This is a genomic window from Bythopirellula sp. (assembly GCF_041737835.1).
GTDB lineage: Bacteria > Planctomycetota > Planctomycetia > Pirellulales > Lacipirellulaceae > Bythopirellula.
Window position 1 is genome coordinate 115014 of sequence record NZ_JBGSQY010000050.1, and the last position, 57671, is coordinate 172684.

Genomic DNA, 57671 nt, shown 5'->3' on the forward strand with positions numbered 1-57671 from the left:
TGGGATCGTCGTGCCGCTCACAAGCGGTGCCAGCATCTCGAAGAGGTAGCTTGCTAGCAGTCGCTCAAGTGTGCTTATCGACGCTTGCGTTTGTGTGCAAGACTGATCTGGCCTTGCTAACGCCGTTTGCCTATCATCCGCCGCTGCTCGTCGGGCGCTGGCGGGTATTGTTATTTTGTTTTGCGAATGTGGTGCCGCGAGGGCACACAGTCGCTGGGCTTGCTTGTGATGGAGTACAAGCCGTGAATTCTATTCGACCACTTATCACGATTTCGATCCTGGGCATTGTTGGCCTCGTGCTGTACATGAAGATCAACGAAACCGAACCGGTGATTCCCACCGGCGCCGCCGATTGGGATATGTCTGGCAATCTCGACATCGGCAGCGTCGATGTCGGTGGCACGGGCGACTTGGGCGGAATCGAAATCGGCGGTGCGCCGACCGATTCGATGGCAGCCACTACCGCGCCGGCAGCCACATCCGCCGCGCCTGCTTTTAACGCCAGTGGTAGTACAGCCCCGAGCTACGCGCCAGCTCCTTCTTTCTCGGCGGATACAAGGTCAGAAGCTCCGCCCGCATTTGTACCGAACACAACGGCCCCAGCGGCTGAACCTAATTTGGATATTGCAACCTCCGATGCTGTGGCCGATGTCGCTGCCGAGGCGGATACGCAAACTGCTGATTCGTCGAAACTCCCACCGCTGCCCGCACTGCCTGCCATGGCTGCCGGAGCGGCTGCGCTAGCTAACGAAACCTTGGGCGATTCCGCCTCCAAATCGAGCGCACCTGTTGATGTTCCTTCATCAATCAGTGAGCCAAGCAAAACCGACGCTGCGTCGACTGCAACTCAAGCTGCCATGCCGTCAGGTTTTGACACTCAAGCTCCGATCACTCCTACTGAATCACTTGAAGCCGATGCCAAGACCACCGCTGGTCAGGCCTCGCTCTTTGCCGCCACGCGACTTGCCGTGCAATCCGCTTTGGATCGTGGTGAGTTGTCGCAAGCCTTATTGTTGCTCTCCGATTGGTACGGCGATCCGTCGCTCTCCGCCGCGGAAGCCAACGAAGTGCAAGACCTGCTGAGCCAACTCGCGGGGAGCGTGATCTATTCAACCGAGCATCGGCTCGAGCCGCCGTACATGGTGCAAGCGGGTGAGAAGCTCGAAGACATCGCGCAGAAGCACGATATTCCCTGGCAACTTTTGGCCAAGATCAATGGCATCGCTAATCCCGACCAATTGCAAGCTGGCCAGCAATTAAAAGTCTTGCGGGGACCCTTCTCGGCACGCATCGACCTGAGCGAACGCCAAATGGTGTTAATGCTCGGTCGGCGCTACGCGGGACAATTCACACTGGAAGTCGATCCGGCCACCTCGATCGAAGAGGGCTACTGGGCCGTCGATCAAAAATTATTGACCCCCGGCAATGTGGGGATGCTTAACTCGGCCACAACCCCGAGCGAAGAACGCAGCATTTTGCTGACCAACGCCGGTGCCGCGGCCGGCCAAGTCACGATACTCCGTGGCGCAGGAACCTCGTCTGCGGGAACCGATTCCGCGGGCCGCGTGATCCAATTCAAGGGTAATGACGTCGAGGACGTGTACGACATTCTTACGCTCGGCTCGCAGGTGATGATCCGGCGGTAAGTCGATTGATTTACAGGGGACAGCCAATCGAGTAAGGTCATGCGAATTGGCAAATACCTCTACGCTCTCCTGTAATACATCCCATGTACGACCGACAAGCCCTCGCCGATCTGATCAAACAAAAGGCCCTCAAGTTTGGCGATTTTACGCTCGCCTCGGGCAAGAAGGCCAGCTTCTATCTTGATTGCCGGCAGGTCACGCTCGACGCGCAAGGAGCCCAGCTCATCGGTGCGGGGATGCTTGAACTGCTCAAGGACGACATGCCCGACTTGGTGGGAGGCATGGTTATCGGTGCTGACCCCATCACCGCCGCGATTCTTACGTTGGCGGGAATCAACAAAACTACACTGCGTGGGGTAATGGTCCGTAAGGAACCCAAAGGCCACGGCCTGGGGAAACACGTCGAAGGGCCATTCAATGAAGGCGAAGAGTTGGTCATCGTCGAAGATGTCGTCACGACGGGTGGGTCATCGTTGAAAGCAATCGAGCACTGCGAGGCGGTGGGACTCAAAGTGAAGCGTGTGCTGGCGATCATCGACCGCTTGGAAGGAGGCCGCGAAGCCTTCGCCCAGCGGGGCTATGAACTGACGACGTTGTTCACGATCAAAGATTTTGGAATTTAAGAGTTCAACGCAGAGCACGCCGAGAGGCAAAGTTTCGCAGAGGAAGATTATTTTCGAATAGTTTTGAATGCTCTGCGGCCCTCTGCTCCCTTGCGACCTCTGCGTCCCTTGCGACCTCTGCGTTTACTACCCTCGAACTATGGAAACCTCCCTCCATCGCCAATTGAAGCAGCATTACGCGACCAATGCTGATCGCTGCGAAGTTTCGATCGCCGGTTATCGCATTGATGCCGTATGTCGGGGACGATTGATCGAAATTCAGCACGGCTCCCTCGCCGCGATTCGGGACAAGATCGCCGCGCTGTTGGTCGATCATTCGGTCACCGTGGTGAAGCCGATTGTCGCGATCAAGCAATTGGTGAAACTCGACAAGCGCGGCGGCTGTGAGATCAGTCGGCGTTTGAGCCCCAAGCGTGGCGTAATCCTTAACCTGTTCGACGAGTTGGTCTACTTCACGCGCGTATTTCCGCACAAGCGGCTGACACTGGAAGTCGCTTTGGTCGAGGTTGAAGAGCTGCGCTATCCCGGGCACGGCCGTCGACGTCGTCGCCGCGAGAACGATTTCCAGATTGCCGATCAGCGACTGTTGCGCATTGTCGAAACCCGACAGTTCCGCACACTGGCCGATCTCCGTCGTCTGTTGCCCGCGGAATTGCCCCCCACGTTTCACACGGGCCATCTTGCGGCATCAATGAAAATCCCGCGGGGGATCGCACAACGAATCACCTATTGCCTGCGGGAAACCGGCGGTGTCCGGGTCGTCGGCAAAGAGGGGAACTCGATTCTCTATCGCTATACCCGCCGCGCGGCTTAGAGGAGCTTGCACCGGCGCTGCCCAGAAGGCGGCGAATCTGCTACCATTTAAACTTTCCCTTTCAACGATTGCGGTGCCTTTTTAACGGCGCATTGAATAAGGTCCTTCCATGAGCGAATCCACGCCTCCCGCGCGAAAACCGCCGATTCGGCAGCTCATGGGAGTGCAGATCATTGGCACGGGAAGTTTTGTTCCCGACAACATTGTGACTAACGAGGATTTGGCTTCGCTGGGCTGTGATGCCGACTGGATCATCCAGCGGACGGGCATTCGCGAACGTCGGCACGCGCCTCCCGGTATGACGACGAGTGATTTGGCTGTGAAAGCGGCGGAGCGCTGTCTGGCTGCGGCGGGGGTGAGTCGTGACGAAGTGGATCTCTTGATCGTTGCGACGTTGTCTCCCGATCAGCTTTTGCCCGCGACGGCTACGCGTGTGCAAGATCGGCTTGGTTTGTGTTGTGGTGCGATGGATCTTTCGGCGGCGTGTTCCGGTTTCGTTTACGCACTCACAACCGCGATGCAGTTTGTGGCTACAGGCAGCAGCAAGCGGGCACTCGTGATCGGTGCCGATGCGAATTCCCGCGTGGTCGATCCCGAGGACAAGAAAACCTATCCGCTCTTTGGCGACGGGGCAGGGGCCGTGCTGCTGGCCCCCGGAAGCCCAGAGCAAGGGGCCCTCGCGTATACCCTGGGTGCCGACGGCTCAGGGATTGAGTTGCTTTATCGCCCCACGGGCGGTGCAATCGATCCGTTTGAATCATGCGACCCAAAGCAGCGCGGCTGGTTCATGAAGATGGACGGCAAGCCTGTCTTCAAGTGGGCCGTGCGGCTGATCGAAGATTGCTCGAAAGATATTGTGAAGTCCGCAGGTCTGGAACTGGCCGACATCGATTGGTGGCTGTTGCATCAAGCGAACGTGCGGATTCTCGATGCCGCGGTACAGGCTCTCGAGATAGACCGCGAGCGGGTCGTGATGCATCTCGATCGCTACGGCAACACCTCCGCGGGAAGCATACCCATCGCGCTCGACGAAACGGTCCGCGCGGGCGGCATTCGCCGCGGCCATCATCTGCTACTCTCCGGCTTCGGCGCGGGTCTCACCTGGGGAACAATGGCGTTTCGCTGGTAAGGAGATTTCTAAACGCAGAGGTCGCAGAGACGCTAAGGGCCGCAGAGATGGATGAGAATAAAATCTCGAACAAGATCATCGGCTGTGCGATAGCGGTTCATCGAAATTTAGGCCCTGGGCTACTCGAGTCGATCTACGGAGAAGCCCTGTGCTACGAATTGAATCGAGCTGGCTTGAGTTTTCGCCGTCAAATTTCGGTTCCTATAAAATACGAGGATGTGTTACTCAGCACGCCCCTGCGCCTCGACTTGCTCGTCGAGGAAAAAATCATTGTTGACAATAAAGCGAAGGCGGAACTCATTCCTATAGATAAGCAACAATTGTTGAGTTATTTGAGATTACTCGATCTTCGGTTGGGTTTGTTAATTAACTTCAACGTGCCTAAACTTATTGACGGCGTAAAGCGAGTCGTAAATAAGCTCCCCGACCAAACCAATTCTTGAATATCTCTGCGGCCCTCTGCATCTTTGCGACCTCTGCGTTTAAATAGTAAATAGATTGACACCATGACAGCAACAAAAACAAAAACTAAGAAATCGCTCCTTCCCACCCGCGACAAAGTCAAAGTTGCCGACACTTGGAATTTGGACTCACTCTATCCCAACGACGAAGCCTGGGAAAAAGACTTCATCGCGTGGGAGAAGCAAATCAAACGGTACGCCGCGTTTCAGGGGAAGCTCGGCACGAGTGCGGACCAGATCGCCGATTGCTTGAAGTTCGACGTGAAGTTTGATCGCCAGGCCGAGCGACTGAGCACCTACGCGTTTCTCAAAACGACCGAAGACACGGCCAACAGCACCTATCAGCGGATGGTGGGCCGCTTTCAACATGCCGCGAGCGAAGCAGGCCAAGCGGCGAGCTACATTCGGCCCGAGATCATGGCGATTCCGCCGAAGAAGTTCGATGAATTCTTGAAGTCGAAGTCGCTCGCGCCATTTCGCTTGACGCTCGAACGGATGGTCCGCTACCGACCCTACACGCTTTCCAACGCCGAAGAAAAACTTTTGGCCATGCAGAGCCAAATGTCGGATACGGCCAATCACACGTTCCGCCAGTTGACCGACGCCGATTTTAAGTTCGGCATGGTGAAGAACGAAAAAGGGGAATCGATCGAGTTGTCGCACTCGTCGTTCTCCGCGCTGTTGCATTCGCCGAAGCGCTCGGTTCGTAGCGCGGCGTTCCATCAGTATTACGAAGTTTATGCCAACCACGAGAACGCCTTGGCCGCGACCCTGAGCGGCAGCGTGCAGCGCGATGTCTATTACGCCAAGGCCCGCGGCTACAGCAGCGCGATCGAGGCGGCCTTGTTTCACGACGACGTGCCACTCTCGGTGTACGACAATTTGATCACTGCCGTGCGCGGCAAGTTACCGGCTTTGTATCGCTATTACGATCTGCGCCGGCGAAAGATGAAGCTCAAGGACATTCATCACTACGACACATACGTACCGATTTTGAGTGATCTCGATCAAAAGCGCAACTGGCAACAGGCGGTCGACACGGTGATCGCTTCGCTGGCACCGCTCGGCAACGAATACACAAGCGTGCTCGAACGTGGCCTCACGAGCGACCGTTGGTGCGACCGCTATCCCAATCGGGGCAAGCAAAGCGGCGCGTTTAGCTGTGGTTCGTTCGACGGCGCGCCGTATATCATGATGAACTATCAGCCGACGGTGCTCGATCACGTCTTCACGCTCGCCCACGAAGCGGGGCACTCGATGCACAGCTATTACTCGGCCAAGAGCCAGCCGTTTCAGTATTACAACTATGTGATCTTCGTGGCCGAAGTGGCGAGCACGTTCAACGAGCAGCTGCTGAGTCGCCACTTGATGAACAATGCTGCCAACACCGAAGAGCGTGCCTACTTGATCAATCGCGATATCGACGCGATTCGCGGCACGATTATTCGTCAGACGATGTTTGCCGAATTCGAGAAGATTATTCACGCCCTGGCCGAGGCGGGCGAGCCACTTACGATTGAGTGCTTCAAGAACGAGTACTACAAACTGCTGGAAGCGTATTTCGGTCCAGACTTTGTCCTCGACGAGCAATTGAAACTCGAGTGTTTGCGCATCCCCCATTTCTATCGAGCGTTCTACGTCTACAAATACGCCACGGGCCTTTCTGCGGCGATCGCGCTCTCCGAGCGCGTGGTTCATGGCGGCAAGGCGGAACTGAACGATTATCTTTCGTTCCTCAAGGGAGGCTGCTCGAAGTTCCCGCTCGATCTGCTACGCGATGCCGGGGTCGACATGGCAAGCACCACGCCAGTGGACACGGCGCTCGCGCGATTTGAATCGCTCGTGGATGAGTTGGATGGGTTGTTGTAGGGCGAGCCAATACCGGCATTCTTAACACAACCACGAAGCAACGCGGACTTCTACTGGCTGTGATTGAAATCAAGCAATGTCGGTCTTGATCTTCTTCGGTAGGTCGGCCTATATTTTGGCTCTTACTTAGGTTTCGCAACAAGGAGGTGGCTCGTGACGTTCATGACACGGATTGTGTTTTCATTTCTCGCTTGTTTGGCCGTGGAATTGCACGCGGTCCAGATTCCTGTCGCGAGCTACACTCTTTCAGGCAGCGATGTCGGCGGGAATTACTCAGACAGTACCGGCAGTGAACTCACCGACGACATCGACGCCAATATTGCCTGGGGAAATGGCATCTCAATCGGTGTCGGCGACATCGGGCCACTCGTGGGCTGGTCCAATAACAATCCCACGATCGAGTTCAACTTCGCTGGGCAGGTAAATGTCGGGGCCTTGGAGATTTGGTTCGCCGACAGCGATGGCTCGGCCGGCGTCGCGATGCCTTCGGCCGTGACGTTAAGCACATCGGGTGGCTATGCACAAACCTTTCCTATCATCGATCCCCCCGGCAATGGCGCGACGGTGCCAGTCGTCATTACGGGGCTGAATCTCACAACGGATAATCTGACGCTTGTCGCCACGCTGACCCAGCAATGGACGATGCTTTCCGAAGTGCGATTCTTTGAGCAAGTCGTGCCTGAACCGACGGGGTTGATACTCGGAACACTCGCATTGGTGTCACTAGCCATGTCGCGATCCCGATAGGGAATCGTATACCAGCACGAGTGCCCGAGTAAGCGTTCATTCGCAGCGGGCGTTGGCCAGACTTTCTAATCGCTCTGCAGCTCATTGATGAGCTGGGTCCCGGCACCGATTAGCTCCAAGTACTTATTGACTCGGCAATATGTGCGATTCTTACCCTGTCCACCCAGGCTTCTCTTGGACTTTCCCCGCCCCCCGTGGTAACCTGCTCGGTTGGTAACCACCAGAACGGACTTTGCGCCGTTCGTCTCCAATCTCGGGCGCCACCATGGATGAAGTGTTTCTAGTTTTTCTCGGCCTCGGCGCGTTGGCCGTCGTCTTTATTGTTCCCATCGTCAACTTCTTTCGTTTGCGAGCGATTCAAGAAGATCAAGCGACGGGATTCAATTCGATTCGCTTGGAGATTGGGCGGCTACAAAAGAAGCTAGCGGAACTGGCGGCTGCCCCGGCTCCACCCGCGCCTACTGTAGCACAGCCAGTGGTGGAACCAACGGTTGCTGCAACACCGACTGAAGAAAAAGCAACTCAGCCAGCCGCCGAAGAGGAACCAAAATTCGAAATCGTCTGGCCCGATCCGCAAGGTCCCAAGCCGCTGCAACCAGCCACTCCTCGAACTGTAAAACTGCCGCAGCATCTCACCGGTCAAAAGGTCCCCGAGTTCGCGGCGGCATCGTCTGCACCCACTGAGCCAGCCAAACCTGTATTTTCGACGCGCCCAGTTTTTGAACCGTTGCTGCCACGCGAGCCAAGTCGCTTTGAAGTCGCTGCGAAGGAAACACTGCACAAGATTTGGAACTGGATCATCGTCGGTGAGGAGCATGTCCCCGCAGGGGTGTCGATGGAATTCGCCATCGCCAGTCAGTGGTTGCTGCGGATCGGCGTGCTCTTGGGATTGGTCTTGGTCGGCTACTTCCTGACGTATTCGATCAAGAATGGTTGGCTTGGTCCGCAAGCACGCGTGATGTTGTCGACAGCCACGGGATTGGTACTGTTGATTGCTGGCACACGAATTCTTGGCAAGAAGTATCACGTGATGGGGCAGGGGCTCATGGGGGCGGGGCTCGCGACGTTGTACTTCAGCGTGTTCGCCGCGTCGAACATGTATCATCTGATCCCCGCCATGCCGGCGTTCATCGCGATGATTGCGGTCACGGTCCTCGCGGGGGGAATCGCCGTTCGCTTCAATTCGATGCTGGTGGCGGTGCTCGGCATCATCGGCGGCTACGGCACGCCGTTGATGCTCTCCACGGGGGCGGTCGATTTCGTCGGCTTGTATGGTTACATGCTGGTGCTGGGCATCGGCGTGCTGGGGATCTGCTATTGGAAGAACTGGCCGCTGGTGAATTACCTCAGCTTCTTTGCCACGTATGCAATGTTCTTCGCCGCGATGCGCGCCTATACGCCTGAGCATTTCCATGAAGTGATGCCGTTTGTCGTCGCGTTCTTTGTGTTGTTTTCGACGATGATCTTTCTTTACAAAGTCGTGCGGGGCGCGAAATCGAATCTGCTCGACCTAGTGGCGCTCTATATCAATGCTGGCGTGTTCTTTATTGTCGGATCTCGCTTGATCGAAGAAATCCACGGCCGACGGTGGGTCGCGGCGCTTACGCTCGGCTTGGTCGCCTTCTACACGGCACATATCTACTTGTTCTTACGGCGTAAACTGATCGATCGCGAATTGCTGGTGTCGTTGTTTGGTCTGACCGCATTTTTTCTGTCGATCACCATGCCGCTGGTGCTCTCGAATCAATGGATCACCGCGAGTTGGGCGATCCAGGCCGTTGTGTTCCTGTGGATTGGCCAGAAAATCGGCAGCCAGTTCGTCAGGCAAATTGGGCTGCTGTTATTTGCTTTGGTGCTGGGGCGGTTTTGTTTTCTCGACCTGGGGCGACAGTTTGCCGGCGGCATCGCCACCACGGCGGATATGGCTTGGCAAGACTATCTGATCGCGCTTGTGGAGCGGGCCGTGGCCTTTGGAATTCCGATTGCGTGCTTTGGCATTGGCTACCGCATGCTCAGCCGTGAACCTGCACCCGAGGAAGGGATCATCGCTCGCGGGAATGACGTACCTTCGTGGATGGGGAAAGCCACGACGCTGCACGTGCTGATTGTGGCGGCCATGGTGATGGGCTTTATGTATTTGCATTTGGAACTCAATCGCACGGTGGGCGTGTTTTATCCCCCAGCTCGGCTGCCGGTGCTGACGATGTTGTGGATCGGGCTGAGCGCGTTCTTTCTAATGCAGTATGTTCGCGCGGGGGGCGTGGTGTTTCTCGGTTTGTTCGTCCTGGCGATGGTGGCCGTGGTGGGCAAGTTGCTCGGCGTCGATTTGCCATCGTGGGGTGTGAATGAGAGGTTGCTTTATGCTCCACCGTATTCGTTCCGCGATGCGTTGATGCGTTTGATCGATTTCGGCGCGATCATTGGCTTCTTCGGCGGGGCCTATGCCCTCTTCCGCAACCGCCAAACCGTAATCCCCATTCGCGACGTGCTGGGGCTCGCGAGTTTGGCGATGCTATTTTTCTATCTCACGCTCGAAGTGAACAGCTTTTTGTACGACGCCTACCCCGGCTTGCGGGCAGGAGGGGTGTCGGTGTTGTGGGCGATTTTTGACTTGGCGATGATTTGGCGGGGGATCAGCAAGAACATTGCCACACTTCGCTATTTGGGCCTGGCACTGTTTGTCATCGTGACCGGCAAGATCTTTTTCAACGATCTTGCGCGGCTGGAGCAATTCTGGCGAATGGTCGCGCTAGTGCCGTTGGTGATTCTGTTCTTGGCAGGCTCGTTCTTATACCTAAAATTCAAGGATAATTTTGCCGTGGCCGATTCAACCACGCCGCCGGACGACCTTCCTTAATACCTACCTGAACTATGCGGAGCAGAAACATGATACGAATTGCGGTTCTCTTCGCGTTATTGGGGGGCTGTGCCAGCGCGTCTTTCGCCGCGGATGTTTACTACGTGAAGGACATTGAACTTCCTGCCATCGAGAGCGAGGAACTGCTTTCAGTAACGCTCGATAGCGATGTCTATGCCCACAGCCAGACGAACTATCACGACTTGCGCTTGCTGAACAGTAAGAATAAGGAAGTCGCCTACCTTGTGCGGCTTGGACAAACGAAGCGGAGTCGCACGGTCGAGCAAACCTGGACCGCCGAGCATTTGTCACTCAAACCAGACGAAGATGGCAGTCTCAAAATTACCTTTGTCACCGACACCGAAAAACATCCCCAGCCTCCGCAGGGGATCCGCCTGTTTTCGCCAGTGTCAAATTTCGAGCATCGCGTGAAAGTGGAAAGTTCCACCCACGGACACAATTGGGTAACGCTTATTGAAGATGAGCTGATTTTTGATTACTCGCAGTTCATGGATGTGCGGAACGTCACGATCGATCTGCCGAAGATCGAGGACCAGCCACGGTTTTTCCGGCTCACGATTGCCGACGTGACCCAGGAACAACAGTCGCAGCTGTTGGAGCTTTCACGCAATTTAAGTGGCGATGAAGAAACCAGCCGCACCGAACGGATGACGATCAAGCGTCAACCGTTTCGCATCGACCGCATCGAACTGTGGACCGACAAGGTTCAGCAAGACGTGGCCGTGGATAGTCAGGTGGCTTATCCCGTAAGCGTTGATCCCGCGGAACCCACAACCAAGGACAAACAGACATTTGTCCATTTGAAAACCAAGAACGAGCCACTCACTCGATTCAGAATCGCAACCGACACCACGAATTTCAGTCGACCCGTGACCGTGGAGATTCCGGAACCCGGCACGACGCCGCAAAGTTGGCGAGCGATTGGGTCGGACACAATCTCGCGAATTGACTTCCGCACGCTCAAGCGAGCATCGCTCGATGTGACTTTTCCCGAAACACGCTCTGCAGAATATCGCATCGTTATCGGGAATCGCGACAGTCCTCCGCTTGACATCACGGGCGTCACCGCCGAGGGGCATGAGTATGAAGTGCTGTTCCTGGCCGACCCGCAGGAAAAGTATCGACTCGCTTACGGTGACACGCGACTTTCCAGCCCGAATTACGATACGGCTGCGCTCGCAGAATCGCTCAAAGCAGGTTTCGCGGCACTCGTGGGAACATTGGGCACGGCCACTCAAGTTGAGATTCCCCCCGAGGCCATCGTTCCCGAATCATTTTTTAAATGGTTCGTGAACAGTTCGCTCGCGATGACCACGGTCATCTGCGTGCTGGTTGTTGTGCTGGCAATGGCGTTGTATCGCGCCACGCGGCATCTGGACGACATCAAAGAATCGCCGTAACTATTGCTCAGCGTTTGGCGACTTCGGTTGTGGGCGAAGTCATTTCACCGGCGCCTTGCTTGGCGTTGATAAAAACGTCGATCTGCTGGCCGACAAAAAGTCGTTTGCCCTTGGTATCAATGGCATAGATCACTTGTAGCACGCGAGTGTCGACGCGCTCGGTGTTGTCGCCGGTCAGCGACTTCTTGGGAACAACATACGGCTCGATCCGCACGAATCGCAGCGGAAAGAATTCGTTCGGCTGGCCCTTGAGCGTTGCCCGGGCTTCGGCATCGGTGAAAAAGCGCGGGATGTCGTATTCGTCGATGTCGACGCGGACGTGCAGTTGCGTCACGTTGCCCAACACAACAAGCGCTTGGCTGGCGGGAGTGGCTACGAATTCACCAGGGCGGACGTTGACCTGCAACACTTCGCCATCCACAAGTGCACGTACGACCAAACGATCCAATTCGGTCTGGGATTCATTAACTTGAGCTTTGGCGTTGTCGATGGCGGCTTGGGCCACGCGCTTGTCGTACTCCCAAGCACCGGCTTTGAGCAAATCATACTCAGCGACCGCGCTGTTGTAGCGCTCGCGAGCTTGCACTTCTTGTTGTTTGCGGACGATAAACTCTTCCTCGGGCATGGCCTTCCGATTGAAGAGCTGCTCGCCGCGCGAGGCTTGCTGTTGCCAGTTCTCCCAATCGGCCTTGGCTTCCAGAACTTTCGCTTCAGCGCGAGGCAGTTCTTCGGTGCGCGGCTGCGCTTCAAGGCGTGCCAGTTGAGCTTCGGCATCGGCGAGGCTCGCCTGGCGGATTGCGAGCTCCGCCTGACGTTGACGGTCATCCAAACGGAACAACGGATCGCCAGCTTTGACTTTCTGACCAACTTGGGCCATCACTTCGACGACCACTCCCGGCACGGGGGTGCCCATGGAGATGTTCTCGGTTTGCGGCTCGACCATGCCGGCCCCCGCCACAGTGTTGGGGAACGGATTCACGGCGGGCTGAATCGGAGGTGGCAACTCCGGAAGTCGGGTGCGGGCACTCATCAAATAGTTGGTCGCAAAGATAATAAGCCCAAGTGCGATCAGCGGTAAACCAAATTTCGTAAGCATGGGAGTCAGATTCAATTGTCCAAAAGTGTTATACGAGTTGACCTTCAACGAACTGCTCATCATCGGTCATAGAACCATTTGATTCGCGGTGTTCGAGTGAAACAATCCGGCCATCGTCCATGCGGGCCATCGTGTCGGCGAATTCAAAAATACGACTATCGTGGGTCACGATAATCACGGCGCGGTCTCCTTCGACGGCGATGCTGCGCAAGAGTTCCATGATCGTATGGCCCGTCTTGGCATCGAGCGCGGAAGTCGGTTCGTCGCACACGAGCAGGCGAGGGTGATGCACCAGCGCCCGCGCGATCGCGACGCGCTGTTGTTGACCGCCGGAAAGTTTTCCCGGCAGATTATTGATTCGCTCGCCCATCCCCATTTTTTCCAGCAGCGACACAGCCGACGCGACCGCCTGGCGTTTTGATTGGCCTTTGATCACCAAAGGCACAGCTGCGTTTTCGGCAGCTGTCAGCGCGGGGAGCAAATTAAACTGCTGAAATACAAAGCCGACATTGTCGCGGCGAAACGCGGTGCGCTGCCAGGACGTGAGGGCGGTGAGGTCGGTTCCTAACGCGTTTACGGTACCGCTCGTGGGTTTCAAAATGCCAGCCAGCACGGAAAGGAGCGTGGTCTTGCCGCAACCGCTGGGGCCGACGAGCATGGTGAGCTTACCCGCGTAAACGTCGAGATCAACGCCGCGCAAGGCGTGCACTTCGGCATTGCCGCTGCCATAGATTTTGGCAACTTTGCGGCAAGAGATCAGCGGTGTGGTTTGTGAAATTTCCATCGATCGTAAAATGCTTATCCTTGGAACACGACGGCCGGTTCAACGACCATCACGCGGTACATGCTCAACAAGCTGGACAGGATGCTAATTGCCCCCACGGCAACGGCTGTTCCGATGAACACTTCGGCGGGCATGTAGAAAGCCAACCGCGAACCGGGCGCATTGGCAACAATGCCAAACCAAGTGGCCCCACCAATTCCCAGGCCAAAACCGATGAAGCTCACCAACAGAGCCTGCAGCAGGATCATGCTGAGCAGCATCAGATTACCGGCCCCCATCGCTTTAAGTGCGCCATACTGTTTGATGTTTTCAATGGTGAACAGATAAAAGGTTTGCGCAGCGATGGCCGTGCCCACGATAAATCCGAGCGCGACCGTAATCCCGAAGTTGAAAGGGATGCCGGTCTTCCGCATGAAATAATCCATGGTGACCCATTCAAATTGTTTGCCGGTCAGCGCTCGCATGCCGGTTTGCTTTTCGATCCGTCGGCAAACTTCGTCGACGTCCGAACCTTCGGTCACGTCGGCGAGCACAAAGGAAAGGACCTTGCGCTCGGGAGGGACAAACTGCAAGGCTTGCGAATATCGGGTGTAAACCACCGGAAATGTCTGGAACGTGCGGCTCGAACGACAGATGCCGACGATCTCGGCTTCCTTGTCATTCATTTCAAATCGTTTGCCGATGTGCGGTTCTTCGCCGGGCCACAACAATTGATAACCTTCGTAATCCATGATCACGGCGTCGGGCCTGCGTAGATCGAACACGCTGCCGATCATCATGTCAGGCGGCGCGCCCACCAGCGTGGCATCGTCGAGGCCGAGCAAAATCGTTTGCTGGAAATTGCCATCTTCCAAGCGCGAACGAGTGAGACCCTTGTACAATGGCACGGCCCAAGCCACGCCAGGCACACCACGCACGGTATAGAGATCGCTATCGGAAAGCGGCTTAACGTCGTCAATGAATTGCACGTTGCCGTCCATGACCCAGATGTCGGCCCCCTGGATATCGCGAATCTGTCCGCTCGTTTGCAGCATCAGTCCACAAAAGATCGATGTTTGCTGCGCGATCAACAGCGTGGCGAAGGCAATTCCCAGGATGATGCCCAGGTATTTGCCTTGATTGCCGGTCAGCATTTTCAGGGCGATCCAGTTCATCGCTCGACCTCCTCAAGCAACGCAGCAGGTTGATGAGCATTCGCCCGAGCTTGGATCGCCGCGAGTGAAAAATTGGTCACGTGTCTGGCGAGTTTTTCCACGTCATGCGATGCATATTCGTCAGCAACAATTAAGCTGCGGATCACACCGTCGGCAAAAAAGTAAAACAAACATTGGCCAACGATACTGAAGGCCGTCAGGTGGAGCTCTTCTTCGGAAATATCATCCGGTAACAGCTCGCGCAAGATGCCGTTGAGAATTTCAAACTCGGGCCGAATACTAGAGCGGGCAAGTTCGGCGCACGCGGCGGTCGGGTGCAAGACTTCACGCAGCACGAGCCGTGGCTGCCAAACGTCGCCGGGATCGCTCAGCACCCGGCCGAAGAACGTAATGATGAAGTCTGCCAGCTTCTGCGTCGCAGGGGTCGTTTCATCCCAGCCCGGTAGCTTGACCTTTTCGATGCACCACCGATGGGCTCGCAGCACCGTTTCGATGTAGAGCCGTTCCTTGTCGCCAAAGTGATAATTGACCGCCGCGAGGTTAGCGCCGGCTTCCTGGCAGATGTCCCGAACGGTGGTGCTCTCGAAGCCTCGCTCGGCAAACATAATGCCGGCTGCTTCGATAATGCGTCGTTGGGTCGATTCTAAGTCATTGTCAGACATTGGTTTGCGATGTAAAACATGCGATTAAAACATCTGTTTCAATCAATTGTATCATTGGTAACCGCAGAGGCAACGCTGAGTTAATCCGAATTGCAGAAAACCACCAGCAGCCATGCCACTGGTGGGGGGAATAAGCCGGTGAAATGGCTTAGTACCGGCTTTGCAGGGTGCCGTCTGCACGATGGCCAAGTTGCCGGAGGATTTCGGGTTCGGTGTCCTCGGTGAGTGAATGCACCGATCCGTCGGCCAAAACCGTTTGCACCGTACCCGGATGGGCGCTGCTGAATCCACCCACTTCCAGAGGGCGGTCAACAGCTACACCCGTGCCGGGGCGATTACCTCTCAATCCGCCCTCTTCCAGCGGGCCAATTTCTGGCTCATCGCGCCGCCACCGCCGCGCGTTGAGCTTGCCTGTGTTGCGGAGCGTGGAACGCGTGCCACTGACCCAACCTAACGTGTTCTCGTCGCGAGTTTCGCCAAGCAAAAGCGTCTGCGAACTTCCATCCTTTATGTCCGTATAGCGAATCGCGCTGTTGAGAAACAACAAGCCATGATTGTCGGCATCGATGGGGGCCTCAACATCGTTGTGACAACCGGCGTAAGTGCTGACCGCCGCGAGCTTGTCTTCGGGAAGTTCATTTCCCGGAAATGAGGGGCAAGTAAAAACGTCAACTGGGACGGCCCGTACGGGTGCATTGACCGGCGCGTACGCCCCCGCTTCGATATCGAAGGCTTGATAGGCCGTATCCATTTCGATGTACGGCAGAATCTGCACGAGCCAACTCACATGCTGCCCATCGGCTTCGCTGCGAATTGGGCCTTCGGGATTGATCACCCCCGCCGGAAGATGTTCAACGGCGAATTCATAATTGTGTACGCCAAGCCCCAACTGGGCCAAGTTGTTGGTGCATGAGGATCGCCGCGCGGCCTCGCGGGCTGCTTGCACCGCTGGTAACAAAAGTGAAACGAGTATGCCAATGATGGCGATCACAACCAAAAGTTCGACGAGCGTAAAGCCTTGCCGTGAATGATGGGATTTTGTGTTCATGGATCTATTCCTCTCGAATGAGTGATAATGTGTACGAACGCCGAATCGATTGAGGAGAATCAGCGGGGAGTTGTGCGATGACATGGACTTGCGCGGGCTCGTCATTGGTAGAAGCTTCAACATCGATTTCTACCAGGGCGGTTTCGATGCCCGGGATCGCTTTACTGGTGAGTTCCCAGGTTTCGCCGGAGTAGTCTTCATCCTCAGTCAGTTGCCGTACCGCGCGTTGCACACCCGCGGCCAAGAGAAACTCGGTTTGGCTGAGCTTAAGTTCTTGACGGGCAGCGTGTCGTGCGGCGAGCGCCGTCTTGAGCATCGACGCGGCGATTCCCATCACGATGGCGAGGCACGCGAGCACGCAAATCAGAATCAGACCGGATTGTCGGCGGCGGCGCTGCGTCATGGCGTGCCTCCCAAGCCAGTAACGAGCCGCGCGAAACGGCCAATGTGGGCCGTGATGTGCAGCACCATTTTTGGCGGTTCGTTGGCAACTTTTGTTTCGCGAGTCACTTGCAAATCCAGCATTTCCGGTGCGGCGGTAGTTGTGATGGTCGCGTGATAATCGGCGGGCTTCTTGTAAAACTCGCGTTGCGTTTGTTCGTCGGGGATTTCCGATTCGCGAATGAATTCAGTGTCGGCGATGGTGTAACGAACGACTCGTTCGTTGGGCATCAGGAAGTCGAGTCCCAAAGGCTCTTGTGTCAGTTTGGCCGATTGGGCTTCATGAGCATCGCGGCGAAGATCATGCGACAAGCGAGTCAGCGACCGCATCGTGTCGGCTTGCTCGCGACAATCGCTATCAATTCGCATAGCCCGATGCACCGCGCCGGTGGCAAGTGTCAACAGCACCGTGCTCACTGCCATCGCGGCAGACATTTCAACAAGCGTAAAGCCGCGTCGTTTATTCATGGTGCTTCCTCCGACAATTTATTGAGCCAACCCACCAGTCGCAGGGGCTCAGGCTTGCCCGCACGGTCCCAATTGATTTCCAGCACGATGCGAGGCCCAAACTCATCCACGATCTTGCTGCCTGACAACTTGGCATCTGACAAAGTGGCTTTAATCGCCGGCGTGACGTCCAGGTTGCCCAAGGCTTCGTCCAGCGTGGCTTCATCAAGCAGTGTGAGTCGCTCCAATTGATTGGTAAGTTCATCGGCGGCGAGCTTGTAGTGCTGCGAATCTTGCCACAGTTTTCCGCTGCGGAACGACAAAGTGGCGAGCAGTGACAAGGCCGTGATCAAAAGCCCTGCCGCGACGACAAGCTCCGTCATGGCTAAGCCAGAGCGAACGTTACGAGTTGTGTTGATCGGCCTGTGCATAAACGCTTTCATCACGTGAGAGCCCAAGTTAACTCAAAAATGGGAGCGAGACATCCAATCGCGATCACGAGGACGACGACGGCGATCAGCAGTGTGGCCGCGGGTTGCAACAGCGACAGATACATTTCCAGCCGGCGTTCGACGCGGCCCCGTTTGAGTTCCACAAACCGATTGAGCGTCCAACTGCGCGATTCCGAGGAAGTCGCCACTTGCAGGGCTCGGGCTTCAGCTGGCGCGATGAGTTGCACACGGGACATGCTCTCCCAGGGGTCGGCCCCTTGTTCCATTTCATTGCGCACGAAGAGCAGCTTCTGACGGATCCGGCCATCAAAGTGATAGCGGGCAAGCGTAGAAATTGCGCCGGCGAGCGGTCGGCCCGCGCGGGCATTTCCCGCCAACAGATTCAGCACATTGATCGACCGCAACTGTGCCAATGGTTTGATGAGCCGCCCGGTGACATGACGACGGACATAGCGTTTCAGCCGTTCCGATTTCCAAAACCACACCAGCGCGATTCCCGGAATTGCCAGCAGCCACCAATAGTTGACGATCCCATCACTGGCGGCGATGACGAACAGGCTGATGCGGGGAAGGTCCAATTCAAAGTCATTAAAAATGGCATTCAGGCTGGGGATGATTTTGATCATCAAAAAGGTCAGTACACTGGCCATCACGGCGAGCGTCAACAGCGAATAGACCACAACCTGGCGCAAACGAGTTCTAATTCGCAGTTGAGCTTGATCGGGCTTGTTGATCAGATCGACCAATGTTGCCGGGAGAATGCCCGACTGTTCGCCAAAGCGGATGGCCAAGGCATCGTCGTCGGAAAGCACGCCGGGCGTTTGTTCAATCGCATCAGCCAAGAGCGTGCCGACGTAGAGTCGTTGGGACAAGCGGCGGAGTCGTCGTTTGTAGCTGCCGCGATGTTCGATGGCCAAGTTGGCCACAAGGGGCGCGGCCTCCAATTGTTCGGCGGCAGCTACGGCGAGAATTTTCAGCAGCGATTTCTGTCTCGCGGCAAGTGTATCCGCTGGCCACCAAGGCATGCACTTCCACGGAGAGTAGCGAAACTCGAAATGCGCCAGCCGCTGAAATGTTGGAAAGTGTTCAATCATGGTGAGAATTTCGCTTAACCTGTTAAACCGTTAACCAACATCACCAAGGGAATAAACAACGCAAACACCACGATGGCCACGACCAGTCCGATGGAGATGATGGCAAGTTGCGGCAGGAATCCGGTCGACAATCGCAAACGATTGCGGACACGCTCCGCATATCCATCGGCCAAGGTTTGCAACAGGGGGATGTGCGGACCACCTTCGGGGCCAGCCTGCAATGCATACACAACCGTCGCCGGGAGCGACGAACGGCGGAGCCGTGTTACATCGTTCGAGTCGGCTACGAGCACGCTCGCTAACTCTTGAGATTCCTGTTGCAGCCAACGATGGGGGCTCGTCTTGCCGACAAGTTGCAAGGCATCTGGCAACGGGATCTCGGCTTTCAGCGCTTCAGTGAGTTGCCGGACGTACCGTGCCATCTCGCCGACTTGCTGTGAATTGCCGTCGAAAAAAAGCCCAAGCATGCGGCTGGGGAAGATCCAGTTGCGCACCACTCGCACAACGACATAGAGGATGAAAGTCACGACGGCAGCCAAGGTAAGAAATTGGAATGGCTGGTAGAGCAACAACGAAGAGAAGAAGAGCATCACCCGGGTGATCAAGGGCAAGTCCAGACCAAAGTCATCGAAGATATTCTTAAACGTGGGGACGACCGCGAAGCTTAAGAACGCCAAGACTGCGACCGAGATCAAGAACACGGTTGTCGGATAGGCCAAACTGCGAGTGAGTTGGGCACGATTGGCAAGGTCGCGATCGGCTTCGGCGAAGACCTCTTGCAAGCGCTTCGTGCCGATCGTGGGTCCACTCGCCAACAGCGGCAGCCAAGCTCGGATTTGCTGCGGCGATTGTGTCATTTCCGCGGCAGTGGCGCTCGATTGCATTTGAGTCGTGAGTTGCTCAAGTTCCTTTCGCGCGCGGCCACGTGGCATCTCTTCGGCAAACGCCGTCAACGCGGGGGCCAGCACGTTGCGATGTTCCAAGAGTTCGCCTACGCGCTGACGGAAGATTTGTTCCCCCGCGGTCGCAGCGAAAGGAACCGGCATGGGCGATAGGCTCGACCGTTCGATGCTGGGGGCTTCGATCTTGCGAATCAACAGCACCGCAAGTCCTTGAGCTTCTAACTCAGCGAGGGCCGCGGCTGCGCTCGTGGCGAAGAGTTCTCCCGTGCGGAGCTCTTCGTCGGCGGTCAAGGCTTGATAGGTGAAATGAGGCATCGCAGGAATCAATAGGCCAGGGTGTGCAGCATTTGGACGTACGGTCCGAACAAACTCAAGCAATAAAAGAGCACGATCAAACCGCCGAGGAACGCGCCGATCAGCGTCGGCAGGGTGAAGTGCCAAACACCGGATTGCCGCTCGGCGGATTGACGGTAGGTTTCGGCAATGAATCGCAAAACTTCTGGCAAGGGCTCGCCCCCCAAGTTGCCGGTGAGTGCCCACCTCAGCAAGGGCGGAAACGCGTTCAAGCGGACTTCGTCAACGGCGGATAGCGGCTGATTGTTTTCCTGCGCCGTGGCGAGCGCTTCACTGGCCGCGATGAGTTCAGAATCGTTGGAGGATTTCCCTGCGAGCCGCAAACTGTGCGGCAAGGGGACACCCGCTTCAAGCAAGCTGGCGACTTGCTCGGCGAAGACCGACCGGGTCACGGTCGCGAAGTAACGCTGCGAACCGGGCAGCCACGGCTTATGCGGATTGGTTTGTCGCTGCCAGGAATAGATTCCCGCCACAACCAACAACGGCACGAGCGGCACCCAGACGAACATCCATGCGCGACCCAACAGCAAGAGTTGCAAACCCCAACTGGGCGTTACGCGGATTTGTTCGTAGATCGATTCCAGCGTGGGGGCATAGCGGAGGCACAAGAAAATGAATCCACAATACGCCAGTGCCAGAATCACCAGTGGCTGCACGAGCGCCTGGCCCAACGTGTTGCGTATGTCGTCCCAGGCGATCGGCTGGCGACTCACCCCGTCGAGCGCGAGCGGCAATTGATTCGATTCCAACCCTGCCAGCAGGGCATGCTGATACATCGGTGGGAATTCCACTTCCTCGGTGAGCGCTCCTTGGATCGGCTGGCCCAAACTGCTGCGGAGTGCAAGCCGCGCATTGATCTTGGCGAGCGCTTCCCGCGTCGTTTGGGTCGGATCGCCCAGCTCGATGGGAACGCCCGCCTCATCCAGCGCGGCGAGCTCTTCGTTGAGGGCAAAGATTTCTTCGAGGGTGACTTCGTTCATGAGGCGGCGCGTCAACGTGCAGATTTCGACAGCTGTCATTCCGAAGGAGCCTAAGCAACTGAGGAATCTGGCTTCAATCTTGGCACGTTTTCAATGCGAAAAGGTGCTGCGAACCAGATCCCTCGGGATGACAGGTTGGGGCTTGTGGGAGATGTTCCACAAGAGTGATGCCGCGGCGGGCCTGACTTGCCTAATAAAATCAGTCGTTGATCAGATTCGCCTGCTTATTGCGCAGCTCGAAGAAGGCTTCGACCCAGGCCCAGGCGGGGTTGAACGTGACACCCATTTCCTTGGCCGATTCCTGACGAAGCTCAAACTCGCGGGTGACCGTCTGATGCGCCAGCGTCGAATCCGCCGGTTCGGGGATAAATCGCCCGGGGATGTTGCCGACCGCCAGCACAACCACCAGCGCGGCGATTCCCGCGAGGCGCTTGTTCCAGCGGCGTAAGCTCGTTGAGCGGCGGGCCGCTTCGAGCGTGCTAGGCCGCAAGTCGTCGCTGGGTTGAACATAGTTACCGGCCGCGCGGACCAGCGATTCGACCGCGGCGAAGGCTTGGCGTTCGCGGCGATCCCGACCATTCTCGAAGGGATTATTTTCTGGATTACTCATGAACCAACTCCACGTGCGCGGCCGTAAGCTTTTGCGTGAGCTTCGCCATCGCATAGCGATAGCGGCTCGCAGCGGTGAAGGTGGAAATTTCCAACACCTTGCCGATCTCGGCGAACGTCATGTCTTCCCAGATTTTGAGCACGACAACTTCGGCCTGCTCGGTGGGAAGAGTTCGCAAAGCGGTCCAGACGGCCCGATGCGATTCTTCGCGTTCGACTTCATCGACGAGCCGGCCGGTGAGCAAATCGGAAAGGTTGGCAATGAGGCCCCAACGTTTCTTGCGGCGAATGATTTGCAGCGCTTCGTTGCGAACCATTCGCAACAGATAAGGCCAGGGAGCATCAGCCTCGCGGAGATGGCTCGTATTGCCAGCCACGCGCACCAGTGCGGCCTGCACAGAATCTTCGGCATCATGCTGGTTGCGGGTGATCGTCGCGGCATAGCGAACCAGCCGCTGCGAGGTGAGATCAAACAAACCAGCCAGCGCAGCCACGCCGCTTTCCGTCATGCGGACTGCGCAGGAACGAACCTGATCAGAAAAGTTAACGCTGTTATCCATCAACCGTCACGATGCACCCGGGACAGGATTTTGTCTAGTGAAATCGGAAAAATGTTAGCCGGCATCGTCCCGATGCCGTGTTTTCCGGGAGAAATCGCCACGAAAAACACAAGAAGCCACAAAAGCCACTCATTTCCGCGCCTTTTCTTGTTTCTCGTGGCCATCAATTGCAAGCCAGCGGTGCCTAGCAAACTTTACCTAAACCGTTCATGCATCGCTCAACCCTTTTCGTTGCTCCCATGAACTCGATGTCGAATGTAAAGCTACGAAATGTTTGACGGTTATCAGGTTCGCGAGTGATCTCTATCGACTTGGTAGCTAAGCGTGCAGGCACTAATCGCGTGGTATCTTTGGATTGGCCGCCTCCCCGCTTGCTTCCCTCCCCCCAGATGCAATGCATCCCCTCCGCACACGCCCCTGGCACCGCTTGTTTCCATCTCTCTTGGGGATGGTCAGTCTGTTCGTCGCGTCGGCTGATCTTGCGCTGGGTCAGGCTCTACCGATTGCCGATCCCATGCAAGCTGCGGATGCGCTGGCCGAGGCGGAACGCCTGGACCGACTTGGCGATGCCACGGCTGTCGACTTTTATTTTGAAGCGGCCGCCCAAACAGCCCACCTGATGCGGCGCTACTCGGCGACAATCACAGGGGTGAGCGATATTGAAGAAATCTACGCCCAAGCGCTCGCAGGTTTAATCGATAGCAGCCAGCGATACGCCAGGCTCGATCCCCAACGTCGCGGCATCTTGCTCAATGGCGGGGCGCGTGTTCTGCCGATCCGCTATTTCGGTTTTGCCTGGCAGCCGACGGACTTTACGTTGCTGCTGCCTGCTCGCTACGAACAAAACAATGAAATCGCCAATCACTACATCACCGCCGGAATCGGCTTGCCGCTGATTGCCGAGCGAGTCACCCCCCAGCCGCTGGTGTTCGCCCGCGATCGACAACCGTTTGCCGCGACGGCTGTTCTGAAACCTCCCCAAAGTGGATACCAGCAAGTAGCAATGGGATCGAGCGGTTTCGTGCTCGAGTTGTACAACCCGCTCGAGTACGACAAAGTCCGCTGGGGTGGTTATGTTCTGCCGCTGGCTCGTGATTTAACGGCCCCTTTGGCCAGGGAGATCAACGAAAATCCCCGTCAGTATTTACGGGGCTTTACATCGCCTAACGATACGTCGGTCCAGCCGCAACTGTTTATGTTGGAACCCTACCAACGCGGCAAGATCCCCGTGGTCTTGATTCACGGACTATATTCCGACCCGACCACCTGGGCCGACATGCTCAACGAATTGCGTGCGCAACACGATCTCTATGCCCGCTATCAGTTTTGGGTCTTTCGTTATCCAACCGGCGGGAGCCTGCTCAACTCCATGACGGCCCTTCGTCAACAGTTGCTGTTGGCTCGCATGGCTTACGATCCGTTTGGCAACGACGAAGCCATGAACAACATGGTGTTAATCGGCCACAGTCTGGGGGGCTTGGTGGCGAAGACGCAGATCACGTCCTCGAACGACCAATTTTGGGGACGCATCGCCCAGCAGCCGTTTGCCGCTTTGCGTGCTACGGCTGTCGTCAAGCAACGCTTCGCGGAGAACCTGTTCTTCGAGCCAGTGCCCTACGTGAAGCGAGTCATCTTTATCGGCACACCCCACCGCGGCAGCCAGCTCACAGTCCGCGTGGCGGGACGGATTGGCAACGCCTTGGTGTCGTTCAATTCCAACGAAGTCGCTGAGTTTCAAGAGATTGTCGAAAGCAATCAAGATGTCTTCCGACCGGACTTCAGCCGAGAGCCACCCACTTCGATAGCGATGCTCGAACCCGACAGCCCGTTTCTCGCGGGGCTCGCCAATATGCCGATCAATCCCGCGACGCACATCCATTCAATCATCGGAACCGGTGGGGGCTACTTCGCACCCGAACCGGGCGACGGCGTGGTGGCGGTCTCAAGCGCGCGGCATTGCGGCGAAAGCGAGCTCTTCGTGCCCACGGTGCATGAAGAACTGCATCGCGATCCGGAATCAATCAACGAGGTCGCCCGCATTTTGCGCCAGCACGCGGGGATGCTGCGGTAGAGACGCGAGGTTTCGTAGTTGGCCACGAGAAGCACGATAAGACACAAAAAGGCGATTACTTTTCGTGTCTTTTTGGGGCTATGACCTTGAAAAATCTACGGCGAAATCGAGATACATGATCTAGTAAATCATTCTGTCCAATCTTTGTGAAAATCATCCGACCATTCTTTAACCCGCTCGTCAGTAGGCTGTTCGCCAAGCTTCCATAACCATACATAAGCCATTTCGCGCCCTAGTTCCGCTTGGCTCATTCCGTTGCGTTTACATAACGCTTGAACTACTTTGATTACTTCAGCTTTCTTACTTTTCTCAATACCCGGCTGATCCTCAAGGGTCCAAGTGTTGTTCCCTTTTGCCTCAAAATATAGCGACTCGCCATCCTTAAATGCTTGATTCTGTCCGCGCCAGTATTCTGTGAAAAGCTTTAGTTGATCGGGAGTCGGGCGATATTTAGGATCGCGCCATTTCCAGTCGATTTCCACATCTTCCCATTCCGGAAGTATAGGACCGGCAATGCTGTTACCTGTTACATGACAAATGTGGTAGCCATCGTGGTCTTCAGCATCAGCTACGCTGTCATATAACAGGATGCTGATTCGTTTGTGTGGTGCATCCGGTTGCAGACCTTCTATTTCCTGCTTGTAGTTCTGATAGATATCGCGGAGCGCAACTTCAACTTGTTGTTTGCTTTCAGGCTCAAGTACAACTACACGCGGGCACCTATGCTGAATTCCTTGCGCAGGTATGTTCTTTTCTTCAAGGCCAACAATTGAATACGATGAGCTATCAGAGCATCCGAGCGCTAGTATGACAGGCAAAATCACAAGTCGATATGACATGAAGATGCGCCGATAGAGAAGGTGTAAAAGGTTGAACACTTACTTTGTCCGAGATTCTAATCCCGTTGGACTTCAGAAGCGCCTTCATTTGCGGCCGATCTTGTCCAAGATAAGGGGCTAAAACGGGCTTACTTGAGCTTATCAACCCCGTGTGCCTAAGATAGAACCAGTTAGGACACCACGGTAATAGAGGGTGGCTGACGGGATTCGAACCCGTGACCTTCGGAATCACAATCCGACATTCTAACCAACTGAACTACAGCCACCACAAGAGAATCAAACGATCCTACTGCCCAAGGTTGTGCTGGTCAACCGGCGAGCAAGTTCTGTGGCTGAGGTCTGTGACCTCGGTCGTTTCCGACCTCACAGGTCAGCCACAGTTCGGAAGTCAGCCATATTTTCGGAGGCCAGCCACAGACGGCATTCTAACGAGCACGGAACTTGAAAATCGCCGCCGTCAGGAGCGTGCCGACGACCATGCCTGCTACAAACAGCAGCATGCCGGCCGGGGCTTCCTGGGGGGTCACGTGGGCTAGCATTGCCAACACGGTTGTTGTCAGCAGGGGCATCGTCAACATTTAAGAGTTCTCCTTGTCGGCAGATGTTCGCGGTAAGGTGGCTCGTGGGGGCAAATTGGCAGGGGCGGCCAGGCTTTTTAGGAACTCGTGGTATTGGGCATCGAGTTCCGCGTAGCCGACCCCCGTAACTTCTTCGAGGGTAGTCGGTTTGTCTTGGCCTGCATAGACGAGCCGCAAATATTCCATCAGGGCAGGGCGATACAGGCCGTCGCGGTAGTGCATGAAAAACGTGGCGAGTCCGGCGGATTGGCTGTACAGTTTGGCGATGTCGCTGCGGCGCTGGAGGTCGGACGTACCCAGCCGCGTGAGCTCTTCCAGCGGAATGTAAAAGCCGTCCCAGATCGCATTCTTGTACGCGGCTGCGAGTCGGCCCGTGTCGGGGGTGCCGACGGAGAATGCTTGCAGCTCTGCGGCGAGCTGCACCGGCGTGAGCGATTCAAAATAGCAAGCGATCCCTTCCAGAATCCAAGCGTTGGCGAGCCCACCGACGTTGCGCGCCGACTTGGTCGACTCTTGGAAAAACTGATGAACCGCTTCATGGGTGATCGTACCCGGGCTTTGATCTTCGCCAGCAAAGAAATGCAGCGTGCGGGTGTTGTCGAAGTAGATACCCAAGGTCTTGGCAATCTGAGCCTGCTGACGGATGAGCGCATCATTATATTCATCGCGGGTACGATAATAGACAACCTGGAAGGGTTTGCCTCGATAGCTGGAAGACTCTTTCCCCGTAAAGCGTTTTTCGAGTTCCGCCGGTTCGATCAAATAAGCACCACACAATTGCAGCCAAGCTTGGTAGATCCCTTCTAAACGCGAAGCAAGTTCTGCGGCGGCTTCGCGGCTATGGTCGGTCGTGACTTGAAAATGATCGGTGCGCACCCGCCAGCCGTCGTCGATCGTCGCGTGACGCTTGGCATCGTCCTCGGCGGTGATCCAGCGCTTACCGATTTTGCGCTGGCCCGCTTCGTATTGAGGAGCATCCTCGGCAGCGATCCAACCGAATTTCGGATGCCAGATGAAACCATCTTTCATTTGACGGATGGAATAAGTTCCCGCCCACTGATCGCCGTCTTTTTCATAACCCAATACCCGGCGAGCGTCGGCATGATTGGGGTCGAACATCAAAGTTCGCGCCGCGGCACGCAGCGCGGCACCGACGTCGCCTTGCTTGCTGAATTCGCGAGCCTGGGCGAAACTTTCGTCCGCTTGTTGACGGCTTTGGGGAGTGACTTGGCGGGGTTGCGTTTGGGAGTAAATGTCGGGAACGACAAAAACAACTTCGCCCGCTGGGGACGCAGCGCGTAAGGTGAGCGCCATCAACAGGGTCACAAAAATTGATAGCGGAAACTTCAATTCAGCGCTCAATAAAGATGAAACCTGCTGCTAAGCCGCAAGCGGCCGCTTGCAGCTTAGCGGCAGGGCAATGAACACCTCAATTGTAGCATGCCGCCGGTTGCGTTATTTGTCGGCAAAGGCCGCATCGAACGCCACGTTCGAGGGGGCGAAGTCGGTTTTTCTCACAAAATCGCAGGCCTCGCGGGCACCATGTTCGCGGTTCATGCGAGCGTCTTCCCATTCGACACTCAAGGGGCCCGCGTAGTTGATATCGTTGAGCGCGCGGATGATTTCCTCGAAGTTCACGCTGCCACGACCGGGTGAGCGGAAGTCCCAACCCCGTCGTGCATCGCCGAAATTCAAATGGCTCGACAGAATGCCGCTACGGCCGTTGAGCGTGACAATCGCGTCTTTGATATGCACGTGATAAATGCGATCCGGAAATTCGCGAATGAACTCCACGGGATCAACACCTTGCCACAACAGATGGCTGGGGTCGAAATTGAAGCCGAACTCTTCGCGATGTCCGATCGCATCGAGCGCGCGATGCGCGGTGTAAATATCGAACGCGATTTCCGTGGGATGAACTTCCAAGGCGAATCGCACGCCGCATTCGCCGAAGACGTCGAGAATCGGATTCCAACGCGTGGCGAACTCCGCGAAGCCCGCTTCGATCGTCGATTCCGGCACAGGGGGGAACGAATACAGATAAGGCCAGATCCCCGAGCCGGTGAAACCGTTCACAACTTCCACGCCAAATCGCTGCGCCGCGCGGGCTGTGTTCTTCATATCCTCGGCGGCACGTTTGTTGACGCCCGCGGGATTGCCATCGCCCCACACATGCTCTGGCAGAATCGACTTGTGACGCGAATCAATCACATCACACACCGCTTGACCAACCAAGTGGTTGCTGATGGCCAGGCATTGCAGATCATGCCGGTCGAGCTGTTCGCGTTTGGCATCGGCGTAGCCTTCGTCACTCATCGCTTCGGCGACGTTGAAATGATCTCCCCAGCAGGCGAGTTCCAAACCGTCGTAACCAAACTCGCGAGCCTTGCGGGCCATATCATCGAGCGGCAAATCGGCCCACTGACCGGTGAACAGAGTGACGGGACGTGCCATGAACGGTAGCTCCTATGTGCCTAGGGGATGAGAAGCACGCATTGTCGCAAATTTCAAACGGATGGCAACTCGGCGGAAAAAAGCAATAAACCACGGAGACACGGAGGGCGCGGAGTAAGAGCTATAATTGTCTATGGTCAATTTGCCTGTTACGCAGAGTTTATTTGATATGAAAAGTGTGATAGCAAAAGTTTGCCTTTGGCTTTGCTTGGTGTTATGCGTGTGCAATGTTATGTCCGCTGCTGAGGTGGCCATCGACATCGAGGTGGCGATGGCTCCCGGTGTGCCGATTACTGCGCCGCAGGAATGGGCGGAACGGTTGGGCAAGCTGGGGCTCGATCACGTGCAGATTCGTTCCGCACGCGGCGACGAAAAACCTGCGACGACCATGAATGAACAAGGGACGCGGGTTTCGGTCATCGCGGTGCTCACCAAAACAGACGAACTCATCGTGCCGCAACGCAAGTTTCGGGTTAGCCAGCTGAGTGAGCTGCGCGAATACTTTGAGAACCTCCCCACGCAGATCGTGGAAGAAGGAATTGTCCGCGGGCCGTTTCGGCTCACTGAGCAAGAGTTTCACACGGTGCTCGCCGACCTCGCCAAGCCAATCGTGATAACAACCGAAGGCAAAACAACGGGAGACCTTGTAGCCCATTGCCGCACAAGGTTCCGCTTGCCGATCAAAGTGACCACCCCGGCGGAGCTGATGCTTCAGGGGGGCAAGCCGTTGCCGATGGAAATGGAAACCCTCGCCGCGGGGACGGCTTTGGCGATCGCACTGCGCCGCGACAATCTCGCCATGCGGCCCGAACATATTCCCGGTGGCTTGCAGTTGGTGATTGAGCCGTATGAGCGCGATAAAGAAACTTGGCCGATTGGTTGGAAGGTCGAGGGTTCGCCCCGCCAGCTTGTGCCGAAGCTCTATGAACCACTCACGATTGAAATCGAAGGCTACACGCTGACGACGGCGCTAGAAGCGTTGGCACCCCGACTGACCGTGCCTGTGATCATGGATGACTATATGCTAACGAAACTCGAGATCGATCCCGCCAAGGTGTCAGTGAAAGTGCCGGCCAAGAAGACGTATCTCAAGGGGGCCATCGATCGGATATTCAGTCAGGCCCATTTGGCGTGTGAACTGCGAACCGACGATCGTGGCACGCCGTTTCTGTGGGGAACGCAATACGGCCCCGATAGTCGTCCTGCGAAATAAATCAGCCGCCACGCGCTAGCGTCCGGTTCTTTGCATCGATTTTGAAGCAAGCTGTAGTGGGCATCAGGGCTGCGAGCTTGGTATGATGGGTGCCACCCAATCATCAGCTCAATCCTCGGAAGTCCTTCACCGTGATCTCGGTCAGCAACCTTACGAAACGGTTTGGCTCGCAGCTGGCCGTCGATAATCTTTCTTTCGAGATCCCCGGCGGTCAGATCGTGGGCTTTCTGGGGCCCAACGGCGCAGGGAAATCGACGACGCTCAAAATGCTCACCGGCATGATTACTCCTTCCGGAGGTCGAGCGACGATTTGTGGATTCGATCTGCAAAACGATCCGATCAACGTCAAGCGCAACGTCGGCTTCGTGCCGGAATCGGGAGCCGTGTTTGAATCGCTCACGGGGCTCGAATACCTGGAAATGGTGGCCGCCCTTTACGGAATCCCCGCCGAAGCGGCCCGAGAACGGATTCGCCAGTTTCTCGCGTTCTTTGATCTCAGTTTTGAAACACTCACAGACAAACTTTTGGGTGCGTATTCCAAAGGGATGCGGCGGAAAGTCGTGATCACGGCGGCCCTGCTGCACAATCCGCCGGTGGTCTTTTTCGATGAACCCTTGGATGGCTTGGATGCCAACGCGGCCGTCGGTTTTAAGACGCTCATTCAAACGCTGGCCAGCGAAGGGAAAACCATCGTCTACAGTTCGCACATCCTCGACGTGGTGGAGCGCGTCTGCCATCGGGTGCTGATCATCGACAAAGGAAAACTCTTGATCGACGGCAAGCCCGACGAACTAGTTGCCAGTCACAACAGTGGAACCTTGGAAAAACTGTTCACCGAACTGACGGGTGGCAATGAATTGGAACGTCGGGCCCAAGATTTTGCGAAGACCTTCCTGCCATGAGCCAGGCCGATTCCCAGTTGCGATATCCCGATCAAGAGAACTCAGTTTCTCCGACGCGAGCGCTGCGCACATTGTTTCTCACGTTGTTTTTGCGTGGCCGCAGTGCGCGAGGTTTGCAGGTTCAATCGGCGCCCAAATCCGTCGGTCGAAAGCTATTTCTTACGCTGTTGCTGTATGCATTAGTGGGCCTGATCGTGCTGGCGTTCCGAGCGCAGTCCATCATGGTGCTGAGTGCCTGGCTGCACGCCATGACGTTTATCTTTCTCGGTATGTTCGTGGCGTCGTCGGCGGGGGAGATTCTTTTCAATCGGGAAGAAGCCGATATCTTGATGCACCGCCCGATTCAGCCGCGAGATTTGCTGTGGGCCAAAATTCGCGTGCTTGTGGAAGTTTCGCTGTGGCTCGCCCTGGCGGTGAATCTCGCCGGGTTCGTCGTGGGTGTCATCTCGCCCGAGGGGGACTGGCGGTTTCCGTTCGTGCATGCCTTTTCGTTGGTGCTAGAAGCACTCTTCACAACGTCGTGCGTGATCATGGTCTATCAGCTTTGCCTGCGGTGGTTTGGCCGCGAGCGGCTCGATGGCATGATGACAACCGCGCAAGTGCTGATTTCGATTACCGCCGTGATCGGTGGGCAGATCGTGCCGCGCGTGTTGTTTCGTTTGGATGGGTCCGACATCGCGACGACCGAATCGTGGTGGCCGTTGTTGTTGCCGCCAGTTTGGTTTGCTGGAATCGACGATGCCCTCGCGGGAAGTGGTGTGGCACGCTCCTGGGTCTACGGACTGGTGGCGATTGTGGCAACGCTCACGGTGCTCTGGTTGTGCTTCGGTAAGTTGGCCGGTGACTATGAAATCGGACTTCAGACGCTCAACGAAACGGCACCCAAACGCAAAAGCGTAATTGCCAAGCAACGATTGTTAGCCAAGTTGGTAAATGCACCGCCGCTGCGATGGTGGCTGCGCGATCCGGTTGAACGCGCTTCCTTTCTGTTATCCGCCGCGTATTTGGTTCGCGACCGCGATGTGAAGCTGCGTCTCTATCCCGGGCTGGCACCCATTCTCGTGATTCCCTTTATGATGATCTTTCAAGACGCTCGCGGCGGGGATCGCGAAGCCAGCGGCTTTGGTCTGGCAATCGCGTTTGGCTATCTCGGGCTGTTGCCGTTGTTGGCGCTCAATATGTTGCAGTATTCGCAAAACTGGCAAGCGGCCGATATGTTTCGCGCGGCCCCGCTAGCTGGGCCTGCTCCGCTGTGCCATGGTGGCCGCAAAGCGATACTTTGTTTTACGACGGTTCCTTTGCTGCTCGTCTTGGGAGTGCTGCTGTATTTTATGCGTTCGACCATGCCCTGGTATCTGGTCCTGCCATCGATAATCGCGATCCCGGTATTTGCCATCGTTCCCAACTTGCGTGGCCATGCCGTGCCCCTTTCTCAACCCACGGAGGAAGCCAAGTCAGCGGGGCGTGGAGCGAGCATCTTTGTCACGATGATGATTTCGATGGCGCTATCAGGTTTGGCGCTGTGGGCTTGGCGTGGGGAATGGTTCTGGCAATTCGTGGCCGCGGAAACTTGTATTGCGATTCTTTTGTACTTCCTTATGAATCGCTCAGTGGAGCAGGCCCGTTGGTCGTCGCTCGAGTGAAGCCAAGCATGCCTATCTGCTTGGGCTTGGCCGCGGAGAAGAAGTAGCGGTAATCGCCAGTCAGCTCATCTTCGGAACCGACCAATGCCCTTTGGCGCGGTATTTGCGCCCGAGCAGGTCGTTGGCTTCCGCGTCGTCGATGATTGTTTCGCCATCGAAGACGAGCGATCGCTTGAGCCGCGTCGAGATGTTGCCCAGGTGAATGGCACTGGCGGTCTGAGTAGCCACTTCCAGCGGGGCGTTGGGGGTTTTTCCGTTCTTGGCGGTGTCGATCCAATTTTGCATGTGATTGGCGACTTCGGGTTTAACCACGCCGTCGAGTTTCACCTGCACGCGATTTTTTTGATCGTCAAACACGTCGAACTTGCCGCGCTTGCTGACGAAAAGCTTTCCCTTGCTGCCGTAGAATTCAGCGCCCGAATCGACGTTGTAAGGGTAGCTATTGGACCACAGGCGTTGCTCGTAAACGAGCATCCGCGGCCCGGCGGGGGTTTCGTATTCAAACGTGACTTGCTGCGTGTCGGGCCATTGGCGGTCGTCGTTGAAGAAATAAACGCCCCCCATTCCCGAGATCCGTTTCGGCGCGCCGGTCACGCCAAGTCCCCACAAGGCGTAATCCATTTCATGAACGCCGTCGTTCCCCAGATCGCCCGCGCCGAAGTTGTACCACCAGTGCCAATCGTAGTGAAAGCGATTCTTCTGGTACGGCATCCACTCGGCGGGGCCAACCCACGTGTCGTAATCAACATTCGCGGGCGGCTGGGTCGGGTTGGCATGGCCAATCGAATTGCGCGTCTGCCAATTCCAGCACTTCGCAATAAGCACGTCGCCGATGAGGCCGTTGCGTAAGTGGCTGATGGCTTCTTGAATGCCGGCCGAGCTACGCGCTTGCGTGCCGTGCTGCACGACTTTGCCGGACTTCTGCGCGGCATCGATCAACAATTGGCCTTCGCGGAAATTGTGCGAGACCGGCTTTTCGACATACACATGTTTGCCGGCTTCCAGAGCCAACAATGCCGCTGGCACGTGCCAATGATCGGGGAGGGCGAGCGTAACGCCATCGATGTTAGGGTCATCCAGCACACGCCGGATGTCGGTCACTCCTTGCGCGCCGGTCGTTTCTTTTCCTTTAGCCAGCCGCTCTTCATCGACGTCACATACATAGGCAATCTCGGCGCCAGTCAGTTGCGAGAGCGCGCGATAGTGGACGTTCCCTTGGTTGCCGCTGCCGATCACGCCAATGCGAAAGCGTTCACTTGCCGAATTGGCCCAGGCGCGCGGAGTCGTCAGCAAACCCGTGGCGAGGGCTCCGGTGGAAAGCGTGCCGAGAAAATGACGACGAGTGAACTGCGACATGAAACAACCTACGAAGAGCGACGGGCAATCTCTTCATCGTAGACAAAACGGTGGGCAAATGAAGGTCTGCTGCGCAGACAGAATTAGCAGAGACCCGTTTCAGCAATGAAAATCTGGTTATACGTTGCACCGTCTCGGTGGACTGGTTGCACGTAGGCGACATGCCGCCCATCGGGCGAGACGACACAAGCTTCACCCCGCGGGGAGAATTCGCCAAAGACCGCGTTCGTGAGCCTGCGAGAGTCGCCAGAATCTGAGTTTATTAACATGACGCTACCATCGGCGATCGCTGCGAGCTGGACACCATCGGGATGCCAATTGAATGCCGAGGAGATATCAAAGTTGTGATGTGTGATTTGTCGCGGCTCGCCACCGGAGGGTGAAATCGTCCACAACTGCACGCGGCCCGCGTCGTCGCACATCAGGAAAGCGATACGCTCTCCATCAAACGAACTGCGCGGCCAATGCCGTGGTCCCTGAATGCCCGGATGCTTACGTGTTGCGGTGTACGTCAATCGGCGTTGTGCCGTGCCAAGCGGTGGGGCAGGGGGGGAAGTCGCCGAGCCCGCGAGTGGTTCCAATCCGGCAACCGTCACATCCTCGGGAAGATCGACGACAAACAGCTCGGTGACGATTTCACCTTGTTCGGTCAGAACATCGCCCAAGAAGGCTATTCTACGGCTATCGATCCAAGCGTCTTCATACGCTTTGCAAATCTCGTCCGAACCCGGCTGGGGATTGGCGACTGTTTTGGTGATCACCACCGAGAAATCCGTACCGTCGTGATTGCGTGGATGCGTGTGTGGAACCTTCACCTCTTTGCCGGCTAATGCAACCGCGACGTTGCGTTGATTGCGGCCGAGTTCGTTTTGAATGTGATCGTCGTAGGTGAAGCTTACATATTTGCCATCAGGGCTGAAAACGTGAACGTGCGATCCTCCGCGCAGCGCGCCGGGCGTGAAGGGCGAAATCAGATCACGGGCATCGAGATTATGAATCACTTGCGGGCGATCGCTCTCGACAATCACCCCTTGTCGATGACAGAACGAGTATTGCCAATCGGGAGTGGGATGTTCCGGCCCAAGAATGAAGACCACTTGTTCCCGCGTGGGATGATAAGTCGGCACGCCACAGAACGCCCCGTGACGACTTTCATAGAGAACTTCGACTTCGCCCGTGGAGATGTTCACCCGCTCGATGCGCGTGCCATCGAACAATGCCCCATCAGCATCGCTGCGGACGTCGTAGACGATCCACTGGCTGTCGGGGGACCAAACGGCCGTATTGGTGAGAAGGTGGCCGTGGGAAGCCTTTGTGATTTGCCCTGGCATGGTCAACTCATTCGGGCTTGCTGAATTCCTCGCGGGCCAACCGGCTGATCAGGTAGCCCCACACGATAGGAAGCAGCGAGATCACGACGATGCCAATCACAACGGCGGTGAAATTATTCTTTACCATCGGCATGTTGCCAAAGGCATAGCCGGCCAATGTGCAGATGCCGACCCACAAGATGCCGCCTAAGACGTTGAACACCACGAACTGGGAATAGGCCATGCTGCCAGCCCCGGCCACAAACGGCACAAACGTACGAACAATCGGCACGAATCGCGCGAGGACAATCGCTTTGCCGCCATATTTTTGGAAAAAGCGGTGGGCTTTGTTTAGATGGTCACGGTTGAGCATCCGATGCCAGAACCCGGAGCGATCCTCCGCTTTAAAGATCTTGGGCCCGAGATAGTGGCCGATCGAGTAGTTCACCGCATCGCCCAGAATAGCCGCCGACAGGAGCAAGCCAAGCACGACCCAGAGATTCAAAATCCCCGAAGCCGAGAGCGCCCCCGTGGCAAACAGCAACGAGTCACCCGGCAAAAACGGCGTGATGACCAAGCCCGTTTCGCAAAAGATGATCAGAAACAGCAGGGCGTAAACCCAAGCCCCGTATTGCCCGACGAACTCCGCCAAGTGTGCGTCGAGGTGCAAAATCAAATCGATGAGCGTATCCATGAAGCAATCATACAGCGCAGGTCGCGGGCGGATGGGAAACTGAGGATTCTAGCAGCCCCCGCCGGAAAGCGGGAGCGAAGAATTTTCCCGCTGCGGGGCGATTATTCCGCGATTTGGCCGTAATGGATCACGGCACGGCCGATTTGAGCCGTCGCCTCCTTGGCACTGTCGGCAGGGAACTCAAACCGCAGATAGCGAGCATTTTGCGGTACGCCGTCACCCGAAATCACAACATGACGGAGATAGCCGTAATCGTTCTTGACGCTCGACCACTCCTGGTAGTGCGTCTGGCAGGGCTCGAATTTCGTGCCATCTGCCGAGGCGCTCACCAGTAATTGTGAAGCCTCGTCGCCGAAATAGGTTTCGATGAACCAGCTGGCGATCGGTTCGTCGACGTGATAAGTAATCGAACTGCCGGGGGCAAACTTCATGCGGTGAAAATCTTCGCGTGTCTTACGGTCTTCACCGCTGGCCAACTGCACGTCCCCCGCGGTTTTTACTTTGGAAAGATCCAAACAGTTGTCGACCAGAGTTCGCCGCACGACCTTGACCGGGCCAACGACGTTCGAGGGTTTAGAAGAACCCGACTCGTTACGCGCAACGACGGCGTAGTAATAACTCTCGCCGGGCTCGACCGTATCGTCGTGGAACAGCGGCGCATAAGGAAACGCGGCATCGCTGACGTTCTCGCCCACCGTGTCCCAAGGTCCGTCTTGGTTCTTCGCACGCAGCACGTCATAGCCGTCAGCTCCTGTGCTGCCTTGCCAACTGATCATGCTGGGATCGGTAATTGGAAGCAGCGTGGGGGGCTCGGGTGCTGGCAGGGCAGGAACTTCGAGGCCACGAATCGCATAAGCGGCCTCGCGCATATGTTTGAGAGTTTCTGTTTCTTCGTAAGGCTTGCCACTCTCAAAGCCGGGCCAGTGATAGGCTTTGAACACGCCTGCGCCGAGCGGTTCGCTATGCCAATAGAAACCTCCATCGCGATGGTGATAGCGCAAACTCCAGACGAGCGCGCCGCTAATCCCTTCATTCACAACCAGATCGAGAACCTGTTTGACTTCCGCCGCGGGGACAAAGCCGAACTCGCCGACGAAGTAAGGTTTCTTGCCACGGCATTTGTCCCACGCTTCACGAATCGGATCGATGAAGTTCCCGAGTGGTTGCGGATAGTGATGGGTCGTGATCACGTCGACGTCGGGGGCATCGAGTTGCTCTTGGGAGACGCCCTGCAACGAATTGCCGTCGATCACCAAATGATTGGAGTCGATCCCTTTGATGAACTTCGCGATGCGATTAGTCCACGCTTGCGGCGGTTTAATTTCGTTGCCTGTCTCCCACGCGAAGATCGTGGGGTCATCTTTGTAGACCACGCCCGTGAGCGAATTCTTGCGATTCAGCACAAAGCGAATCGTGTTCTCGAAATCTGTAATGACCTCTTCATTAGTCCAAAAGTCGTCGGGCTGCTTACCACGAAAGGCGGCGTACTCCGCGCGGCCTCCCATCCACCACCACTGATCGACGAACGGCACGATGACGCGGATCCCTTTCTCACGCGCGATTTTCAGCACTAAGTCCAGCACTTGAAAGGCTTCTTCGTTGAACTCGTTGGGCCCCGTGACATAGACAAACTCGCCCATGTCGGTCCCTTCACGACGGACCGTCAGAACGTAGGTGCGTACGACGTTGCCCCCCATCTGCTTGATTGATTCCAGCGCGTCGGTGATTTCAAACTCCGTAGGCCAGCCCCAAGCCGCTTTTCTGCCGGGGGCCAAGTCGTCTTCCACTTGATGCAGATTCGGAATATTGAACGACACGAAGCGAAACTCCGTATCGCCGTCCATGAGTTTGTCGCCATCTCGCGTGATGAAGTGCTCGATGCCCTCGGCGATCACACCAGGAGCTGCAAGATTCAACGTGAAGCAGCAACTCCAAATAAACAAGCATGTCCGGAGCATGGAACGGCCCTATCTATGGGGATGAGGCGGACTGACGCGTCGTGTTGAGATCAGGAGGAAAGTCGACCAGCTGGTCATACCAACTTCGCTTCAGAATCCATGAAGTGGCAAGGATGATAGCAATGGTCACGGCCAGCGAACGGTAATCTTGAAGAACGATGTAGATTCCCGCGGCCGTCAAAGCGACTTGCCAAACAATGCCGACCACCACGTTGAACGCATCACGCTTGAAGTCACGATTCGCGAGAATTTCGGGATTTTCTTGGGCGACAAGATCGTGGATCGGTTTCCAAAAACCCCAGGGTCTGACGCGGCGATAAAAGTTTTTTAGCGTCTCCAAATCGTCGGGTGGGGTGAGCAAAGTCCCCAAAATGCAGCCGACGAGGGAAATCAACAAGATAGCTGGAAACAGAAAGATTTCGGCGGGCCGAGAAGGAATGACGTTGTTCTCGGCGAGCAGTGTCGTGACTTGTGGAACAAACCCTGCGGCTAGCATTCCCGCCGCCATGCCCCAAAAGTATCCATAGCTGTTGAATCGCCACCAAATCCATTTCAGCATGTTGGCCGCCGCGTAACCGCCATACAGTGCCGTGACGATCCATTGCACGATGTCGTTCAGCGAATTCGTGAGGAAACCAAATCCTGTTCCAATGATCACCACGATCAGCGAAGTCGCGTAACTCGCGCGGACGTACGTTTTTTCGCTGGCATTGGGATTAATGTAGCGCTTGTAAATATCGTTGACGACATACGCCGGAGCAGCGTTGACCGTGGCCGCATAGGTCGACATGAATGCCGCCAGTAGGGCCGAGATGAGTAGCCCTAGCAGTCCGACCGGAATGAACTCGCGCATCGCGAGAGGCAGGATCAGTTCGAAATCGATGGATTCCCCTTGCGCGGCAAGCTCGTCGGTGAAGTGAGCGAGCGCAAGCACCGTAAGCCCCGAGATCAACATGTAGCGTGGAATCAGCAGCACGAGGCTGACAAATCCACTCATCAAGGCAGCTTCACGCGGTGTCTTCGCCGACAGAACGCGTTGCATGTCGTAGTTGGGTGCGGGGCCCGCCAGACTTTGCAGCACGCCCTTGAAGAGCGTCATCATGATGAACAAGCCGAACAACTCCCAACCATCGGCCGCGATCTTGCTGTTGGCCGCGTCGAGTTTCCCCGACCAATCGAGGTTGAGATGCCAGCCAAAAAAGATATCCTCCCAGCCGTTGGGGACAACCTTCGCCAGAGTCTCCGGCGAGACTTTTATGATCGCGATGATGCCGACCCAAATACAGGCCACGGTCATAATGAAGAATTGCAGAACTTCGGTGAAGACAACGCTGAACATGCCTCCTTTGACGACATAAACCGTGGTGATCGCGGTAATGATCAAGCCGTAGTAGTTGACGTTAGTGGCGGGGTCTTCCGAAAGCTCCCAGGGTAAGAAGGCAGCGGCAAATTTGCCGATGCCGATGAAACCGTAAGCCAAAAAGCCGATCACATTCACCAGCGCGAAGGCCACGACGATCAAATGTGCCAGCTGTGCGCCGCGACTATCGCCAAAACGAAAGCGAATCCACTCGGCACCGGTCATCACTCCCGAGCGACGTAACCAGATCGAGAGAAACACCATCATGAAAATTTGGTTGAACGTGGGCCACAACCAAGGAATCCAAACGCTCTTCATTCCGTAGACAAACAGCAGATACACCATCCACATGGTGCCGCTGATGTCGAACATGCCCGAGGCGTTCGACAAACCGAGCATGTACCAGGGAATCGTGTTCCCGCCGAGAAAGTAGTTGTCGATGCTTTTGGAGGCCTTCTTTGAGATCCAAAAGCCGATCGCAATCGTGGCCACGATATAGCCGAAGATGATTGCCAGATCGATTGTGTGGAGATTGAGATCAACCATGGATCGCGTGGAACGACCTCATCGCCAAACAAGAGAATAGAACAGAAAAGTGTGTGTCATCCTGACCGCTGGTGCCATCGCCGAAAAGGGCCGCGATCAAAACACGGCCGAGTTTTCTTTGGTGAACGCCAACAGCTCGCTTACGTGGGCATAAGCCACGCATGAAGCCGTGTCAGCTGCACCGTAGTATATCGCGAGTTTATCTTGTTCGACATTGCACAACGCCGCGCAAGGGAACACCACGTTCGGCACATGGCCGAAAACTTCGTAATCGGCCTCGGGCGTGAGCAAGTGCTGGTTCGTGCGGTAAAGCACTTTCCAAGGCTCGTCGAGATCGAGGATCGCAGCGCCCATGCTGTAAACAAAACCGTTGCACGTATCCATCACGCCGTGATAGATCATAAGCCAACCGTCTTCGGTTTCGATGGGGATGGGACCCGCGCCGATCTTGGTCCGCTGCCACCATTGGCCGGTATGATCGCCACCCTTACGCATCACGAGGCGATGCTTGCCCCAGTGAATCATGTCGGGGCTTTGGCTGACGTAAATATCGCCGAACGGAGTGTGGCCGTTATCACTCGGGCGGCTTAGCATGAAAAACTTGCCGTTGATCTTGCGCGGAAACAGCACGCCGTTGCGATTGAACGGCAGGAACGCATTTTCCAGCAGCGTGAACCGCTCGAAATCTTGCGTGCTGGCGACGCTGATGGTGGGGCCATTATGCCCGCCGCACCAGGTGATGTAATACGTGTCTTCGATTTTGCAGACCCGTGGATCGTAGGCGTAGTCGTTAACGTGAATTCCTTCAGGATCGTTAACGAAGCGCATTTGTTGCGGCTCGATATGCCACGTCAGCCCGTCTTCACTCCAACCGGAATGGAGATGCGGATAGCGTGAACGCAGTTCAACACGAAACACACCGGCGAAGCCATCGCCGAATGGCACGACGGCGCTGTTGTAAATGCCTTGCGCGCCGGGGATGTAGTGACGACCGATGACCGGATTCTCCGAATGCCGCCAGACAATATCTTTGCAACCCGCGGGACGTTGTTGCCAAGGAATCGAAGCCGGAGCTTGCACGCTCTTACGAGTCGTCTCACGGCTGGCGGGGGTTGCCACGGCTGCACCATTTCCGGGTTGCGAAGATTTATTCATCGAACTCTCCATCCTATCCGTGCGACAACTTGATGACGTATTGTCGCAAAGCACATTCTCTAGTTTTTGGCTCTAGTTCTGGGGAACTTCAGCGCGCCTCGCTGGCTAACTTCTAAGCGTTCTGCGGGAATTGAACCGCCAGCAGCGCACACATCACGAGGAGTGAATGATGCCCTTCAACTCAATTACTTGAGCAGCGATGCTCAGAGAAGGCCATCAATTCCGGGCACAGTGACCGTTTGTCACCAACCTATCAACTACTTTAACAGCCAACTACAGACAGTTCAAGTAGTTGAGCATCCCTCTCGCGGCATTCCCGCGCCCCAATGCAGTTGTCACGGCTACTCTTCTGGTGGATCATGGCGAGGATATCCCCGTTGTTTTTCGCAGTTGGTGGTTTCCATGTCTGGTTCGTCCGCGCCTCGTTTAAAAGATGTCGCCCAAGCGGCCAATGTTTCGATGAGTGCCGCTTCGCGAATTTTGCGTGGCGAGCGCGATCGCTTCGGCGAGGAAACCTGCCAGCGTGTCTTAGATGCGGCGCGCCAACTCGGCTGGCGGCGGAACCTGCTCGTCAACGGGATGCAAACCGGTCGCACAAAGATGATCGGCGTGATGATCCCGCCCTACGATTCGTTCTGGGTCGACGTGCTGGCAGGGATTCATTTGGTGCTCGCTGGGGCAGACTACTTGCCAATCACGGTCTGGGTGGGCGATTGCCAGGAGATGCCCCACTTCGAAAAGGACGACGACCAAGGGCTCGGGCAGATCAGCCGGTTGCTGGATCGCCGCGTGGATGGATTGATTCTTTGGCCGTCGTTCGCGGTGGCTTACTACAAGCATTTTCGCGAGCTTTTAGAACGCCGCGTGCCGGTAGTCGTGGTCGATCACGAGTTCTCCGAAGACCAGATTGCCGATTCCATCGAAACCGATGAACAACGCTGTGCGAAGGCCGTGGCGCAGCATTTAGTGTCGCTGGGGCACAAAAATATCGCCTGTTTATCGTCGCGCGAAACCGCCTGGCAAGCCTGGGCAGTCCGTCGCCGTGAGTCGTTCGAGCAAGCGCTGGCCGATCACCCCGAAGTGAAAATCAAAAGCTGGCGGCTCAATCCTTGGGGAACCGATGGCCTCGAGATCGCCGAAGAAATTTTGCGACAAGAGCCGCGTCCCACGGCGGTGTTTTGCGTCACCGATCACGAAGCACTCTATATTTATGAAGCCGCCGCGAAGTTGGGGCTGCGCATCCCCGAGGATCTTTCGGTGGTGGGTTTTGCCGATCTGGATTTCGCTGCTAGCTTGCGGCCCCCTCTCACCACCATGCGCCAGCGGCCCAAGGATATCGGCCGTCGCGCGGCGCAATTGATCCTCGATCGGCTCGATGGCGACTTCGCCGATCACCCTCCAACCACGATTCGCGTGGGAGCAGACTTGATCGTTCGCGGTTCAACAGCGCAGCAAAGCCTAATCAAAGCTCGAGATTGAGCCACACCTGCAATTGAGCCACACCTGCAATTGAGACTCTAATGTGCAATTGAGACTCTAATGGCGAAACCCTGGCGCTGGGTAGTTAAGCCAGAGTCAGGGTTTCGATTTTTTTCAGTTTCCGTCAGTCGCTCATTTTAACGAGTTCTTTTGCCATGTACCAACATCAGGCCAATGGCAAGAATGAGTAGAGAATTTGGCTCGGGCACTGAGGCCAAAGACCCCACGGCTCCCAAACCACCGTTGACGTACGCATTCTGCCATTCTGCAAGATCACCCGCAGTAAATGGATTGGGAGATTCACCTCGTTGCCAAGCAAGGAAGTCTCGACCATCTACATCCCCATCTTCGTCGAAATCTCCCGGTGTGCCTGTGGATTCGAGGCTCAGGGTCCGAATGTTGTCGATGATAAAGGTGACAGGGCTATTAGAATTCGTAGCCAACGCCATTCGGAAGTAGGTTCCATCCACGAGGTCGTTGGTCGCAAGATTTAGCGCGCCTGCGGTAAAACTGCTCAAGGGAGCTTCGAGGGTGACCGTCTGACCAGCCAAACCGGAAGGGTTACCCGCTTGTATCGGGGAAGATTGATAGAATGTTCCCGACTGATCGGAGATATTCAAAAAGAGACTCAAAAAACTAGGATTGTCAGGGAATTGATCGGCGGGGAATGTGACATCAAAGGCAATCCTGTCCGCGCCATTGATCTGATCAATCAATTGATCGATCCGTGGTTGATTGGCCGGGTTGCCATTTTCGCCGCTATCGATTTGGAATTGGCTGCCCCAACTAAAGCCGGCCGCGGGAGATCGGAACGATATGGCCGATGAGCCGTCGGTCGCACCCTCCGTGGTGATCGTGCGAGTATGAAAATAGGGTGCACCGGAAAAGCCATCCGCCCAGCCCTCGAACTGTTCATTAACGGCGGGGGTGCCAGGATTGTCTGGGGTTTCCCACGAGAAGAGCGTGTCTTCGACAAACGTAGGAATCTCGGTCAAACGAATGTTGTCAACATAGTATTTGAAACTTCCGGTACCGAGGGGATCACTATTCGTGCCAATTCCAAATTGATAAAAATCCTGGGGACCGGCAGCGAAAAGAGTTGCTACTGGTACGCTCAACTTAATCGTACCGGGAACAGAATAGGGGGCTCGATTACCGGTGCCAAAGGCTTCCCGAAATCCTCCCGTCGTGGAATTGGCGAAAATATTGAACTCCGCATATGTGCCGCCGTTAACCAGACCTGTCCAGCTAGTAGCATCGAAGGAGACATCGAAGTCCAGTGTAAAAACATCAAGATCGGCTGTGGCCGCTTGTAGTGCATCGAACACAGGACCCGCGGGTACGTCGATTTGAACGTCTCGACCGAAACCCGTGCCGGTGATCACCTGCATACTCTTGGTTCCATTGGTCGCATTGCCCGTGAATTGGGCGTGGCTTACGTAGTCAGAATCTGCCTGCCCCGTGGGGGCCCATCCTTCGAGACCAGTTTCAAATGAGTAAAGCAACGTTTGAGCGGACACCTGCCCCGTGGACGAGGCCACAAATAAAAACGCACATACAACATTCAAATAGAATCGCATCGTAAGGTGCTCCTGAAGATGATTCGCCGAGAACTCGGAAGAAAAGCAAAAAACGCAGAAAACCGCCTGGTAAACTAGTTGCATTTTATATCAGCCCGACCATCTGTCCAGCGGTTTTTTACGGTTTTTGCTTTTGTGGTTCTTGCCCACCAAGAAAGTGAAACATTTTCGCTTAGGCTTATTAAAAAGTTTTCTCAAACGCCTGTTGGCTTCGACATTCCTGTCGCGTGTCTGCGGCACTCAAGCAGCAAGCATGGATTTTTTCCGACACAAGCGGGAAGCAAGGCATGACCCACCGCTCAGGCATCGGTGGTAGCCGGCCTGACATTCCGCCAACCGCGAAGAACGAAAAAGATGGCTTTTCCCCGCTAGTAAAGTAGTTGACTCAACTGTGAACGATGTTAAAATACAATCAACATCACTGCGTGATTGGCTTTAATTTTGGGTTCGTCATGCAGCGGCGGTCTTTTGTCGGTGTTCTTTTCTGGCTCATCTTGCGACTTGATTTTTTCTTCTGGGTTAATCGGTAACTTCTCAAAAAGTTCCGCTTTGTCTTACTTCCTGTTGTTTTTTGAGGGAGGGTTCTAATGAATTCAAGTAGTTTCACAACGTTTCGATTGAGGGTCCTTTTCCGGCGCAGCACGGTATTGGCAGTTTTGGTTGCCGCGATTTCGGGCGCACTGCCCGTGTACGCGACCGTGATCAATGATTTTGATGCCAATCTGGAAAGCTGGAAATTTGACTTTGGTGCGAGCGGCTCGACGATCTCGCATGATCCTAGTGAGGGTTCGCCGGGAAATCTGCCGGGCGCGGCACGGTTGACATTTAATTTCCCCGGCGGCGGTATTGCCTTCACCGGTGACTTGTTCGGTACGCCGACCAACTTGACGGGGAGCCCGACCTTAAAGTTCGACGTGAAAGTCAACACCGCGGCTTCCTCGTTGGACGCCTTTGGGGCTTATGGATTTTTGCAATTTGTTTCCCGAGAAACTGATGGCTACACGTGGGGCAACCAATCGGGCATCAACCTGCCGGCAGTCTCCGGTTGGCAGACTTTTTCGGTGCCCACTACAGGCAACGGAGGTCTTAATATGACGGCGACACGTGCTTTGACCTTACAGATTTACGGCGGACCAGCGCAGAACATTCCTGGCCCCGTGACCCTGTGGTTGGATAATATTCGCTTGGTACCTGAACCTGCTTCGTTGACGCTGTTGACATTGACTGCCTCGTGCATCCTCCTGAGTCGACAAACGAAGGTTCAGTAGCGAGAAAGTTAAAGTAAATGAGTTAGTCGCGTGACAACGAATGATAGATGCCGGCTTGAATGGGAGCCTTCAAGCCGGCTCCTATAAATAAATGCGATTCGCCCGAAGAACGACGAGGCTGCGGGCGTGCGATTGAACTTTTTGCCACGACGGGGCGTGAGAAAACGCTATTTGGCACGTTAACGGTGCATCGCGTTTCCCAGGTGGCGAAGAGACTCATACGAGCGGGGCAGACCGCAGCTTCTTACTGTAACAAGAGATTCCAATATATGGCTTTCCCGACAAGCAGAGCCATTGTGCTGTGGGGGCTGTGTCATTGGAAAATGACTGACTCTGGACTGTTCCTTGAAATTGGAGATGAGATGACGATGTGCTCAGCAAAAACAGCGACGGCCCTTCAGAAACGAGGTCAGCTTTTACTATCGAAACAGCGAGGATTTACTCTTGTAGAACTCCTGGTGGTCATTGCCATCATCGGTGTTTTGGTCGCGTTGTTGCTTCCCGCAGTCCAAGCAGCCCGCGAGGCAGCGCGTCGCACACAATGTACCAACAATCTCAAAAATCTCAGCCTCGGTTTGCTGAATCACCACGACACCAAAGGAGAGTTTCCCGCCCCCATCGCCATACAGCAGGTGGCGTCGGGACAAGCCTACCCCGACATGCTCCTGCCGACACGTTTGTTTTCTAATTGGGCCATCGACACTCTGCCCTATATCGAGCAGCAGAACCTCTATGATATAGCGCAATTCAACGACACCACGATCCGATTTTTTAACCCTAGCGACATCAATTTTAATCTGGCCGTCCGTTCTGCGCAGTTGCCCGTGATGCTCTGTCCGAGCGATTCAGGTGACAGTCCCTTTTACCAGGGAATTACTGGTACTCCAGAACAATGGGCGCGGGGCAATTATGCTCTCAACGGTTTTCAGTTCTGGCCCAATGGCCAGGCCATCGGCGAGGCCCTCGGCACCGCAACCGGGGAACTGAGCAAATGGCTGGAATACAATATTGGTATGGGTACGCCTGGTAATCCCTTGAATATGAAGCGCATCACCGATGGCACTAGCAATACGATTATGCTGGCCGAGATGCGGCAAGGATTGAGCGATAGTGACCCGCGGGGCACCTGGGCCCTAGGGCTGTGCGGATCGAATTATCACTGCCGTCATGCCACCAACGGCGTCAACGCTCCCAATGAATGCTTGCCTGGGCAAGATGACATCATCAATGGTGCCAAGATCAGAGATGAAGTTGGCATAGACAAATTACGTAGTGAATGCATGATGATGGATCCCGGCCTCAATTCCAGTGGTCAGAGTGTCGTCCGTAGCATTCATCCGGGCGGCGTCTTTGTGGCGATGGCCGATGGCAGTGTACATTTCTTAAGCGACTTTATTCAGGCCGGTACGATTGGTTCTTCGCCTTTCATCGGCCTGGGTGCCACGGACCTCCAGTCGATGGGTGTTTGGCAGTTCTTGAACATCGCGTCAGATGGCCGAGTTGCTTCGCTCGGCGGTAATTAATTCAACTCCTAGCTCCTGGGATGGATGTTGTGAAAAACAGAAGAAAAGTACTACCGGCAGAGCGGATTTGCTTGATGTTATGGCTAGGTTGCCAAATGGTCGGCTGTGACGGTGGTGCGTCGCCGTTCGCCTATGTTCCCGCCAATGGCAAAGTTACCTATGACGACGGCTCGCCATTGCCCAAGGGGGGCTTGCGGTTGCAGTTTCTCAGCTTGGATCAATCGAACGTCGCGGAATTACACCCGCGCCCGGCACTCGCAACCATTGACGAGAAGGGGCTTTTTGAGAACGTCACAAGCTATAAGTATGGCGATGGTCTTGTTCGCGGTAAGCATACGGTGGCAATTCTTGATGCCAAAGACGAGGCGTCCGGCAAGCTGTTGGTCCCCGAGGAATACACGAGCGTCAAAACCAGTCCGATCGTGGTCAATACCGAAGAACTGCCTTTCGAAATCAAAATCCCCAAGCCCTAATGCGGTACTTCTTACTTGCGGAACGGGAGAGTGAGGAAAACCGATGCACCTTGGCGGCTCGCGCGTGAAGTTCTGTCTCGTGGCTATCGCTCTACTGCTTACGTTTCATCTGTCGTTTGCTTGCGCCAACCCCGTGCTCTACGAGCCTGGAATCGATCCGGGTGTTGGTTTCAACATGGTGTCGTGGGGCAACTTTGGTAACGGAGCCACTGTCTGGCAGAACGCCGTGCAGTCGATGCACGACGCGGGCTTCGACGAAGTTTCGTTGAGCCCCGTGCGTTACTACACGCCCGGCACGGGGGCTATCGCCTCCACGTCATCGAGTGGCCCCGAATTAAGTCACATCGCTGCAGGCATCGCACGCGCCAAACAACTCGGCATGCGCGTGACCGTGAATCCCTTTGTCGAGCCAGTCAACTTCACGCAGTGGCGCGGTTTCTACAATCCGACACCGAACTCGGCCGAGTGGACCAACTTTTGGAACAACTATCAGCAATATATCGTCGACGTCGCCACGATGGCCGAAGCCAATGGTGCTGATGCAGTGACTATCGGCACGGAAATGCGCGGTCTGGAACTCAATAGCGGCAACAATCCGAAGTGGACTTCTGTTCTGAACGCGGTCGACGGCGTCTTTACGGGCCAAATCGGTTATGCCGCGAATTGGGATAGCTACAACAACGCCAACACCGCGAGCGCGATTTGGGATCACCCGGCGGTCGATTTCGTGGGGATTGATTCATATTTTACTGGGCTTTTGTCGAACGGTCAGGCCAACGCTTCGGGCAGCTATCCCAACCTGGATTTCATCACTCAGGTGGAAAATGCTTGGAACACCAAACTCGATAACGAAATCTTGCCTTTCGCGGCCGCACGACAAGGGGGCGCCGGCTTGCCGGTCAAATTCACCGAGATCGGTTATCTGCCCTACAACGGCACGACGGTTTCTCCCCAAAACGGCAGCGGAACTCTCGATCAAGACGAGCAGAACATGGCCTTCGAAGGCTTCATGCGAGCCCTTGATGGCCGCAAAGCCGCGGGAGAATTCTTGGCCGCACATGTTTGGCAGTGGGATATGCAAGGTTCCGCGGGCAGTCAATGGAACATGAATCCCAGCGGCGGTAATCAGCCCACCAATCAACAAACGGCTCAATGGCTTTCAGCGTTCATGAATGGCACGAACCCCGATCCCGGTGATCAACCTGCACAGGGTGCCCGAAACTTGCTTTACAGCTTTGAATCCGGACTCGACGGTTTTGCCTTTCCCAATTTCGGTGGCAGCACAAGTTCGTTGGCTCAAGCCACAACCACGGGAGCCACCGACGGTTCGAAGAGCCTCGCCATCACGAAGACTGATGATGACTGGACCTGGGATGCCCGAGTCAACATGAACGGCACACAATTGCAAACACTGCAAAATGCGCTCGCCGACGACATCGACAACTATGTACTAGAAATGGATGTCAGCTATGTGACCGCAAGCCTGCCCAGCGGGCTCAGCGATCTCAACATGCACGTCTCATTTCAACCCACGCCGGGGGCGTGGACTCAAGCATTTCCCTTTGCCGACATTAATGGCCGCGTGACGCAATCATTTCATGTCGAGATTCCACTGAACACATTTAATCTGGCGGCGGGAATATCGGGACTGGCGTTTCACATTGGCTTCGACGGCACATGGCCCAGCGGTAGTGCCACGATTTATGTCGATAACATCGCCTTGGTGGATTTATTTCCCGACAACGCGGATTTTGATGGTGATGGCGACGTCGATGGACGCGACTTTTTAGCTTGGCAACAAGGCTTCGGCACCGCGGGCACGGCTACTTTGGCCGATGGCGATGCGAATGGCGATGGCAACGTGAACGAGTTGGACTTGGAAATCTGGCAAGCGCAGTACGGAACAAGCAACGAATCCGAATTACAGTCGATCTCTTCACAAGTGCCTGAGCCGTCGTCTCTTTTGCTTTGTTTTCTAACATTCCTGGCCACAGGCGGCAGCCGACGGTGGAGATAATCAATGCATCTTGTTCTCCTTCTTGCCCTGTTGGTTTTCACTGCGCAAACTGTTTACGCCGCACCACCTGAGAACACAAAGCACGAGTTCGTGAAAGGCATCTCCTGGGGCTGGGTTGGTTCGCGGGGCGATTACGAATCGCCTGAGGCCGCGGAATCGATGAAGCATTTGGCCGAGACGGGTGCCGAATGGGTTTGTATCGCGTTCGGCACGAACATGAAATCGCACAACGATCCCGACTTCACCTGGGGCGACGACAACCCGCAGATGGTAAGCGACGACGAGGTGCGCCACGCCATCAAGTTAGCGCGCGATAACAATCTCAAAGTCATTTTGAAACCGGTCGTGAATTGTGATGACCAAATCTGGCGGGCGTGGATTAAGTTCTATCGGCCAGTGACCGCCACAGAAAAAGCCGCGGGTACGACCGGTGAATTGGATCCCTGGGGAGACGACCCCGTGATGCGCGAAGGGGAAGTGAAAGACCTTGCCGCGTGGGAGCGTTGGTGGGATCACTATAAAAACTTTTTGATTCACTACGCCGAGATTGCTAAGGAGCAGAACGTCGAAATCTTCTGCCTCGGTTGCGAGATGTCCTCCACCGAGGAGTTCGTCGACGAGTGGCGACAGGCGATTGGTGAAGTTCGTGCGATCTACGATGGTCAGCTTGTTTACGATATCAATCATGGCCGTGAGATGACGCTCCCCTGGTGGGATGCGGTCGACATCATCGGCGTGAGCGGCTACTACCCCGTGCCACCGCCCGAAGGCGTTGCGATGGAAGAAGCCGTCAAGCAAACAACGAGCGAAGCCGAGATCGCCGCGGAGTTGGTCAAAGTTCGGGATCAATTGGCTCTCGTCAGCGCGAAATGGCACAAGCCGGTGATGATGATCGAAACGGGTGTGACCAACGTCCGCGGCTGTGCGCGTTATCCCTGGTCGCATCCCGATGCGCTTCCCGACAGTCCGCTTGACGAAGCGGAGCAAGCCAACTATTACCGCGCGTTTCTGAAAACCTTCGAGGACACCCCGTGGTTTATGGGCTACGCCTGGTGGGATTGGCCGGCCCGGCTTTATCCCCACGAAGAGGCAGCCGAGAATCGAGGTTTCTGTATCTACGGCAAGGAAGCGGAAAACGTGCTCAAGGAATGGTACGCCAAGCCAACGCCGCAAGTCGTGATGGAGTGAAGGATTTCACGAGAGCATGTTCCCCGAACCTGGGAGCCTGTTTCATAGTCTGGCTCATGTCTCGCGGGCATCGGCAATTCAGATTGAACCGCCAAGGACACCAAGATCGCCAAGAAATTCCACGAATCCAAAGGAATAATCCCTTCGTGTCATTCGTGCCGTTTCGTGGTTACAAATTCTTCCTTGGCGTCCTTAGCGAACTTGGCGGTTCAGTGAGACTCGGCCCGTGATATAGAAAGGTCGGCGCGCATACCCTTGCCCGGACGCATTTGCTACAATCCGAGGGTCGCCGTGATCCCTCCCACCCGACTGTAAAAGCCTGAGAGCCATGGAAAAGACTCTGCCGTTCGACGCCGCGACGTTGGCCCCCATTTTGGAAAAATATCCCACGCCGTTTTATTTGTACGACGAAGCGGGGATTCGCCAGCGAACGCGCGATCTGCTCGCCGCCTTCAAATGGAACCCTGGCTTCAAGCAATACTTTGCCGTCAAGGCGACCCCCAACCCCCACATCGTTTCGATCCTGCGCGACGAGGGGAGCGGCACCGATTGTTCGAGCGTGGCCGAGTTGATCATCAGCGAGCGGTTGGGCCTGAACGGCGACTCCGTCATGTTCACTTCGAACAACACCTCAGCGGCAGAATACCAGCAGGCCGTCGAATTGGGGGCGATCATCAATCTCGATCATCCCAGCTTGATCGACACGCTCGTGGCCGCGACGGGCATGCCCGAAACGATTTGCTTTCGTTTTAATCCTGGCCCCGAACGCACGGGCAATGCGATCATCGGCAATCCTCAGGAAGCCAAATTCGGCTGCACCCGCGAGCAGATTTTACAAGGCTATCAACGCTGCCAAGAACTCGGTGCCAAGCGATTCGGCTTGCACGCGATGATCGTCTCCAACGAGCGCGACGTGCAATCGCTGTGGGATACGGCGCGCATGTTGTTCGAGCTGGCCGTGTTGGTGAAGCGCGAAGTCGGCATCAACATCGAGTTCATCAATCTGGGTGGCGGAATTGGCGTGGCTTACCGCCCCACCGATAGCGAAATCGACTTGAACGAGTTTGGCGCCGGCGTCGAGAAACTTTACAAGGAGATTCTCGTCCCCGCGGGATTGGACCCCGTCAACATTCTGATGGAGAACGGCCGATCGATGACCGGGCCGTTTGGTTATTTGGTGACGCGGGTGATCAATCTCAAGGAGACTTACAAGAACTACGTGGGGGTCGACGGTTGCATGTCGAACCTTATGCGACCGGGAATGTACGGCGCGTATCATCATATCACCGCCATCGGCAAAGAGAATCAGCCAGCGGTTGGCAACGTCGACATTGTGGGTTCCTTGTGCGAAAACAACGACAAGTTCGCCATCGACCGCGAGCTTCCCAACTTAGAAGTTGGCGACGTGCTCGTGATTCACGATGCCGGCGCGCATGGCCACGCGATGGGCTTTCAGTACAACGGCCGGTTACGCTGTGCGGAATTGCTCCTCAAGCCCGACGGCAGCGTGCAACAAATCCGCCGGGCGGAAACGCTCGACGATTACTTCGCGACGGTGGAGTTTTGATAAATAGGCAGAATGATCTGTAAACTAAGCAGACCAACACAATTTGCTCCCCTTGGATGCCGACGTTAAGATAAAAGGTGTAATTCGGGAAGTGTTGGGAGTTTGCGGCATGAATCATTTTGAAACTTCAACCGTAGTTGGTGGTCATGGCGAGATCCATCTCGTCGGAGTACCTTTCACGCCTGGCACGACTGTTGAAGTAACGGTCTGTGAGAAAAGTGAAAAGGAGACACAGGATTCGACTGAGCAGATCGACCGATCGGCCGTTCGTGTCAGCGAACTCTTCTCCCAAGTGCGGGGGCGAAACGTGGAATCAGTTGGTCCTCTGAATCGCGAGCAGATCTATGACCGCGAAGTTCTTCGTTGACACGAACATTCTCATCTACGCTGCCTCGAATGCGGTTGCTGATCAGCCGCGCCGCCAGATGGCGCTCGAATTGCTTGATCGATCTGATCTAGCTCTGTCAGCACAAGTATTGGCCGAGTTCTATTCGGTGGCTACTTCAAAAACCAAGCTGAATCTACCATCCGATGAGGCCGTACAGCTTTTGGAATCCTTGGCTTCGATTCCCGTCTCGCCAATTACGCGCGACTTGGTTATCGCGGCTGCGAAGCTCAGTCGCAAATACAACATCAGCTATTGGGACGCTGCGATTCTTACTGCCGCACGGTTGATGGGCTGTAGCGTTGTTTACAGTGAGGACTTAAACAACGGCCAAGAGTATGACGGCGTACGTGTGGTGAATCCATTTGCCACGGCATGATATTGAATGGATTGCCCGTTGTCCGCTCAAGCCCGACGGCAGCGTGCAACAAATCCGCCGGGCGGAAACGCTCGACGATTACTTCGCGACGGTGGAGTTTTAATTAAACCGGCCTAAGATTGCTTTGAGCTATTAATTCTCTGTAGATGCATTGGCCGGGGCGACCGCCCCAAAGCCGAGCGGCGTTGCGGCGATGCCGTACATCGCGCGGGCTTGTCGTTCTTCACCCACAATGCCTAACACAATGGGCGTGGCGTCGACACACCGGCGATGCCAGACCGAGAACGTGTTATCGATGCTTTGCCCGCCGCCGACGGCGTTCTTGAACACGGGCAAATCGGGCCGCAGCGCTTGATCCCCCGCGGGCCAGGGGCCTTCATCGAGTCCGATATCGACGCCCGTATCTTCAAACTGATCGGTGAGCCATTTCGGGGGCGGCACGCGGTCGTCGAAGAAGATGTACAGATTCGCCGGCTGGGCCATTTCCACGGTCATTTGGAAATCGTCTTTATAGCGATAATCGTTGAACGTCTTTACGAAGTCGGCACCGACGAGAAACTCGGGCAGCCCCGCCGCAGTCAGACCATTCCATTGATGGGGGTGATCGACATAAGCAAAGACGTCATCGCCCAAACCATGGTAGTTGATCTGATAACAGACATACTGCGAACCATCCGCCGGGGGAATGTTGTCGCGGACTTCACGAATCACGTTTACGCCGGAACCGGGATAATCGGCGGTCCACCAACTGCCGCGCTGATTGCGGCCAACTTGCATGATGCGCTGAATCTCGCCCTGGCGATCGACGCGGGCCGCTTGGCCTTGTTCCAACCTTGTGAGTCCGTTGCCCGTGTTGATATGGTCGGCGAGATCGACCTTGCCGTCGAACACCACCACGTCGGTAAAGCCATTCTTGCGGGTCGCGACGCCGAATTCGGTGCCTTGATCGATGACGTCGATCACCGGGGTTTTGATCGTGAAGCCCTTCATCGAATTAGGAACACGGGCCGTCGCCAAGCCTTGATCGAGATGCACAAGCATGTCGGACTCGACCATCAGCGAAGCCGCACCGATCACGCGCACGATGGGCCCCGTGCGGAAACGCATCGTGAACTCGCCGGCTTCGGTCCGCAGGCGACCCGGCACGACTAAGTCGCCCGGCTTGAGCGCCGAGGAATCGTCCATCCACGAGACATTCTCGACTTCGATGATTTCGGCGACCGCAACGTCTTGCCATTTGGGGTTTTGACGAGCTTGCCAGAGAGCATAAACTCCCGCGATCAAGATCGCCGCGGCGAGCCCGAGCGTCGTGAACCGACGCATGGCCTCGCGCTTCACATCGTTGGCGGGTGGAGCGGGAATGATCGCTTCCAAAGCTTCGGTCACGCCGAACACGGCCAGATCGCGTTCGATGTTTTCGCTCTGCCATTGCAGCAGGCTGTGGACGAAGACTTCTTCAGTGAGGCCTTTGATCAACTCGGGATGATCGTCAATCAGTTGAGAAAATTCTTGGCGTTCGTCGTCGGTACACGAACCATCAAGCACAAAGTCAATCAGCTCTTCGAGACGGCGCACTTGTGGATTTCGCTCAGGGAGGCTCATGATCGTTCCTCCGCGGCCAGGGTGGCATCCACGCAGCGTGCCAGGCTCATGCGAATCCGATGAAGTTGCGAAGCGACATTGTGAGCAGTCTCACCCAGTCGTGCGGCGAGCAGCTTCACTGAAACCTTCGCATGGTAACGTTCGCCAATGAGATAGCTTTGACGGTCGTTGAGTTTCTTCAGGCAATTTTGCAGCGCCGCCAAGCGGGAATCGGCTTCACCAGCCAGACGCGTGCATTCTTCATCAATACGGGCCATGGCGGCATCGCTAAACAGCAATCGCGACCGCGATTGGCTTTTGCGAAAGGCCATCACTCGTTGCCGGGCAAACGCAAAGGCCCAGGGGAGAAACGGTCGTTCGAAATCGAAATCATGAATCTTTGACCAGAGGTCGATGTTCGTGTCTTGCAGGACGTCGGCTGCGGCGGGATCGCCGAGCATGAGCGTCGAGATATAGGCGTGGAGCTTGCGCTGATGGACAGTAAGTAATTCCACAAACCGAGTCGCCGTTTCCGGGCTCACGGTGTTTAGTTCTTCGGAATTCACAGTTGCGTTGATCCTGCCCCGAGATAATCAGACTGGCCGTGCATTGCAAAGCTCTGGCCTAGTGGTTGCAAGCACGGAGGATTCTCTTACTTAGATTCAGCAAAAGGAAGCGATTTATCGCAAAAATTCTGGAATTTGTTTGCGATATTTCCCGCGCATCGGCTGAAATTGAGTAGAGGGTGAGAAAGACTTTTCTTTTCCAGCCACGGGCAGTGGGCTGCGAAACTGCGCACGCAGGTGCGTTCTCGGCAATTCCTCGGGGCAGAGGCTGTTGCAGGTTGTCTGCTTATCCTTCAATGTCGATCTCGGTGTGACGGCACGCCGCGATCAATCGGGATGTTGCTCTCGGCTGTGCACGGCCGGTGGCAGGGTCAGCTTTTCTAAATCACTTTTCTGGAGTTGCTTCTAATGAAGATGAGATGGGCTGGAAAAATACGGAAGTATTGTGTGGCGGCAGCCATGCTCGGTTTGACGCTTTCCTGTGGCAGCGCTTGGGCAGAAGTTCATTCGGACTTCGATCCCGGCGGAACTTACTTCGGCGGCACGGAAGGTTGGTTTAACTATTCAGGCAACCCCGGTTTCGCCACGGCGACCCCTGCGGGTGGTTCAACGTTGTGGTTGGGTGTGCAGCCTCAGCAGTATTTTGGCCAGATCACGAGCCAGAACTGGGCCACACCCGACATCACCATTCCCGATTGGAATTCAAATACCCATCTGGAATTCGATGTGATTGTCGACAGCCTTTGGTTCCCCAACAATGCCAGCCAAGCGATCTCGGTGGAGTTCCAGGTTGGCGGCGGCGTGGGGGGCACGATCAATCAATACGCCAATCCCACGATTGATACATCCCTGAAAGATACGATTCAACACGTGTCGATCCCGCTGGCCGCGATGCAACCCTTTGATCCGACCGCGACCTTCTGGAATCTGTCGATCAACTTGTCGCCCGGTTATGCCTATGAATGGGATAGCAGCAACCCAAACGTCCAGCCCTACAACCCACGCTATTACCTCGACAACATTGAATGGACCACAGTTCCCGAACCGACGTCGTTGGTGCTGGGCGCGTGCTGCGTGTTGTTGTTGGGAACGCGTCGAGTTGGTCGTTAATTGCAATTCACTCGATCCCTCTGAAGTAGAGGCCGTACCGTCGCGGGTCCTGCCCGTTCCCGTGGCGGTTACGGTTACAGACATTCTTTTCTCTTAAGGAGTTTTCTATGAGGTATCAAGCTGCCTTATCAGCTTTGTTTGTGACGCTGAGTTTGCTGCTGGCAAGTACCGCGCAGGCCCAACTGACCGTACAGGATTTTGAAGGTCCGCTGCCAGGTCCACAGCAGTATCCCGGTGGTTATAGCTTCAGCGGCGGCGGCAATGGTAGTCCCGCTCTCACCGAAGCCATTATCGATACCGACGCGGTGAGTGGCATTCAAAGCTATGAAATTACCGTCGATGCGACGAACAACGCGGGATCCTATTTCTATTATGGAATGGGAGGTTTTCACGGTTTTTATGGCGAAGGCTTTGGCTTTGCGGAAGGACAAGAAGGCCAGAACAACCCAGCCAATTATCGCATGACGTTCGATCTCAAGGTGATCGGCAACAACGGCGACACCGAAGCCTCGACCCCTGTGGGTGGTGCGGTAGGTATTTATAAAGGCGACTACGAAGCCGTCTACGACGTCGATGTGAACAACGACGGTGACAAGCTCGATGGTTTTGACATCTGGAACAGCACCTTCGTCGCACCCGTGGGCGATAACGACTGGAATCAAATCGTTTGGGATCTCGATTCCGGTACGGCTCCCACGACCAATGGTAGCCCCGTTCCCGTGCCCGTCTTTGATGATGCCTCGAATATCTACTTCCAGATTTACTTCAACTCCGGCGGTTTTGGCACAGATTCCGGCAATGTGATCCGCCTTGATAATGTCGCTTTGGAGTTTGTTCCTCCGACTGCCACGCCTGGCGATTTCGATGGCGATGGCGACGTCGATGGCCGCGACTTTTTGGCTTGGCAGCGTGATCCTGGTGTGGGGTCATTAAGCGATTGGCAAAATAGCTATCCCGTGGGCGCATTGACTGCGGGCTTTGTAGCCGTGCCCGAACCAGCGAGCTTGTGGCTAGCAATGTCGGTGGCCTTGCTGGCCGGGTGTCGTCGGAGTTAGTGGCAACAAGACTTGAGTCTGGACAATCGCGGTGCGGCTTGGAACAAGCCGCGCCGCGTTGTTCGACGAATCGTAAAAGGAATTGAGGAGGTCATCGTGCGACGCGCATTCACATTGGTCGAACTTCTGGTGGTGATCGCCATCATCGGCGTGTTGGTGGCGCTGTTGTTGCCAGCGATCCAAGCCGCGCGCGAGGCGGCGCGCAGAACTCAATGCAGCAACAATCTCAAGAATATCGGCCTTTCGATTTTGAATTACGAAAGCGCGCTCAAAGAGTTCCCCACCGGCGGTGCAACATACGGAGACCGGCTGGAGTGCTACGCTCAGAATGGCAGGCCCTGGGTTGGGAAAAAGCAAGGCATGAGTTGGGCGTATCAGATTTTGCCTTATCTTGAGCAAGGATCGTTGCACAACATCGGTGACACGAAAGTCGTCCAGAACACCCCCGTGACGCTCTATAATTGCCCATCGCGGCGCCCCGCCACGGCTTTTGATGATCCGACCGACAATCCCGATTTGGGACCTGGCTATCTCATGGATTATGCGGGAGCCCAGCCAGCCACATTAGGCGTGAGCAATGCAGCCGCGATGTACATAGCCACTCGAGACTTCGAGAATTGTGCTCGGGTTCATAATTCGTTGTGGAGTGCAAATGGAAATGGGTATGGTGAGCCCGCTAATAACGGAGTGTACGACGGGGTCATTGTGCGTTCTTCATGGAAAAGAAGTGTTGCTAAGGAAACATGTGGACCCAATCCTGGTGCGGGGGATTTTGTGACCGGGGTTCCTGGCCCGACCAAAATGTCGCAAATCTCTGATGGAACATCTAATACGATGGTGATTGGCGAAAAGTACATCTATTCGGAGCAATATGAAGGGTCGAAACCATCTGATGATCGTGGTTGGCTTGATGGTTGGGACCCAGATACCATGCGATCCACGATGGCCACTCCTCTTAGCGATTCAACTCCACGGGTGCTTTGTGTAGGCCAATCCGCCATCTATGACCAAGTGTATATGTTCGGGTCAGCACACCCGGCAGGTTTTCATACGGCATTTGCCGACGGGTCTGTACGTCCCATTAGCTACGACATTCCCGTCGATGTCTTAAATAGTTTAGGCACGAAGGGTGGAGAAGCCGGACCGTACGAAGTAAATCAAAGTGTCAATTAGTGACTAACAGTCATTTGAACGGCGTGTGAGTGTTCTCTGCGCTGAGAATTGGGGCAGAGATTTTGAAGATGCTATCGAACAGAACTTGGTTGGTAATT

General features: G+C 55.6%; 53 protein-coding genes and 1 tRNA gene (2 of these 54 cut by a window edge). 27 read left to right on the forward strand and 27 right to left on the reverse strand.

What is annotated here, in order from left to right; all coding sequences use genetic code 11:
• From AC6T8Q_RS15815 to AC6T8Q_RS15860, 10 genes are all read left to right on the forward strand, one after another.
• On the forward strand, positions 1 to 49 hold the final stretch of the coding sequence (locus AC6T8Q_RS15815) for an endonuclease III domain-containing protein (RefSeq protein ID WP_500679997.1). It extends 644 nt beyond the left edge of the window; only the last 49 of its 693 coding nucleotides appear in the window; its start codon lies off the left edge, out of view; the stop codon is at positions 47 to 49.
• A gap of 193 nt (positions 50 to 242) precedes the next feature.
• Positions 243 to 1646 carry a LysM peptidoglycan-binding domain-containing protein gene (locus AC6T8Q_RS15820; protein ID WP_500679998.1) on the forward strand — a complete coding sequence of 468 codons (1404 nt, stop codon included), beginning with the start codon at positions 243 to 245 and terminating at the stop codon, positions 1644 to 1646.
• 83 nt (positions 1647 to 1729) lie between these two features.
• Positions 1730 to 2269, forward strand: a complete 540-nt coding sequence (gene pyrE / locus AC6T8Q_RS15825) for an orotate phosphoribosyltransferase (protein WP_500679999.1) — start codon at positions 1730 to 1732, stop codon at positions 2267 to 2269.
• 139 nt (positions 2270 to 2408) lie between these two features.
• Entirely contained in the window at positions 2409 to 3083 is a 675-nt protein-coding gene (locus AC6T8Q_RS15830; protein ID WP_500680000.1) for a DUF8091 domain-containing protein, read from the forward strand.
• 109 nt (positions 3084 to 3192) lie between these two features.
• Positions 3193 to 4212, forward strand: a complete 1020-nt coding sequence (locus AC6T8Q_RS15835; protein WP_500680001.1) for a 3-oxoacyl-ACP synthase III family protein — start codon at positions 3193 to 3195, stop codon at positions 4210 to 4212.
• Positions 4213 to 4259: 47 nt separating this feature from the next.
• On the forward strand, positions 4260 to 4655 hold the full coding sequence (locus AC6T8Q_RS15840; RefSeq protein ID WP_500680002.1) for a GxxExxY protein: 396 nt from the start codon (positions 4260 to 4262) through the stop codon (positions 4653 to 4655).
• A gap of 63 nt (positions 4656 to 4718) precedes the next feature.
• A complete protein-coding gene (gene pepF / locus AC6T8Q_RS15845; protein WP_500680003.1) occupies positions 4719 to 6542 on the forward strand; it encodes an oligoendopeptidase F in 1824 nt (607 codons plus the stop codon).
• Between the two features lie 153 nt (positions 6543 to 6695).
• Positions 6696 to 7289 carry a hypothetical protein gene (locus tag AC6T8Q_RS15850; protein WP_500680004.1) on the forward strand — a complete coding sequence of 198 codons (594 nt, stop codon included), beginning with the start codon at positions 6696 to 6698 and terminating at the stop codon, positions 7287 to 7289.
• Between the two features lie 265 nt (positions 7290 to 7554).
• Positions 7555 to 10146 (forward strand): DUF2339 domain-containing protein, encoded by a 2592-nt coding sequence (locus tag AC6T8Q_RS15855; protein ID WP_500680005.1) that lies wholly within the window; start codon positions 7555 to 7557, stop codon positions 10144 to 10146.
• A 29-nt stretch (positions 10147 to 10175) separates the two neighbouring features.
• Positions 10176 to 11567 (forward strand): DUF3999 family protein, encoded by a 1392-nt coding sequence (locus tag AC6T8Q_RS15860; RefSeq protein ID WP_500680006.1) that lies wholly within the window; start codon positions 10176 to 10178, stop codon positions 11565 to 11567.
• A gap of 7 nt (positions 11568 to 11574) precedes the next feature.
• Here the strand turns inward: AC6T8Q_RS15860 and AC6T8Q_RS15865 are convergent, their stop codons facing one another.
• The 13 genes from AC6T8Q_RS15865 to AC6T8Q_RS15925 all read right to left on the reverse strand — a co-directional run bounded on the left by AC6T8Q_RS15865 (position 11575) and on the right by AC6T8Q_RS15925 (position 22150).
• Positions 11575 to 12663: an HlyD family secretion protein gene (locus AC6T8Q_RS15865; RefSeq protein WP_500680007.1), complete on the reverse strand. Its 1089-nt coding sequence runs from the start codon at positions 12661 to 12663 to the stop codon at positions 11575 to 11577.
• Positions 12664 to 12691: 28 nt separating this feature from the next.
• Positions 12692 to 13447, reverse strand: a complete 756-nt coding sequence (locus AC6T8Q_RS15870) for an ABC transporter ATP-binding protein (protein WP_496921262.1) — start codon at positions 13445 to 13447, stop codon at positions 12692 to 12694.
• A 14-nt stretch (positions 13448 to 13461) separates the two neighbouring features.
• A complete protein-coding gene (locus AC6T8Q_RS15875; protein ID WP_500680008.1) occupies positions 13462 to 14601 on the reverse strand; it encodes an ABC transporter permease in 1140 nt (379 codons plus the stop codon).
• Positions 14598 to 15263, reverse strand: a complete 666-nt coding sequence (locus AC6T8Q_RS15880) for a CerR family C-terminal domain-containing protein (RefSeq protein WP_500680009.1) — start codon at positions 15261 to 15263, stop codon at positions 14598 to 14600. The genes AC6T8Q_RS15875 and AC6T8Q_RS15880 overlap by 4 nt, the downstream gene beginning before the upstream one ends.
• 148 nt (positions 15264 to 15411) lie before the next feature.
• Positions 15412 to 16311 carry a DUF1559 family PulG-like putative transporter gene (locus AC6T8Q_RS15885; protein WP_500680010.1) on the reverse strand — a complete coding sequence of 300 codons (900 nt, stop codon included), beginning with the start codon at positions 16309 to 16311 and terminating at the stop codon, positions 15412 to 15414.
• A gap of 4 nt (positions 16312 to 16315) precedes the next feature.
• Positions 16316 to 16714 carry a hypothetical protein gene (locus tag AC6T8Q_RS15890; RefSeq protein WP_500680011.1) on the reverse strand — a complete coding sequence of 133 codons (399 nt, stop codon included), beginning with the start codon at positions 16712 to 16714 and terminating at the stop codon, positions 16316 to 16318.
• Complete coding sequence (locus tag AC6T8Q_RS15895) at positions 16711 to 17220, reverse strand: PulJ/GspJ family protein (protein ID WP_500680012.1); 510 nt, start codon at positions 17218 to 17220, stop codon at positions 16711 to 16713. The genes AC6T8Q_RS15890 and AC6T8Q_RS15895 overlap by 4 nt, the downstream gene beginning before the upstream one ends.
• Positions 17217 to 17582 (reverse strand): hypothetical protein, encoded by a 366-nt coding sequence (locus AC6T8Q_RS15900; protein WP_500680013.1) that lies wholly within the window; start codon positions 17580 to 17582, stop codon positions 17217 to 17219. The genes AC6T8Q_RS15895 and AC6T8Q_RS15900 overlap by 4 nt, the downstream gene beginning before the upstream one ends.
• A 59-nt stretch (positions 17583 to 17641) precedes the next feature.
• On the reverse strand, positions 17642 to 18745 hold the full coding sequence (locus AC6T8Q_RS15905) for a type II secretion system F family protein (RefSeq protein ID WP_500680014.1): 1104 nt from the start codon (positions 18743 to 18745) through the stop codon (positions 17642 to 17644).
• Positions 18746 to 18759: 14 nt separating this feature from the next.
• On the reverse strand, positions 18760 to 19962 hold the full coding sequence (locus tag AC6T8Q_RS15910) for a type II secretion system F family protein (protein ID WP_500680015.1): 1203 nt from the start codon (positions 19960 to 19962) through the stop codon (positions 18760 to 18762).
• Positions 19963 to 19970: 8 nt separating this feature from the next.
• On the reverse strand, positions 19971 to 20981 hold the full coding sequence (locus AC6T8Q_RS15915) for a type II secretion system F family protein (protein ID WP_500680016.1): 1011 nt from the start codon (positions 20979 to 20981) through the stop codon (positions 19971 to 19973).
• 199 nt (positions 20982 to 21180) lie between these two features.
• The gene (locus tag AC6T8Q_RS15920; protein ID WP_500680017.1) at positions 21181 to 21591 is read right to left on the reverse strand and encodes a hypothetical protein; all 411 of its coding nucleotides are present in this window, start codon (positions 21589 to 21591) and stop codon (positions 21181 to 21183) included.
• Entirely contained in the window at positions 21584 to 22150 is a 567-nt protein-coding gene (locus tag AC6T8Q_RS15925; RefSeq protein ID WP_500680018.1) for an RNA polymerase sigma factor, read from the reverse strand. Before AC6T8Q_RS15925 ends, AC6T8Q_RS15920 begins: the two co-directional genes overlap by 8 nt.
• 427 nt (positions 22151 to 22577) lie before the next feature.
• Between AC6T8Q_RS15925 and AC6T8Q_RS15930 the strand changes: the two genes are divergently transcribed.
• Entirely contained in the window at positions 22578 to 24221 is a 1644-nt protein-coding gene (locus AC6T8Q_RS15930; protein WP_500680019.1) for an esterase/lipase family protein, read from the forward strand.
• Positions 24222 to 24349: 128 nt separating this feature from the next.
• On the opposite strand, the gene AC6T8Q_RS15935 is transcribed toward AC6T8Q_RS15930, so the two are convergent.
• The 5 genes from AC6T8Q_RS15935 to AC6T8Q_RS15955 form a co-directional block, all read right to left on the reverse strand.
• Positions 24350 to 25060, reverse strand: coding sequence for a hypothetical protein (locus AC6T8Q_RS15935; RefSeq protein ID WP_500680020.1), 711 nt, complete (start codon positions 25058 to 25060; stop codon positions 24350 to 24352).
• 192 nt (positions 25061 to 25252) lie between these two features.
• Positions 25253 to 25326: transfer RNA gene (locus AC6T8Q_RS15940), tRNA-His, on the reverse strand.
• Between the two features lie 159 nt (positions 25327 to 25485).
• Positions 25486 to 25638 (reverse strand): hypothetical protein, encoded by a 153-nt coding sequence (locus tag AC6T8Q_RS15945; RefSeq protein ID WP_500680021.1) that lies wholly within the window; start codon positions 25636 to 25638, stop codon positions 25486 to 25488.
• Positions 25639 to 26964, reverse strand: coding sequence for a hypothetical protein (locus tag AC6T8Q_RS15950; protein WP_500680022.1), 1326 nt, complete (start codon positions 26962 to 26964; stop codon positions 25639 to 25641). It abuts the gene before it with no gap.
• Positions 26965 to 27093: 129 nt separating this feature from the next.
• Positions 27094 to 28092, reverse strand: coding sequence for a sugar phosphate isomerase/epimerase family protein (locus AC6T8Q_RS15955; protein ID WP_500680023.1), 999 nt, complete (start codon positions 28090 to 28092; stop codon positions 27094 to 27096).
• 232 nt (positions 28093 to 28324) lie between these two features.
• Here AC6T8Q_RS15955 and AC6T8Q_RS15960 point away from each other — a divergent pair, with 232 nt between their 5' ends.
• The 3 genes from AC6T8Q_RS15960 (at position 28325) to AC6T8Q_RS15970 (ending at position 31850) form a co-directional block, all read left to right on the forward strand.
• Positions 28325 to 29305 (forward strand): hypothetical protein, encoded by a 981-nt coding sequence (locus tag AC6T8Q_RS15960; protein ID WP_500680024.1) that lies wholly within the window; start codon positions 28325 to 28327, stop codon positions 29303 to 29305.
• 131 nt (positions 29306 to 29436) lie between these two features.
• Positions 29437 to 30207 carry an ABC transporter ATP-binding protein gene (locus AC6T8Q_RS15965; RefSeq protein WP_500680025.1) on the forward strand — a complete coding sequence of 257 codons (771 nt, stop codon included), beginning with the start codon at positions 29437 to 29439 and terminating at the stop codon, positions 30205 to 30207.
• Entirely contained in the window at positions 30204 to 31850 is a 1647-nt protein-coding gene (locus AC6T8Q_RS15970; RefSeq protein ID WP_500680026.1) for a hypothetical protein, read from the forward strand. The genes AC6T8Q_RS15965 and AC6T8Q_RS15970 overlap by 4 nt, the downstream gene beginning before the upstream one ends.
• A gap of 60 nt (positions 31851 to 31910) precedes the next feature.
• Here AC6T8Q_RS15970 and AC6T8Q_RS15975 read toward each other — a convergent pair whose 3' ends face one another.
• From AC6T8Q_RS15975 to AC6T8Q_RS16000, 6 genes are all read right to left on the reverse strand, one after another.
• Positions 31911 to 33206, reverse strand: a complete 1296-nt coding sequence (locus AC6T8Q_RS15975) for a Gfo/Idh/MocA family protein (RefSeq protein WP_500680027.1) — start codon at positions 33204 to 33206, stop codon at positions 31911 to 31913.
• 83 nt (positions 33207 to 33289) lie between these two features.
• On the reverse strand, positions 33290 to 34537 hold the full coding sequence (locus AC6T8Q_RS15980) for a YidR family protein (RefSeq protein WP_500680028.1): 1248 nt from the start codon (positions 34535 to 34537) through the stop codon (positions 33290 to 33292).
• A 7-nt stretch (positions 34538 to 34544) separates the two neighbouring features.
• Positions 34545 to 35210 carry a DedA family protein gene (locus AC6T8Q_RS15985; protein ID WP_500680029.1) on the reverse strand — a complete coding sequence of 222 codons (666 nt, stop codon included), beginning with the start codon at positions 35208 to 35210 and terminating at the stop codon, positions 34545 to 34547.
• Positions 35211 to 35311: 101 nt separating this feature from the next.
• The gene (locus tag AC6T8Q_RS15990; RefSeq protein WP_500680030.1) at positions 35312 to 37168 is read right to left on the reverse strand and encodes a cellulase family glycosylhydrolase; all 1857 of its coding nucleotides are present in this window, start codon (positions 37166 to 37168) and stop codon (positions 35312 to 35314) included.
• Between the two features lie 13 nt (positions 37169 to 37181).
• A complete protein-coding gene (locus AC6T8Q_RS15995; protein WP_500680031.1) occupies positions 37182 to 39074 on the reverse strand; it encodes a sodium:solute symporter family protein in 1893 nt (630 codons plus the stop codon).
• 96 nt (positions 39075 to 39170) lie between these two features.
• Positions 39171 to 40229 (reverse strand): glycoside hydrolase family 130 protein, encoded by a 1059-nt coding sequence (locus tag AC6T8Q_RS16000; protein ID WP_500680032.1) that lies wholly within the window; start codon positions 40227 to 40229, stop codon positions 39171 to 39173.
• A gap of 402 nt (positions 40230 to 40631) precedes the next feature.
• On the opposite strand from AC6T8Q_RS16000, the gene AC6T8Q_RS16005 reads away from it, so the two are divergent.
• The gene (locus AC6T8Q_RS16005) at positions 40632 to 41708 is read left to right on the forward strand and encodes a LacI family DNA-binding transcriptional regulator (RefSeq protein ID WP_500680033.1); all 1077 of its coding nucleotides are present in this window, start codon (positions 40632 to 40634) and stop codon (positions 41706 to 41708) included.
• A gap of 137 nt (positions 41709 to 41845) precedes the next feature.
• Here the strand turns inward: AC6T8Q_RS16005 and AC6T8Q_RS16010 are convergent, their stop codons facing one another.
• Complete coding sequence (locus AC6T8Q_RS16010) at positions 41846 to 43288, reverse strand: hypothetical protein (protein ID WP_500680034.1); 1443 nt, start codon at positions 43286 to 43288, stop codon at positions 41846 to 41848.
• A 587-nt stretch (positions 43289 to 43875) separates the two neighbouring features.
• Between AC6T8Q_RS16010 and AC6T8Q_RS16015 the strand changes: the two genes are divergently transcribed.
• From AC6T8Q_RS16015 to AC6T8Q_RS16050, 8 genes are all read left to right on the forward strand, one after another.
• Positions 43876 to 44556 carry a hypothetical protein gene (locus tag AC6T8Q_RS16015; protein WP_500680035.1) on the forward strand — a complete coding sequence of 227 codons (681 nt, stop codon included), beginning with the start codon at positions 43876 to 43878 and terminating at the stop codon, positions 44554 to 44556.
• A 368-nt stretch (positions 44557 to 44924) separates the two neighbouring features.
• Entirely contained in the window at positions 44925 to 46079 is a 1155-nt protein-coding gene (locus tag AC6T8Q_RS16020) for a DUF1559 family PulG-like putative transporter (protein ID WP_500680100.1), read from the forward strand.
• Positions 46080 to 46108: 29 nt separating this feature from the next.
• Positions 46109 to 46552: a hypothetical protein gene (locus AC6T8Q_RS16025; RefSeq protein ID WP_500680036.1), complete on the forward strand. Its 444-nt coding sequence runs from the start codon at positions 46109 to 46111 to the stop codon at positions 46550 to 46552.
• Between the two features lie 79 nt (positions 46553 to 46631).
• Positions 46632 to 48569, forward strand: a complete 1938-nt coding sequence (locus tag AC6T8Q_RS16030; RefSeq protein WP_500680037.1) for a glycoside hydrolase family 113 — start codon at positions 46632 to 46634, stop codon at positions 48567 to 48569.
• A 3-nt stretch (positions 48570 to 48572) separates the two neighbouring features.
• Positions 48573 to 49757 (forward strand): glycoside hydrolase family 113, encoded by a 1185-nt coding sequence (locus AC6T8Q_RS16035; protein WP_500680038.1) that lies wholly within the window; start codon positions 48573 to 48575, stop codon positions 49755 to 49757.
• A 328-nt stretch (positions 49758 to 50085) separates the two neighbouring features.
• On the forward strand, positions 50086 to 51324 hold the full coding sequence (gene lysA / locus AC6T8Q_RS16040) for a diaminopimelate decarboxylase (RefSeq protein ID WP_500680039.1): 1239 nt from the start codon (positions 50086 to 50088) through the stop codon (positions 51322 to 51324).
• Between the two features lie 109 nt (positions 51325 to 51433).
• Complete coding sequence (locus AC6T8Q_RS16045; RefSeq protein ID WP_500680040.1) at positions 51434 to 51691, forward strand: hypothetical protein; 258 nt, start codon at positions 51434 to 51436, stop codon at positions 51689 to 51691.
• Positions 51669 to 52088: a PIN domain-containing protein gene (locus tag AC6T8Q_RS16050; protein WP_500680041.1), complete on the forward strand. Its 420-nt coding sequence runs from the start codon at positions 51669 to 51671 to the stop codon at positions 52086 to 52088. Before AC6T8Q_RS16045 ends, AC6T8Q_RS16050 begins: the two co-directional genes overlap by 23 nt.
• 132 nt (positions 52089 to 52220) lie before the next feature.
• Here AC6T8Q_RS16050 and AC6T8Q_RS16055 read toward each other — a convergent pair whose 3' ends face one another.
• Positions 52221 to 53690, reverse strand: coding sequence for a FecR family protein (locus tag AC6T8Q_RS16055; RefSeq protein WP_500680042.1), 1470 nt, complete (start codon positions 53688 to 53690; stop codon positions 52221 to 52223).
• The gene (locus tag AC6T8Q_RS16060) at positions 53687 to 54235 is read right to left on the reverse strand and encodes a sigma-70 family RNA polymerase sigma factor (protein ID WP_500680043.1); all 549 of its coding nucleotides are present in this window, start codon (positions 54233 to 54235) and stop codon (positions 53687 to 53689) included. Before AC6T8Q_RS16060 ends, AC6T8Q_RS16055 begins: the two co-directional genes overlap by 4 nt.
• A gap of 408 nt (positions 54236 to 54643) precedes the next feature.
• On the opposite strand from AC6T8Q_RS16060, the gene AC6T8Q_RS16065 reads away from it, so the two are divergent.
• From AC6T8Q_RS16065 to AC6T8Q_RS16080, 4 genes are all read left to right on the forward strand, one after another.
• A complete protein-coding gene (locus AC6T8Q_RS16065) occupies positions 54644 to 55345 on the forward strand; it encodes a hypothetical protein (protein WP_500680044.1) in 702 nt (233 codons plus the stop codon).
• 107 nt (positions 55346 to 55452) lie between these two features.
• A complete protein-coding gene (locus AC6T8Q_RS16070) occupies positions 55453 to 56400 on the forward strand; it encodes a hypothetical protein (RefSeq protein ID WP_500680045.1) in 948 nt (315 codons plus the stop codon).
• A gap of 96 nt (positions 56401 to 56496) precedes the next feature.
• Positions 56497 to 57573: a DUF1559 family PulG-like putative transporter gene (locus AC6T8Q_RS16075; RefSeq protein WP_500680046.1), complete on the forward strand. Its 1077-nt coding sequence runs from the start codon at positions 56497 to 56499 to the stop codon at positions 57571 to 57573.
• Between the two features lie 68 nt (positions 57574 to 57641).
• Positions 57642 to 57671, forward strand: partial view of a glycoside hydrolase family 30 beta sandwich domain-containing protein gene (locus AC6T8Q_RS16080; protein WP_500680047.1) — the 5' end (the start) only. Its footprint extends 1959 nt past the window's final position; the window shows 30 of its 1989 coding nt (coding positions 1–30); it begins with the start codon at positions 57642 to 57644; the stop codon falls past the right edge of the window.

Bases quoted from the DNA above. Each gene is read 5' to 3' on its own strand.
- AC6T8Q_RS15990 (WP_500680030.1), bottom strand. From the start codon at position 37,168: ATGCTCCGGACATGCTTGTTTATTTGGAGTTGCTGCTTCACGTTGAAT.
- AC6T8Q_RS15835 (WP_500680001.1), top strand. From the start codon at position 3,193: ATGAGCGAATCCACGCCTCCCGCGCGAAAACCGCCGATTCGGCAGCTC.
- AC6T8Q_RS15900 (WP_500680013.1), bottom strand. From the start codon at position 17,582: ATGACGGAGCTTGTCGTCGCGGCAGGGCTTTTGATCACGGCCTTGTCA.
- AC6T8Q_RS15875 (WP_500680008.1), bottom strand. From the start codon at position 14,601: ATGAACTGGATCGCCCTGAAAATGCTGACCGGCAATCAAGGCAAATAC.
- AC6T8Q_RS16050 (WP_500680041.1), top strand. From the start codon at position 51,669: ATGACCGCGAAGTTCTTCGTTGACACGAACATTCTCATCTACGCTGCC.
- AC6T8Q_RS15945 (WP_500680021.1), bottom strand. From the start codon at position 25,638: ATGTTGACGATGCCCCTGCTGACAACAACCGTGTTGGCAATGCTAGCC.
- AC6T8Q_RS16065 (WP_500680044.1), top strand. From the start codon at position 54,644: ATGAAGATGAGATGGGCTGGAAAAATACGGAAGTATTGTGTGGCGGCA.
- AC6T8Q_RS15840 (WP_500680002.1), top strand. From the start codon at position 4,260: ATGGATGAGAATAAAATCTCGAACAAGATCATCGGCTGTGCGATAGCG.
- AC6T8Q_RS16035 (WP_500680038.1), top strand. From the start codon at position 48,573: ATGCATCTTGTTCTCCTTCTTGCCCTGTTGGTTTTCACTGCGCAAACT.
- AC6T8Q_RS15985 (WP_500680029.1), bottom strand. From the start codon at position 35,210: ATGGATACGCTCATCGATTTGATTTTGCACCTCGACGCACACTTGGCG.
- AC6T8Q_RS16045 (WP_500680040.1), top strand. From the start codon at position 51,434: ATGAATCATTTTGAAACTTCAACCGTAGTTGGTGGTCATGGCGAGATC.
- pepF (WP_500680003.1), top strand. From the start codon at position 4,719: ATGACAGCAACAAAAACAAAAACTAAGAAATCGCTCCTTCCCACCCGC.
- AC6T8Q_RS15975 (WP_500680027.1), bottom strand. From the start codon at position 33,206: ATGTCGCAGTTCACTCGTCGTCATTTTCTCGGCACGCTTTCCACCGGA.
- AC6T8Q_RS15890 (WP_500680011.1), bottom strand. From the start codon at position 16,714: ATGACGCAGCGCCGCCGCCGACAATCCGGTCTGATTCTGATTTGCGTG.
- AC6T8Q_RS15955 (WP_500680023.1), bottom strand. From the start codon at position 28,092: ATGGCACGTCCCGTCACTCTGTTCACCGGTCAGTGGGCCGATTTGCCG.
- AC6T8Q_RS15880 (WP_500680009.1), bottom strand. From the start codon at position 15,263: ATGTCTGACAATGACTTAGAATCGACCCAACGACGCATTATCGAAGCA.
- AC6T8Q_RS15885 (WP_500680010.1), bottom strand. From the start codon at position 16,311: ATGAACACAAAATCCCATCATTCACGGCAAGGCTTTACGCTCGTCGAA.
- AC6T8Q_RS15865 (WP_500680007.1), bottom strand. From the start codon at position 12,663: ATGCTTACGAAATTTGGTTTACCGCTGATCGCACTTGGGCTTATTATC.
- AC6T8Q_RS16015 (WP_500680035.1), top strand. From the start codon at position 43,876: ATGAATTCAAGTAGTTTCACAACGTTTCGATTGAGGGTCCTTTTCCGG.
- AC6T8Q_RS15830 (WP_500680000.1), top strand. From the start codon at position 2,409: ATGGAAACCTCCCTCCATCGCCAATTGAAGCAGCATTACGCGACCAAT.
- lysA (WP_500680039.1), top strand. From the start codon at position 50,086: ATGGAAAAGACTCTGCCGTTCGACGCCGCGACGTTGGCCCCCATTTTG.
- AC6T8Q_RS15905 (WP_500680014.1), bottom strand. From the start codon at position 18,745: ATGATTGAACACTTTCCAACATTTCAGCGGCTGGCGCATTTCGAGTTT.
- AC6T8Q_RS16055 (WP_500680042.1), bottom strand. From the start codon at position 53,690: ATGAGCCTCCCTGAGCGAAATCCACAAGTGCGCCGTCTCGAAGAGCTG.
- AC6T8Q_RS15895 (WP_500680012.1), bottom strand. From the start codon at position 17,220: ATGAATAAACGACGCGGCTTTACGCTTGTTGAAATGTCTGCCGCGATG.
- AC6T8Q_RS15960 (WP_500680024.1), top strand. From the start codon at position 28,325: ATGTCCGCTGCTGAGGTGGCCATCGACATCGAGGTGGCGATGGCTCCC.
- AC6T8Q_RS15995 (WP_500680031.1), bottom strand. From the start codon at position 39,074: ATGGTTGATCTCAATCTCCACACAATCGATCTGGCAATCATCTTCGGC.
- AC6T8Q_RS15980 (WP_500680028.1), bottom strand. From the start codon at position 34,537: ATGCCAGGGCAAATCACAAAGGCTTCCCACGGCCACCTTCTCACCAAT.
- AC6T8Q_RS16010 (WP_500680034.1), bottom strand. From the start codon at position 43,288: ATGCGATTCTATTTGAATGTTGTATGTGCGTTTTTATTTGTGGCCTCG.
- AC6T8Q_RS16005 (WP_500680033.1), top strand. From the start codon at position 40,632: ATGTCTGGTTCGTCCGCGCCTCGTTTAAAAGATGTCGCCCAAGCGGCC.
- AC6T8Q_RS15925 (WP_500680018.1), bottom strand. From the start codon at position 22,150: ATGGATAACAGCGTTAACTTTTCTGATCAGGTTCGTTCCTGCGCAGTC.
- AC6T8Q_RS16070 (WP_500680045.1), top strand. From the start codon at position 55,453: ATGAGGTATCAAGCTGCCTTATCAGCTTTGTTTGTGACGCTGAGTTTG.
- AC6T8Q_RS15920 (WP_500680017.1), bottom strand. From the start codon at position 21,591: ATGAGTAATCCAGAAAATAATCCCTTCGAGAATGGTCGGGATCGCCGC.
- AC6T8Q_RS15935 (WP_500680020.1), bottom strand. From the start codon at position 25,060: ATGTCATATCGACTTGTGATTTTGCCTGTCATACTAGCGCTCGGATGC.
- AC6T8Q_RS15915 (WP_500680016.1), bottom strand. From the start codon at position 20,981: ATGAACGAAGTCACCCTCGAAGAAATCTTTGCCCTCAACGAAGAGCTC.
- AC6T8Q_RS15870 (WP_496921262.1), bottom strand. From the start codon at position 13,447: ATGGAAATTTCACAAACCACACCGCTGATCTCTTGCCGCAAAGTTGCC.
- AC6T8Q_RS16000 (WP_500680032.1), bottom strand. From the start codon at position 40,229: ATGAATAAATCTTCGCAACCCGGAAATGGTGCAGCCGTGGCAACCCCC.
- AC6T8Q_RS15970 (WP_500680026.1), top strand. From the start codon at position 30,204: ATGAGCCAGGCCGATTCCCAGTTGCGATATCCCGATCAAGAGAACTCA.
- AC6T8Q_RS15910 (WP_500680015.1), bottom strand. From the start codon at position 19,962: ATGCCTCATTTCACCTATCAAGCCTTGACCGCCGACGAAGAGCTCCGC.
- AC6T8Q_RS15860 (WP_500680006.1), top strand. From the start codon at position 10,176: ATGATACGAATTGCGGTTCTCTTCGCGTTATTGGGGGGCTGTGCCAGC.
- pyrE (WP_500679999.1), top strand. From the start codon at position 1,730: ATGTACGACCGACAAGCCCTCGCCGATCTGATCAAACAAAAGGCCCTC.
- AC6T8Q_RS16020 (WP_500680100.1), top strand. From the start codon at position 44,925: ATGTGCTCAGCAAAAACAGCGACGGCCCTTCAGAAACGAGGTCAGCTT.
- AC6T8Q_RS15855 (WP_500680005.1), top strand. From the start codon at position 7,555: ATGGATGAAGTGTTTCTAGTTTTTCTCGGCCTCGGCGCGTTGGCCGTC.